Origin of the sequence: Nonlabens sp. YIK11 (assembly GCF_001413925.1) — a bacterium.
GTDB lineage: Bacteria > Bacteroidota > Bacteroidia > Flavobacteriales > Flavobacteriaceae > Nonlabens.
The window spans coordinates 1,705,344-1,763,014 of sequence record NZ_LBMJ01000001.1 but is presented as its reverse complement, the minus strand read 5'-3'; the positions used below and the strand labels follow the sequence as shown (position 1 = coordinate 1,763,014).

Genomic DNA, 57,671 nt, shown 5'->3' with positions numbered 1-57,671 from the left:
AAAATTATTCATAGACCTATCATCCTCTGTATTAAGACAGGAACTTTCCTATGGTCGTAGCAAGATCATAGCAAACCTCAATGAACATTTAGGGAAAGAGGTCATCAAAACCTTAGTACTTAGATAGTCCTTATTACTCTGGATTGATCCCAGTATTGAATTCTTCTAAAGACTGTGATTTTCTTAAGGCAGGTTTTTTAGAAATGGTTTTAGAGAACACCTTTTCATACAACTCATTCAAGCTGTCAAAATCTATACTATACTCTAGACCTAATCCCTGATCGTAACCTTCTTGCTGTCCTATTTGCTGCAAGGCATTTTCGCGGTTAAATATTTTTAAGGTAAGCGTACCGGTCTGATTCAATAAAAATTCAATTTCTACATTACCAATCACGGCACGTTCTGTGGCCGTGGTGCTACCTACAGGAACTCCCAATTTACCGTTGATGAAAACCCGATCGCTTATTTGTGTGGTTAATGTAATTCCAAAACGGTCTGATCGCTGGATATCAGAGTTAGGATTACGCTCTGTTGCCTCATAGGTCACACCAAAATCCAAACGACTATCGCCACTACTCACGATGTCATTCACGATTCCAGATAGACTTTCTATTAAGTTACCGGTGGCAGCATTTTGCGCTATACTATTAGGATTATAAAAGGACCCTGTTGCGATTAGCGACAAGGCTTGTCGTTGTCTTTCTGCTTTATCTTCCAGTCGATATTGCAACTCTGATTTTACCACAGAACTCACATTAGGAAAAACAATCTCAAATTCTGGATCAAAGAAGCTTAGGTCTCCTTCAAGGCTCGTAACAACCTTGACCGGTATTTGTGCATTAAGATTAGGATTGTCCAATAACACGGATGGGTTTGCTCTTGTGAGGTATGAAGCACTTACATCAATATTGGCATTTGTAGGGTCACCATTCCAGTCGACTGTACCTCCAGGTTCTATGACAAACTCCTTGTTTACCAATCCTGCGTATTTGAAGTTATAAATACCTTCAGTAGCGATAAAATCACCGTTCATGACGAATTTACCATTGGTGTTGATTTCCAATAAAAGGTTGCCATAACCACTACCTCGCAGATAACTACCGTTTGTGGGATCAACTGTGATTTCAACTGTCGCTGTAGGCGTTACTTCTAGGTCAAATCGTAACTCCAATCCCGATACTTCTTTAATTTCAGTTTCCTCGCCAGATAATCTAGCTTCCTTCTCTTCAGGACTTAGAAAATAAATGGCAGAGGTATCGCCTAGCGATTCACCATCGTCGATAGGTATTTTAAAAATCGTTCCTTCACCTGTGGTCGCAACTACATCGATGAACAATTCATCTGTAGGTCCAGTGATGGTAGCACTACCGTCTATGAAAGCTGTACCGTAATAAAGAGATTCTTCAGTGAGTTCTGTGTCGAGTACTAAGAGACGGTCGGATTCTAGTGCTAAATCCAATTCCCAAAAACCAAAATTCTTATGGTTGATCTGTCCTTTTAAAAGTCCAGAGGTGTTGTATTTAGTGTCGGTTAATTGGATTTCTCCAAAATCAAAGCTAGTGCTGGTAATATCAACCGTGGCCTTATCCTCAAAATCAAAATCTGTATTAAGGTATGGCACCTGCAGTCCTGCATTGTTGAGTACTATTTGTCCGGATATTTCGGGCTCGGTCAGTCTGCCTTGTACCCTTGCGTTTCCTGTGGCCAGACCTCTTATATTATCGATAACGATCCCACCTAGCGGACTTAAAGCCACTAAATTGAATTCATTGAAATTAGCACTAAGATCAAGTGTAGAATAATCACCACCAGTATTGATGGAACCGTCCACGGTAAACGTACGTTGAACATCATCCTTAAGTTGAGCGTTTACATTGTAAACACTTAGATCTTCATTACCCTTGACCAGCATATCAAAATCGCCTAGTGGAGTATTATTTACCTCAAAGTTACTGATGGTAAAATTGCTTGATGGAGCGTAGTTACCATCAATCTGTTCAAGTTTGAGCTCACCGTCAATACGGCCTCGCATCTTGAGACTGTCAATGGGTTTAGTTAGACTAGCAATGCGCACACCATCAAATTTGAGGTTCACATCCTTAGAATCCTTGCCGTCAATCATACCTGCGACAGTGATTCTCTCGTTAAGGTGTTGTGCTCTAAGTGTATCGAGTTTGAAGGTTTGGAAGTTGTTATCAAAAACTAGTTTGACATCTTCTGCGCTGGGATTTATTACCCATTTCTTACCTTGATATCTAAGGTCACTACGGCGTATACCTACGACCGATTTATTCTCATCGTTTATTGTGTGGTAAAAACTTAGATTGTATTTATCGTCTGACTGTTCTTCACTCGTGAACTCAGTTCTGAAGAGTAAGGTATCCTGACGTGTGACATTGATTAGTTGAAAGTCTTTGACATTATAAAAACCATTATCGATGTCATCAATTTTTATATAGGTGTTGAATAACGGGTTTTGGTTATTCACCTGAACATTCACTTGTTTCAGATCTACATCGTAAGCTTTGATCCTAGGTGTTCTAAAGGTGAGCCTAAATTGAGCCTCGTTACTTGCAACTTGGCCTTTGATGATTGTGTTTTCGCCTAGAGCGATATCAGGAAAGAACAGATCTACAATTTTATCATAGATCTTGAATTCATAATCAAGATATTGATCCTGGGTAATTTTATCAGATTTGTAATTGATGTAAACGTTACCAATCGCATTTTTGAAAAGCTCTGGAATCTCTTCTATCTTGAACTGTCCTCTTACCTCGCCTTCAATAATGTCGGTGCTGTTTATGGTAATCAAGCGTTCTTGTTCTATGAAGGTACTCTCGATGATAAAATCCTCAAAAAAGTAGGTGTCGTTGTCGTTTTGATAGCTGGCATCAGTGAAATTAATGGTTCCCGCGACGTCATTGATATCAGTACCGTTCATGTCAATTACCACATCGCCTTTCAATATTGCCATGCTATCACGAGTGAAGATGTTGGTCGCTCTCAAATCTGCGTAGGCGATGGAGGCTTTAAAATCGTAGGAATTAATTTCTTCAGTAATATCAACCAGTCCGTCAAATTCCAATTGCAGATTGGGATCATTGATCTTGACGGTCCCATTAAATACCGGTTTGCGCAAATCACCATTGACTTTGATGTTTCGGTAGTTGTACCCTTTAAAGCTTAGTCTACCAATATTCCCATTTAAACTTAACCTTGCGTTATCTGGATCAAAACCACGACCATCTACATTTAAGTCAAGGCTTATCCTACCTAGGTCTTTTGTTTTTGTGATGCTACCTAGATTAAATCCGCTGGTTTTTATGTTACCGTTGTAGCCGATGCGTTCTGACCGAATTTCAGTCAGTCGCAAGTCTGTGCCAAAATTTCCTAGACGGGTACTTCCTGACAATTTTGAAACCACAGTGTTTTGGTCCACACTAGCATATCCATTGGCATTCACGGTACCTAATTGATTAAGTTCAGCAGGTAGTTGGGTCCCTAAGATATTGGGAAGCAGTTTTTTTAAATCGGTGTTGCTTACCTGTAATTGGTTAAAATCACCTTCAATATAGAATTGATCCACATCCCTAACAAGATTGCGCATAGACATCGTACCGTCAACACTCAAATCGTTTAAGGCGGTCATTTTGAGATCTGTAACCGTGAAGTCATTGAGCGTTCCCAGAATATTTCCCTCTAAATCAATACTTTCATTACTGACGAACTCATCGTAAAAAATATCCAACTCATTAGTTGCAAGACTGGCTTCTTGAATTTTGAAATCCCAACGTACCTTATCTACAAAATCTGAAAAGTCACCAGGCTCATAATCAAATTGCAAATCGCCCTTTAGATATGAACCTAAGGTTTCAATATAAAGATCCTGCGCTTTAATTTGGGTAGGAGAATAATAGAAATCTGCCACAAGATCTTTAATGGTAAAACCTTCACCACCATTATTTTCACTAACGGCACCGTTATACATTATAAAATTACCCTTTGTGATATCTGCAAAAAGTTCATCGCCGTCTATCCTAAAATTGTCAGCGTTCAAGTTGAGATTATCAGCAAAGAATATCTCTGGGTGATTTGCCTCTTCGTCAGTAATTCTGATGCGTGCATCAGTGAGTTGGATCTCGCCTGTTGATAATGTAAAAGGCTGCGTACTTGCTTGATCGCTGGCAAATTTTTTAAGGAATATATTGAGGTTGTCGCTTTCTTCACCTTCATAGCGCTTCATGTTGAGATAGAACTTATCGATCTTTACATTACCCAGCACAGGTGCGTTGGAGACCAATTCAGAAAAGCTTAGTATGGAACTACTTAAGCTTTGAAATGATATGATGGTATCTTGATGATGGTCCAGCGCGCGGGAACTTCCTAAATTGACATCACCATCGTACGTGATGGCTACCTTTTCAATGGCAATGTCCACATCATAGGTGTCATTGAGATAATCCGTCAAGTAATGAGCGGTAGCGGTCTGTACAGATGGAAAAGAAAAAGCAATCACCAAGATGACAAATAGCGCTATCAGTGCCAGCAGCGTTCTTCCCAGTATTTTAAAAAGCTTTTTAATAATAGATCAATTACTTTTGCAAAGATTACCAATTTCTATGCCCATACCATCCTCTAAACACGATAATTGTTTCATTCTAGCGATAGAATCATCATGTGATGATACTTCATGCGCTGTGCTTAAAAACAATCAAGTTTTATCCAATGTTATTGCAGGTCAAAAAATACATGAACAATATGGTGGTGTGGTACCAGAGTTGGCTTCTCGCGCCCACCAATCTAGCATTATACCCGTCGTCCATGCTGCTCTAGCACAAGCAAATATCGACAAAAAGCAACTGTCAGCCATAGCTTTTACCAGAGGTCCTGGACTAATGGGCAGTCTACTTGTGGGCGGTAGTTTTGCAAAGAGTCTCTCTCTAGCACTGCAGATTCCATTAATTGAAGTTCATCACATGCAGGCGCATATTCTGGCCCATTTTATTGACCATGGTCAGGAAATGCCAAGATTTCCATTTTTGGGACTCACCATTAGTGGTGGGCATACTCAAATTGTGAAGGTGAAGGACTATCACGATATGGAAGTCATAGGAAGTACGATGGATGATGCCGTAGGTGAGGCATTTGATAAATCGGGAAAAATTCTTGGACTAGGTTATCCTGCTGGACCTATAATAGATTCGCTTGCGCGAAAGGGTAATCACGACGCCTTTAAGTTCCCTATACCTAAAGCTCCTGGTCTGGACTATAGCTTCAGTGGCTTTAAGACCAGTGTGCTCTATTTTGTCCAAAAGCAAACACAGAAAGATCCAGATTTTATCCAAAACAATCTGGAAGATATTTGTGCCAGCATACAATACACTATTATCGAGATTCTGTTTCAAAAATTGAATAAAGCGGTCAAACAAACAGGAATCAAGTCTGTTGCCATAGGTGGTGGCGTGAGTGCCAACTCTGGTGTGCGTGAACGCCTGCTTTCCAAACAAGAAAAAGGATGGAAAGTATTTATACCGCCATTTGAATATACCACGGACAATGCAGCTATGATAGGTATTTCTGGATACTACAAATATCTACAAGATGATTTTTCATCGCTGGACATCATTACTCAAGCAAGAATCCCGATGTAACCATGCAGTTATTCTACTTTTCACAGCCTGATGCCACAGATGAGATTCTATCTCTTGAAAAAGAAGATACGCGACACATCACTAAAGTGTTGCGTAAAAAAATAGGAGACAACATTCATGTCACTAACGGTAAAGGTGATTTATTTGAAGCTACCATTGTTCAACTTACCAGTAATAAGTGTCAGCTCCAGTTAAATCATTTGAAGTTTGAAGCAACCAAAAAACCTCAACTTCATATCGCTATCGCTCCTACGAAGATGAATGACCGCATGGAGTGGTTCCTGGAAAAGTCAACCGAATTAGGCATCACGACCATCACACCACTATTGTGCAGCAATAGTGAGCGCAGAAACATCAAGGAAGAACGATTTGAAAAAATTATTGTCAGCGCCATGCAACAATCATTACGGTTGCATAAACCAAAGCTAAATCCATTGACGCCTTTCCACGAATTTCTGGAAACTGCCAGTGAAAACCTCAAACTCATTGCTCACTGTGAGGAAACTAATAAAAGAAACATCACAGAGTTATTGGATGAAAATAAAGACACGCTGATTCTAATAGGTCCGGAAGGTGATTTCACTCCTGATGAAATAGAAAACGCCTTGGAACATCAATTTTCTCCAGTACATCTAGGTCATACCAGGCTAAGAACAGAAACGGCAGGAATTCATGTCGCAAGTTTGTTCAATGCGCTTATCCAGTAATAGAAATTCCTGCTGCTAGAATTTCAAGATCTTTGTCTTGCACGATGATTGCGACTTTGTAATCTGTTTTAGAATTGGTTTCTATTTGGAATGATTGTGTTCCGTTAGGTGTGTTTTTATCAATAGCCATGCGCTGGATCACCACGTTTGTATTTCTCAATTGCTTTCTGGCATTTTCACCTTTCGCGACAGCGGTAGTCTCGTCATCAATAAGCAATAAAGCATAAGCTCTATCAAAATCCTTGACTTCATTCAATGCATAGGAAAAATCAACCGAGGTATTCTTTTTAGTGACAATGGGCGCTGGTAGCGCAGTTACGTTTGATTTATTGATGAGTGAGTTTTTTAATGTTTTTTCTCTTGAGCCAACAAACTCTTTGTTGCCATTAACCACCATTTGTGGCGTATAGACTCCAGAATTAAGCTCTGTGGCATAATCACGCTGGTATGCGGAATACTCCTTTTTAGAATACGGATCTTTCCATCCCAGATAGTTCCAATAATCCACATGATAAGAAAGAGCAATCACGTTCTCGTCATCCTTAACTTCAGATAATAACGCATCTGCAGGTGGACAGCTACTGCAACCTTGAGAAGTAAACAATTCCACGACGTTCACGCCGTTTTGGATTTGTTTTTCATTACTTTGTTCTTCTCTGTTGTTATGTTGAAATGCTAACATAGAGAAGGCTATAAATAAACTAAGGATTGGAAAAGTGATTCTTATAATGGGTCTAAATACCATATCGAGAGTTTTCATGCGTTATAATTTTAAAACTAATAAATAAAGTGTTTATTATTTATGATTTTGTTAAAAATAATTAACCTTAAATTAACATTGAGCACATGAAAACGTTTTGCTTTACATTAATTATCTCATTTTTAGGGACTAGCACTTTTTTTGCCCAAGAAGTTGCGGTGCTTAAATATGATGGTGGTGGTGACTGGTATTCTAATCCTACTGCATTACCTAATCTGGTATCCTTTTGTAATAAAAACCTAGGAACTACTTTCTCTAATGACGTAAAAACAGTTGAAGCACAAAGCATTGATATTTTTCAATATCCTTTTATTCACATGACCGGGCATGGTAATGTTGTCTTCAGTCAAGAGCAGATTGAAAATTTGAGGAATTACCTTTTGAGCGGTGGATTTCTCCATATTGATGACAATTATGGGATGAAACCATACCTTGAAAAGGAGCTGGTCCGATTGTTTCCTGACAAGCAATTGACCGAGCTTTCTGCTAATCATCCAATTTTTAGTAGCTATAAGAATTTCCCACAGGGTTTGCCTAAGATTCATGAACACGATGGAAACCGCCCACAGGCGATGGGAATATTTCATGAAAATAGGTTAGTTCTTTTATTTACTTTTGAGAGCGATTTAGGTGACGGTTGGGAAAGTCCAGAAGTCCACAACGATCTAGAAGAAGTGAGACAAAAAGCGCTCGACATGGGTGCCAACATCATCAAGTACGTATTTACTAACTAACTATTTATGGGTACAAGAGCTACCTCGCGAGCCATCGCTTTTGGATTACTAAGAGCACTACTTATTATTGCTGGTGTATTCCTGCTCGCTTGGTTTCTTTGGGAAATCCAGTCGGTTTTGTTCTACATAGGGTTTGCGGCGGTGCTATCTCTAGTCGGGCGACCTATTGTTTTGTTCTTAAGAGATAGACTTAATTTTCCCAATACTCTAGCCGTTATCGTCACTTTGATTATTCTATTTTCAGTCATCGTCGGCGCGATATTGATGATCATTCCTGTAATTGCAGAGCAAGGTGAGAATATTTCCAAAATTGATATCGAAGAAGTCAAAGACAATCTGGAAGTACTCAACACTCAGATTAGTGATTATTTTGGAATCAGTAAGGTGAATGTTCTGGAACGCATTCAAAACCTTGAATTTGTTAGGGAAAACCTGACCATGGACTTGATACCGCAGTTTGTCAATGGTTTGTTTGGTACTTTGGGAAGCTTGTTAATTGGATTATTCTCCATTCTATTTATTTCCTTTTTCCTCTTGAAAGACAGTCGATTACTTCTAGAAGGAGTTTTGGTATTCTCTAAAAAAGGTAATGAAGGCCAGTTTTTAAGAGCTTTTACTAAAATCAAGCAACTCCTTTCTAGATATTTCATAGGACTGATTTTCCAAATCCTGATCATTTTTGTTCTCTATGGGATTTTGCTCCTGTCATTAGGAACTGAAAATGCCTTGATCATCGCCTTTTTCTGTGCGCTGCTCAATTTGATTCCGTATTTAGGACCAGCTATAGGCTACTTTTTAATGAGTGCATTTGTCATAAGTGACAACCTTGGGGCCAACTTTACAGAAATCATTCTACCGCAACTTATTGTGGTGAGCATAGGTTACGGTATTATTCAGATGATCGATAATTTCTTAAACCAGCCTTTAATCTTTGGAAAGTCTGTGAAATCGCATCCATTGGAGATTTTTATCATTATTCTGATTGCTGGATTACTGTTTGGGATCATAGGACTGGTGCTTGCCATACCTACCTACACGGCGATCAAGGTCATTTCCAAAGAATTTTTGAGCGAGTACAAAATCGTTAAGAAGCTAACGCAAAATCTGTAAAACCTAATGAATCATCAATTGTTGCAACCGCAGGTGAGAGCCTATCTGCTGCAGCATTTGCATGAGAATGCAGCGGTGTTTTTGCTGCGCTCACATCCTTTTGAGATCGATAATAAAGAGTTGGCAGAACAGCTCATCGGCCTTCAAAAAGCCCATTCTAAATTCCCAATACTTTTTGAAAATGACCAGGTGATCTATCCGCCTAAGGTCAATCTTGAGCAAACCAGTAGTTGGGAAACGGCGGTCTATAAAGCCAGCATCATCAAGGGCAACAGCATGATTGATCTCACTGGCGGCATGGGAATAGATGATATCGCTTTCGCGAAAGCGTACTCCAAAACCATCCATATAGAACTCGACCCAACGCTTCAAGAAATAGCCAGCCATAATTTTAAAGCTCTAAATTCAGGAATTGAAAGCCACCAAGGCGATGGGATTTCTTTCCTCACATCTACAGATCAAACATTTGACCTCATCTATCTGGATCCCAGCAGAAAAACGGCGGCCACGAACAAGGCGATTTTATTGGCAGACTATGAACCAGATGTTACTAAGCATCAAAATTTGCTGTTTGAAAGAGGTGCAACTATCATGATTAAAACCTCGCCTATGCTGGATATCACTGCTGGGATGAGACAACTTGCACATGTATCTCAAATCCATATTGTAGCTGTAAAAAATGAGGTGAAGGAACTGCTCTGGATCTTGAATAGAAACAGCACGAAGACTCAAGTGACGGCAGTCAACCTAGCGACTGACCAACCCAATTTTAAGTACATGCTAGATCAAGATACTCCTATTGAATTGGGAGCATTACAAAAGTATCTGTATGAACCCAACGCTGCGATTATGAAGTCGCAAGCTTTTGCCGAGTTGAGCGCTCAATTTCAGGTTTCAAAAATTGATCAGGATGCGCATTTGTTTACGCATGACGAAATAATAAAATTTCCAGGGCGATCTTTTGAAGTTTTGAGCGTGCAGGACTACAAGCCTAAGGTGATCAAACGTCAATTTGGGAAAGGTGCGCATGCTGTTGTGACGAGAAACTTTCGCGAAAGCGTAAAAAAAATACGCACTATATTTAATTTTACAGAACACGAGACCAACTACCTTTTTTTTACCAGTATCGCTGGTCGCGGTCCTGTGGTTATAGAAGCTATTAAGATCCAGTCATGAAAAAAATCATCATCTTATCTGGCGCAGGTGTCAGTGCAGAAAGTGGTATCGCCACCTTTAGGGATGCTGATGGACTATGGGAAGGACACGACGTGATGGAAGTTGCATCGCCACAAGGTTTTGAGAACAATCCTTCTTTAGTTTTGGATTTCTACAACCAGCGTAGAGCGCAACTTCATACGGTCGAGCCCAATGAGGCTCATTATTGTATTGCGGCACTCGAGCGCAATTATGAAGTACACGTGATCACGCAAAATGTGGATGACCTTCATGAACGTGCTGGATCCACCAATGTACTGCATTTGCATGGCGAGCTGCTCAAGGCGCGCAGCACCTCAAATCCCAGCTACATTGTGGACTGGACGGACGACATCACTGTAGCAGATTCTTGTCCAGAGGGTTCCCAAATGAGGCCACATATCGTGTGGTTTGGCGAGGAAGTTCCCGCCATGGAAACCGCGATCGAACTCACGGCTCAAGCCGATGCGGTAATCATTGTAGGCACGTCCCTACAGGTATATCCTGCGGCAGGTTTGATGCACTATGCTCCACAAGAAACACCTATCTATTTGATAGATCCACGACCTAATCTTAAAAGTAATGGTAACTTAACCGTGATAGAAGAAAATGCAAGCACTGGTGTACGCAAGGCTTGTGACATGATTCACCTATCTCTAACTAACACATGAACACATTGAAAGTACCTATTCTCAAAGAGCAATTAGCAGATTTATACCCGTACAAGGAATCACGTGTGCGCCTTGCGACTAAGTTCGTTCAGGAAGGTGCCATCGAGGATCTTATTGCCTATTGCCATCCTTCATCGCCCGTTTCCCACAAGGCATGCTGGTGTCTGGAACAGGCTTACTATCTTTTTCCTGAAACCTGTTATCCACACATGGAGAAGATATTTAGTCTTTACACCACTCAAGTCAATGTGAGTGGTATGAGATGTTTGCTTAAAATAGGTTTTGAAGTTCTCAAGTCCTATTATGGGCCACGTGATCACGAGGTAAAACAATTGATCACTCAAGAAATGAAAGAACAATTAGTCAGAGCATCGTTTGACGCGTTGATCAATGATAGCGGCAGATCTGCAAACTTGATGTATGCTACGAGAAGCCTGTATCTCATGCGCAATGAGTTTGATTTGATCCCACATCAACTACCCGTTTTTATTGAGCGGCTGATCATGGATCCAGAAAATAAAGGCTATCGCAGTTGCGGTCGTGAGATCCTAACCAAATTAAGCTGGCAAAAACAGGCTTAACCGGCACATCTACAGTGCTGAATCGCTCTTAAAATCTTATTTTTGCGAGCTTTAAAGATCTACTATGTCCTTACAAGCTATTTCACCTATTGATGGTCGTTATCATACTAAAGTCGCAGCGCTGTCAGACTACTTTTCAGAAGCGGCACTTATCAAGTATAGAGTGCTTATTGAGGTTGAATATTTTATCGCTTTAAGCGAAAGCGGAATCGCCCAACTGCAACCGTTCAAGGAAGAAACTAAATCACTCTTATGCGATCTTTATCGCAACTTCACGGAAGAGGACGCGCAGGAAATCAAGTTTATAGAAAAGACGACCAACCATGATGTCAAGGCAGTCGAATATTTCTTAAAGAAAAAATTTGATCTCATGGATCTGGTGGCTCACAAAGAATTTATCCACTTTGGACTTACCTCTCAGGACATCAACAATACCGCTATACCTCTATCTATTAAAGAAGCAGTTCAAGAGGTTTACATTCCAGAATTGGAAGCTCTTATTTCTCAACTGGAAGTCCTTGTAAATGAATGGAAGGACATACCATTGCTGGCGCGTACTCATGGACAACCTGCATCACCTACACGATTAGGAAAAGAGTTTGACGTATTTGTCGTCAGGTTAAAAGAGCAATTATCCACGCTTAAGAATATACCCAATGCAGCAAAATTTGGTGGCGCTACAGGAAATTACAATGCGCATCATGTAGCGTTTCCCCAAGTGGACTGGAAAGCCTTTGGATCTGATTTTGTGGAAAACAGATTAGGACTAAAACATAGTTTTCCCACCACGCAGATTGAGCACTACGACTTTATGGCTTCGCTTTTTGACGCCATGAAACGTATTAACACCATATTGATAGATTTAGATAGGGACATCTGGACCTATATATCCATGGACTATTTCAAGCAAAAAATTAAAGCTGGTGAAATAGGATCCAGTGCTATGCCACATAAGGTCAACCCTATCGATTTTGAAAATAGTGAAGGTAATTTAGGTATTGCAAATGCCATATTTGAACACTTATCGGCAAAGCTTCCTGTATCTAGGTTACAACGTGATCTGACAGATTCTACGGTATTACGTAATGTTGGTGTGCCCATTGCCCATACGATTATCGCTTTTAAGGCGACCGCTAAAGGATTGGATAAATTGCTTTTGAATTCTGATAAAATTGCCCAAGATCTTGATAACAACTGGGCCGTAGTTGCAGAGGCGGTTCAGACAATTTTGAGACGCGAGGCCTATCCTAATCCTTATGAAGCATTAAAGCAATTGACAAGGACTAATGAAAAGATTACCGCCACCAGTATGGCTCAATTTATAGAGGATCTGGATGTAAACGAATCCATTAAGGAAGAATTAAGAGTCATCACACCTTCTTCATTTACAGGTATTTAATCCTAATTAATAAGTTAATTCCTACTTAATTGGGGTTTAGTTAACGACCTCAAGGAGACTATAGTTCTAGTTTTGAATTACAATCAAAAACTAAAACTATGAGTTTACTAACCATCATTTTGAACATTTTTATTCCGCCACTAGGTGTAGGCCTGGCAAAAGGATTCGGTAAAGATTTTATTATCAATTTAATCTTGACGTTGATATTCTTTATACCTGGAGTGATACACGCATTTATCGTGACCTCGAGGTAATCCGATTAAAAACATTTAACCACTATTATAAACTAAAAAACTAAAAATTATGAAGATTAAATTATTATCCATATTCGCTCTTATTGCAATATTAACAAGCTGTGACATCAAAAAAACAGATGGCGGTGAATTGCCAGAAGTTGATGTAGATGTTGAAGCAGAAGCAGGTGAACTTCCAGAATATGATGTTGATTGGATGGACGTTGACGTAACCACTACTACAAGAACTGTTGAAGTCCCTAAACTGGTAGTTGTGATGGAAGAAGAGCAAGTAGAAGTTCCCGTATTAGATGTTGACATGCCTGGAGATAAGATGGAAAGAACTCTTACTGTAGAAGCAGAAATTGCTGGTACAGATCAAGATCTTGAAATCCAAGAAGTAAGAGCTACCAATAACAAGTTGTATGTCATCTCAACTCTTGAAGACAATGGAACTGACCTTGAAGGTAAAACCATTCGCAGACAAGATCAAGTGGTACTTAACGCGCCAAGTCTAGATGTTGAATACATTATTGTTGGAGAAAAGCCTAACAGAATTTTCAATAACAACAATAGATATTTTGCTGACATGTCTAGTCTAGACGATGATATTGCAAATGCAAAAGTTATCTATAACAAGTAATTGCACTGAAAAAATTGAAATGAAAAAGAGAAGAATGGCGCCCGTTGGGCGCCATTTTTTTATCCTAGCTTTTTAGCCTCATCCCAGAAAACATCCATTTCGGCAAGAGTCATGTCGCTCAAGTTCTTTCCCAGTTCACCTGCTTTAGATTCCAGATATTGAAAGCGCTTGATAAATTTTTTATTGGTGCGCTCCAGCGCGTCCTCTGGATTGACTCCTAGATGCTTGCCATAATTGACTAAAGAGAACAGCACATCGCCAAATTCTGCTTCAATAGCATCCTTGTTGCCGTTGTCTACCTCTTCTTGAAGTTCTTGCAGTTCCTCTTCCAGTTTTTCCTTGACCTGCTCTGGTCGTTCCCAGTCAAAGCCTACACCAGCGACCTTGTCTTGAATTCGAGAACTTTTTACTAATGCCGGTAAACTTTTAGGCACACCTTCCAGCACGCTTTTTTTACCTTCTTTAAGCTTGAGCGCTTCCCAGTTTTGCTTGACCTCTTCTTCATCGGCCACCTCAACATCGCCATAGATATGTGGATGCCTGGATACCAGCTTGTCGCATATCCCATGAGCCACGGTGGCAATGTCAAAATCGTTGGTTTCAGAGCCTATTTTGGAATAAAAAACAATGTGTAGCAACAAATCTCCCAACTCTTTAGGGATCTCTTCCATATCATTATCCAGTATCGCATCGCCCAGCTCATAGGTTTCCTCAATGGTAAGATGTCGCAGGGATTGCAAGGTCTGCTTACGGTCCCATGGACATCCTTCCCGCAACTCATCCATAATGGTAAGCAATCGGTCCAGCGCTTCAAGTTGTTCTTTTCGGTTATTCATGCAATAGGTTTATGATGATGTGGTAAGTTCTTATTTTTGATTGTGGGTGGTTGAAAGATGTCGCTTTCGCGAAAACGAACTCAACAACAATCACTTTGGTATAAAATTAGATAGCAAGTTGCCAAACGCAGTACTTATGAAATACTTTCTTATCACTTTTTGTTCACTTTTTATGCTGAATGCGGCTACAGCGCAAGATTTTATTGCAGATGCTGACATGTCAACCACCGTAATGAAAGCTGACAATGAGATGAAAGTACTTTATTTTACGGCAAGCTGGTGCGGTCCTTGCCGCATGATGAAACCTGGCATTGAAAAAATGGCCAGCGATCCCAAAGCTGTGGCCACCATTTATAAAATGGACATTGACCAGAATATTACCGATGATATTCTCAATATCGCTGGCGTACCTACTTTCGTATTTTTAAAGAACGGTACAGTGCTGGGACAGCACACTGGCGCGATGGCAGATGCAGACTTGAAAACGCTTTTTTCAAAGCATGCCATCATGAAACCTACCAAGGAGCTCCTAGCCTATCAACCGGTACCTAGCGACTTAAAGGTGATCGCTGGTGCTCATCCTAAATTGACCAAGACCAATCTACAAACCCTATGGCACAGCGATGCCAACTTGAATAGAATGGCGTGGTCCATCTATAACAATCTGACAGATGTTAAGGATCTTCAAGCAGGATTGGTACTTGTAAACAGGTCCTTTGAAATCAAACCATCTAGTGGTACCTTGTTTTTAAAAACAAGCTATCTAAAGAAATTGGGAGCCAAAAAAGAGGCACTCGCCACCGCACAGAAAGCTAGAAAAATGATGGTTGCCAACGGTGAATACACAGGTACTCTCGATAACCTAGTAAAGGAAAATAAAGGCTAGTCTTCTGTTCTTTCCAGCAGGATGGCTTGAAACTCTTCCCAGCATTGTGTGGCGGTAACCTCAGTTCCAGTAAGGTCTAAGTCGAGACAATCGTAAAGCTTTCTACTCTGCTCGTTAGGTGTTAGCTCCTTGAGATGGTCGAGTTCTTCCAGATAAATAGAATCATTAACTCTTGAGGCCAGCTTGGTTCTATAAACTGGAAATTGTCCAAAATCCCTAAATACCTTGCTCATGGAATTCATCTGGTCATACGCCTTTTCATATTCACCAACTCTTTCATAGTACATTGCGCTCTCTGCGGTTTCCATAGAGTTTTTGAGATGTCTCATGATTCGCTCACTTCCAAAATCATATTCCAAAAAGGCTTTAGCCAGTTGGCCAAAGCTTTTACCATCGTAAACGTTGTAAAAATTCACTAAAACAAACTCTCCACCCTTATTCTCTTTGAGATACAGCACTAAGAAGTTCACTAGATCTTGCTGATCCTGAGTAACTACATCTAAGGTGACTACAGATACATTACCATATTGTCTGGTATCCAGCAATCTGACCACATACTGTTGATTTGCAATAGCTGTGGTCAACGTAGCGATACTTTGACCCAGCGTATTCACTAGCGTACCCATAATTAAGGATTGTTCCTGTGCGCTGAATTGGTAGAAATTTTTACCCAAACGTTTTGAGAACGACTTATGGTCAAATTGATCCATAACCACATGAGGTCTGTTGGCACCAATGGCATCCATGAGACTCACGGCTGTCATGTGTAGTTTTTGTTGTTGTTCTTTGTTTAATTGTAGGTCTGGCTCGACTTCAGGTTCTGACTTGCAGGATATAAAAGCAGTGGTAATGAAAAGAATAAAGTAAAGGGATCGCATAAAAAAAGGTTGATATTCAAAGGTATTACCCATGAACATCAACCCATAAAGAATTGCAGTATTTTTTAAATACCCTTTACAAAATCACTGTAAAGGTCATTGAATTGGTAGCCTTCTGTAAATCGTTTTTTACTGAGCTTGTCAAATTCTACAAGCGCCCAAAGGATAAACTCCTTTAAAAAATAACGATCTTCCATACTGGTTTCTGGCTGGTGTTTTTGCACCAGATCTTCCAGTGGCGTTACCTGATCAATCAGTGCTCTATAATCAGAATCATTTAGTTCATCCAATAGTTCCAAGGCATCATTATTAAAGAACCATTCTACCAGCTTGTCGTAAGGTGTTTCTTCATCTGGCTTCTTGAGTTTTTTGAGCTCTGGGAAATAGGATGGGAATAAAGTCTTGATAGCATCTCCTATTAATTCGTTTGCGACAAAAGCAGCACCTTCTTGCTCTCCTTCATAAACCAATTCAATCTTTCCAGTGATGGACGGAATCACTCCAGCAAAATCAGATAGACGTATCACAGTCTTATCATCACCATTCATAAGGGAACGACGCTCTGCAGTGCTTAATAGATTTTCATAAGCCGTGATACTCATACGGGCGCTCACACCGCTCTTTTCATCTACATATTCTGACTCACGTGCAGAAAAACTGATCTGCTCTAGTAGGTCTTTAGCCAGTTCAGGAACATAAACTATTTCCTTGATGCGATCATCGTTACGGGCTTCCTGTTGGGTAATCGTTTTGGCAATCTCGATGCTCTCTGGATAGTGCGTAAGGATTTGTGAACCTATTCTGTCTTTTAATGGCGTCACGATGCTACCGCGGTTGGTATAATCTTCTGGATTGGCTGTAAAAACAAACTGCATATCCAGCGCGAGTCTTAGTTTAAAACCTCTAATTTGGATGTCACCTTCCTGTAGAATGTTGAAAAGCGCCACTTGAATTCTAGCCTGTAAATCTGGAAGCTCGTTGATAACGAAAATACAGCGGTTCGCTCGCGGAATCATACCGTAGTGAATCACGCGATCATCAGCATAACTCAATTTGAGATTAGCTGCTTTAATGGGATCGATATCTCCTATCAAGTCTGCTACCGTCACGTCTGGCGTGGCTAGTTTTTCATAAAAACGATCGTCGCGATGTAACCATGAAATAGGCGTGTTATCGCCGTGTTCCTCAATAAGCTGTTGCGCAGTTCTAGACAACGGTGCCAGTGGATCATCGTGGATCTCACTATCAGAGACGAATGGTATGTACTCATCCAACAAACCAGTCATGAGTCTTGCCAGTCGTGTTTTTGCCTGTCCACGTAATCCTAAAAGATTGATGTTGTGTTTAGACAAAATGGCGCGTTCCAATTCTGGTATCACACTATTCTCGTAACCATGAATTCCTGTAAATGAATCTTTACCGCTTTTGATATTCTCTTTAAGATTATCTCTCAACTCGTCTTTGATGGATTTTGATTTCCATCCAGAGGTTTTGAGTTCGCCTAATGTCTTAATATTTTCTATGTTCATATTTTTATTGTCTTCCCGTTGATTAACGGAATCTATTCTTGATTAAATCATCTCTCTTTCGAGATCGCTACACCAATCCTTGAAGTAGTACTTAGCTAAGCTCGAATAAGTATTGTAATTTTCTATTTCAATCTCTTTCTCCTATTTGCTTCATAATCATGAAAGATCATCTCACCTAGCCCTTGAAGCCCAGTGAAAAATGCCTTTCCTTGATTAGCCTCAGTGAATTCATCAATGAAACGTTGCAAATAAGGATCATTAGCAATCATAAAAGTGGTAATGGGAATATGCAAACGTCTTGCCTGTGCGGCCATCGTGTAGCATTTTTCCACAATATATTCATCCAACCCATTGGAGTTTTTATAATACCGACCATCTTTCAATCGCAGGCAACTGGGTTTACCATCAGTGATCATAAAGATCTGCTTATTGGTATTTCTCTTGCGGCGCAAAATGTCCATGGCCAGTTGTAAACCAGCTACTGTATTTGTGTGATAAGGTCCAACTTTTAAATAAGGTAAATCGGCTATTTTGATGGGCCAGGCATCATTACCAAATACGATGATATCCAGCGTGTCCTTGGGATAACGTGTGGTGATCAATTCCGCCAGCGCCATGGCAACTTTTTTTGCAGGTGTGATGCGATCTTCCCCATAAAGAATCATGGAGTGTGAGATATCAATCATCAACACGGTACTCATTTGTGCTTTGAATTGCGTGTCCTCAACGATCAAATCACTTTCTGAAAGATAGAAATCGTCCATCCCATGATTGATCTGCGCGTTGCGCAAACTCTCGGTCATGGAAATGCGATCCAGACCATCGCCAAATCGATATTCTCTAAAATCACCGGTATGTTCATCACCAGACCCTAATTTGTTGGTCTTGTGGTTACCGGTATTTCCCTTGCGCATGTTCCCAAAAATCTGATTCAAGGCATGTTTGCGCAGCAGTTGCTCCGTTTTGGCCGTGATCGAGTATTTTCCAGGTCCACTGCCTTCCTCGTCTCCTTCTCCATCGCCATTGGCATTGGGATCAAATTCTTCTCTTATATAGCCACGTTCTTTAAGATCTTCTATAAAATCGTCGATGGTATATTCTGGTGTAGTAAGCTTGTATTCCTTATCCAGCTCGCGCAACCAGTCAATGGCCTCGTCAAAATCTCCTGAAGTATGCGTGATAAGCTCTTTGAAAATATCAAACAACTTATCAAATGGATCCAACTCTTTGGGATCGTAGAATTCAAACTTAAAGCCGCTGCGTTCCTGTCTCGTCATAGTTTAAAGATAGTCGTCAGACGTGAACAAAATTTACGCTTTTGGTCTTTTAACACGCCTTTAGCTGCAAGGAGTCATCGGTAAAAATCACTGGAGTTGATGATTGTGATGAGTTTTGTGTGGAGTTCGCTTTCGCGAAAGCGTATAAACCTTAAATTTGCAAGCTTTTATAAAAACCGATGACTATGAAAATGAATCCGTGGCATGATGTAAGTTATGGCGAGAATGCTCCAGAAACGGTAACTGGAATTATTGAAATACCAAAGAATACGAGAGCTAAATACGAGCTGGACAAGGAATCTGGAATGTTGATCCTGGATCGTGTGATCTACTCGTCCATGTATTATCCAACCAATTACGGTTTTATACCACGCACCTATTGTGATGACCAGGATCCACTTGATATCCTGGTACTATCACAAATTGAGATTGTTCCCATGTGTCTGGTTGAGGCTAAAGTCATAGGCGTGATGCAAATGATGGATGGCGGCGAGATGGATGACAAAATTATAGCCGTTGCAGCTAACGACATGAGTGTCGCGCACTTCAATGACGTGTCAGAACTGCCAGAATACTGGAAAAAGGAAATGCGCAATTTCTTTGAAGACTACAAAAAGCTAGAGAACAAAACGGTGGATGTAGAAGATTTCCAGGGACGCGAGAAGGCCATGAAAATTGTACAACAAGCCATCGTGGATTATGAGAAAAAGTTCGGCAAGTAAATTTGAAAGCCTTGTTGAGGCCTTCCAACCATTTTATCTATAAAAGGTTTTAACGACCAACAGGATGAATGTAACATCTACACACAAATTGATTTTTTTAATTAGTTCTTTATTAGTAACTATAATAGGCCTTTATTTTATTAATCAAGAGGCCCAAGAAAATTCTCCTGTAAAGGTCAATCAAAATGTAGTCGTCGATACGCACGAAGTAAATGGTGGCTGGGGTTTCTACATTATAAAACAGGACAAAAAATTAATTGTACAAAATCAAATACCAGCAGTCAACGGCTTGCAGTTGTTTAGATCAAAACGTGATGCAGATAAGGTTGGGGAATTGATGAAATTTAAAATCATGCACAATATTTTCCCTCCATCCGTATCTTTGAAAGAATTGGATAGCCTACAAATAAACTATACTCCATGAAAAAAACTTTACTCTTTCTATTTTGTATTATAATCGGCAATTCTATTCAAGCTCAAGAAAGCTGGATACCTGTTGCTGGTTTTCAAGGTAATCCACGAGCATGGGCTAGCGGCTTTTCAATAGGCGATAAAGGTTATATCAGTACTGGCGGTACTAACGGTACCTATTATAACGATTTGTGGGAATATGATCCCACTAACGACACTTGGACCCAAAAAGCTGATGTAGGTGGCTCTCTAAGAGGTGGTGCCATTAGTTTTTCCGTTGACGGAATCGGATATCTAGGTTTAGGCGGCAATAGCAGTGGGCAAGAAAGTTCAAGGGACATTTGGGAATATAATCCAGATACCAACCGGTGGTCATTCAATTCCTTTATCCCAGGAAGTGGACTTAGAAATTCCGTTGCATTTGTGATTAACGATAAAGCATATTTGGGTACTGGTTCAACTTTATCGAGTGTAGGGAATGAGACCAATGATTTCTGGGAATTTAATCCTAAAGGAAAAATATGGACGAGAAAAGCAAATGTGCCAGGAGAAGTGAGGACTAGAGCCGTTGGGTTTGCCAGTGATTCAAAAGGTTATATAGGTCTAGGGAAAAACAATCAAAATGAAGGACCTAGAGATTTGAAGGATTTCTATGAATATGACACAGCAAAAAACGTCTGGACAAAAAAATCTGATTATCCTGGGAATGCTTCTACTGATTGTGTTTTTTTTGCATTAAACAATTATGGCTATGCAGGTATGGGTTATCAGACAGCAAGAGACTTCTGGAGGTATGATTTTGAAAACGGTGAATGGACTGAAGCAGAATCATTTTGGGGTAATGGTCGTATTGCACCAACTTCCTTTTCTATTAACAATGTAGGTTATATGGGTTTAGGTTATACAACAAATGCAGCAGGTACTGTGGAATTCAATGACTTCTGGAAATTTGAGGATGCCACACTAAGTATCGAAGAAACTCTCTCGACTAAAACTTCCATTTCAATTTTCCCTAACCCAGTTCGCAACGAGTTGAATTATTCATTAGCTGGAGGTAAATTAACTCAGCCTGAAACAATCGAAATAAAAAATTTGCACGGACAAACGATAGAAGCCATAGATTCAAATACAAATAATGGAAAGGCAGATGTTGCACATTTAAGTGCTGGCATGTATTTCATCACTATCAAAACTAGGCAAGGAGATTACACGAAACCATTTTTGAAAAGATAGTTTTCAAATAAAGTTTCAATAATGGATAACGTCCTTTTTACAGTCCTGATAATTTGATCTAGAATATTCCTATTAAAAATTTGATCCAATTGTAATATTTTTAATATGAAGAAATTTCTTAAAATTATTCTTAAACTGTTCTTAGGGATTCTAATACTTTTAGTGATCGCCGGTTTTGCCCTTAAATTTGCTTTTGATGAAGATGTTCCTAGCGGAACGAAGGGCGATAGTGCAGATGCGCTAGCTCTCAAAATGCTGGAAGCTATAGATCACGAGGATTATCTCAAAGCTCAAAAAATCTCCTGGACCTTTAGGGATAAAAATCATTATGAATGGTATCCACAACAAGATAGTGTTGTGGTACTATGGAATGAAAACAAAGTATATCTTTTGACTAAAGATGTTTCTAAAAGCACTGCTTTCGAAAAAGGTAATCTACTACAAGGTGATTCAAAACAAGATGCGATTGAATATGCCTTGAACAATTTCAACAACGATAGTTTCTGGTTAGTGGCACCGCATAAAATCATGGACCCAGGAACGGAACGTGAAGTTATTCAAGAAGATGCACAGGAGAAGTTACTTGTGAGATACACCAGAGGTGGATCCACGCCTGGAGACGTTTATGTATGGAAACTTGACAAGAATTATCGCCCACAGAATTTCAAAATGTGGGTAAATATTATTCCGTTAGATGGTATTGAGGCTAAATGGGAAGATTGGCAAATGACAGATGCAGGTTTCCCACTCGCCATGAAAAAATCAGTATTTGGGCTTGAAATCCCTATTACTGATGTCTCTGCTCAATAGAGGCAACTTCCTTGCGCACGTTCCAGAGGTTGTAATAATCCAGTGAAAATTTATTGTAGTAAACCCCTATAATCAATGTAAGCTTGATCACTACAGTATATGCATGTTCCAGGGCGCTGGACAGATCGTCCAAATAATGAAACATGAGAATAAAAAAGATGCCTATACCAGTTGCCCATTGCAAGGCGGCCCTAGTATAAATACCTGTCAAGATCATGACGGCCAGGAAAAATTCCATAAACGGAATTATAGGTGTCAAATAGGCTAAAAATTCTACAGAGGAATCTTCAAGATATCCCAAAGCGGTCAACATAAAGTTGTCCATGTCCATCAAACCTATCACTGCATGGATAAGTAGATACAGACCCAAGCCAACCCTAAGCATGGCATAAAGCAAAGTTCGAATATCACTTTTTGGGTAAAATCTACTCATAGGTTAGGTTGCTTTAAGTTTCACAGTTATATAGCAAAACTACAAGGATCTACGTAAATCAGACATGACAGATTTTGCAAACCCAGCACATTACGATGTATCGTTAGATTAATCGTTTAAAGGTAAGCTACCACCTTCATTTAATCGAACTAACATCTGGAAATGAAACAATTAATTTTTTGATAAAACATTATATGGACAGCAAATTGCAATAAGGTAACTTCGCAGAATTGCATGAAAAATATGTCCCAAAACGAAGATTTTATAGAAGTTCAAGGAGCTCGAGTACATAACCTAAAAAACATAGATGTCAATATTCCCAGAGAAAAGCTGGTAGTCATTACCGGACTTTCTGGTTCTGGAAAAAGTTCGTTGGCTTTTGACACCATTTATGCAGAAGGTCAGCGTCGCTACATTGAGACTTTTTCTGCCTATGCACGTCAGTTTCTGGGTGGTCTTGAACGTCCAGACGTTGACAAAATCGATGGCTTGTCGCCGGTTATCGCTATTGAGCAAAAAACTACTTCAAAAAGTCCGCGCAGTACCGTTGGTACGATTACAGAAATCTATGATTTCTTGAGACTGTTGTTCGCTCGCGCGAGCGATGCCTATTCTTACAATACGGGTGAGAAAATGGTGAGCTATAGTGACGAGCAAATCAGACAGTTGATTATAGATGATTACACAGGCGATCGCATCAACTTGTTGGCACCGGTGATACGTTCCCGTAAAGGACATTACCGGGAACTGTTTGAACAAATTGCAAAGCAAGGTTTTGTCAAGGTGCGAGTCGACGGTATGATCGTCGATATCACAAAAGGCATGAAGCTGGATCGATACAAAACGCATGACATAGAAATTGTCATTGACCGCATCCAAGTGGGCACGACAGATGAAGATATCAAACGACTGGATGAATCCATAAAAACCGCGATGTATCACGGTAATGACATAGCGATGGTCGTACCTCAAGGCAGCAAGGACGGACGCTATTTCTCTCGTAATTTGATGTGCCCCACAACTGGAATTTCTTATCCAGAGCCAGAGCCCAACAATTTCTCGTTCAATTCACCTAAAGGCGCCTGCCAAACCTGTAATGGTATAGGAACCTTGTATCAAGTCAATCCTGACAAAATCATACCAGATACCAGTTTGAGTATCAAAAAAGGTGGCCTTGCTCCTTATCCAGACAACAAGAAAAACTGGATCTTCAAGCAACTGGAGCTTATCGCCACAAAATTCGGTTTTAAATTGACAGATCCATTGAGTGATGTGCCAGATGAGGCCATCCAGATGATTCTTTACGGTGGCAAGGAGTCGCTCAAGGTGGATTCTAAGGAATTGGGCGTCAAGCGCAGCTACAATATTGATTTTGAAGGAATCGCAAACTTTATAGATCAAACCTACCAAAACAATGACAGCACGAGCTTGGTGCGATGGGCTAAAGAATTTATGGATCGTGTTACCTGTCCTACTTGTGATGGTTCCAGGCTGAGAAAGGAATCTTTGTACTTCAAGGTGAATGAGAAAAACATTGCAGACCTAGCCATGATGGATATCGTGCAGCTGGTCGCGTGGTTTGATGATTTGGAGAGTTCGCTTTCGCGAAAGCAGAAACAAATAGCCACAGAATTATTAAAGGAAATACGGGAACGCCTTCAGTTTTTGTTGGACGTAGGTCTTGATTACTTATCACTTAATAGAAGTGCTAAATCACTTTCTGGTGGTGAAGCGCAACGCATACGACTGGCGACCCAGATAGGTTCGCAGCTCGTGGGCGTGCTTTACATTTTAGACGAGCCTAGTATAGGTCTGCACCAGCGCGACAATGAAAAGTTGATCAATTCATTGGAATCGCTGCGTGACGTGGGCAATTCGGTCATTGTGGTAGAACACGATAAAGACATGATCGAGCGCGCAGACCATGTGATCGATATAGGACCGCGAGCTGGGAAATACGGTGGCGAGGTCATTAGCCAAGGTTCTCCTGCAGAGATCTTGAAACACGATACGGTGACCGCCCAATATCTTAACGGTAAGATGAAAATCGAGATCCCTGAAGAACGTCGCAAAGGCAACGGCAAGAAAATATCCTTAAAGGGCTGTACCGGTAATAATTTAAAGAATGTATCGGTTGATTTTCCATTAGGTAAAATGATTGTTGTGAGTGGTGTTTCAGGTAGCGGTAAATCCACATTGATTAACGAGACGCTCTACCCTATCATGAACGCGCATTTTTTCAATGGCGTTAAAAAGCCCATGCCTTACAAGTCTATCAAAGGTCTGGACCATTGTGACAAGGTGATTGATATTAACCAAAGCCCTATAGGTAGGACGCCACGATCAAATCCTGCTACCTACACAAAAACTTTTGACGAGGTGCGATCCCTATTTGCCAAAACTCCAGAAGCACTCATACGAGGTTACAAACCTGGCCGTTTTAGCTTTAATGTGGTTGGTGGTCGTTGCGAGACCTGTAAAGGTGGTGGTTTGCGCGTGATAGAAATGAATTTCTTACCAGATGTCTATGTGACTTGTGAAACGTGTCAAGGCAAGCGATTCAATAGGGAAACCTTAGAAATTAGATACAAAGGCAAATCGATAAGTGACGTTTTGGAAATGACCATTAATGAAGCTACAGATTTCTTTGAACCTATACCTAAAATCCATCGCAAGCTAAAAACCATTAAAGATGTAGGCCTGGGCTACATCACTCTAGGACAACAGTCTACCACTTTATCTGGTGGTGAGGCACAACGTATCAAGCTGGCAACAGAATTATCCAAGCGCGATACTGGAAATACCTTTTATATCCTAGATGAACCAACGACGGGCTTGCATTTTGAAGATATTAGAGTATTATTACAAGTCCTGAATAAATTAGTAGATAAAGGAAATACCGTTCTCGTCATAGAACATAATATGGATGTTATTAAAATTGCAGACTATATCATTGACATAGGACTAGAAGGTGGTCGCGGTGGTGGCGAGGTGATCGCCACAGGAACACCAGAACAAGTGGCCAAAAACAAAACCAGCCATACCGCTAGATTTTTAAAGAAAGAATTGAAGTAAGCATATGAGAAAAGAGATAAGAGAAAAAGGATGGAATGATTTGAAGACCAACGATAGTTGGGCCACCTTTAAAATACTTTCTGAATTTGTAATGGGATTTGAACGCATGAGCCGCATAGGTCCATGTGTATCCATTTTTGGAAGTGCTCGATTGAAACCAGATAATAAATATTACCAACTCGCCACAGAGGTTGCAGAAAAGATCGTAGAAAACGGATACGGTGTCATCACTGGTGGTGGCCCTGGAATCATGGAAGCTGGTAACAAAGGCGCTCATCTGGCTGGTGGTACATCAGTAGGATTGAACATTGCTTTGCCTTTTGAGCAGCATGACAATCCATACATTGATAGTGATAAAAGTCTCGATTTTGATTACTTCTTTGCACGCAAGGTCATGTTTGTCAAGTATTCTCAAGGTTTTATAGTGATGCCTGGAGGTTTTGGTACACTCGACGAGCTTTTTGAGGCGATTACTTTGATACAGACTAAAAAGATAGGTCGTTTTCCTATCATCTTGATGGGTTCTGAGTTTTGGGAAGGCCTTATGGACTGGATCAAAGGCACGCTGGATAAAAAGTTCTTTACCATAAGCCCTGAAGATATTGATCTCTTGCACGTGGTAGATACTAGCGAGGAAGCTGTAGAAATCATCAATAATTTCTACAAGAAATATTCTTTGAGTCCCAACTTTTAATTTTGGATCAGTAATTGATCAACCATTAGCGCCCTACATTTCTCAAACGACCTATTGCCCTAACTATCTTAATCGTTTTTCCCTAAATATTTGTATTTGAAACCTTTGAGATTTCTATTTTTATTGATTCCAGTGATTTCGTTTGCTCAAAATCAAACGAAAATCATTGCATTTCTTGATTCAGAAAATGACTTACTGAAAATCGAGCAAACGCTAACGGTTACTAATGATTCCTATGAAGATTGGGATCGAATCGTATTGCTGGATTGGGCCAACTCATTTAGCTCTAAGGAAACGGCTCTTGCGAACAGGTTTGCAGAGGATTTCAAAAACCGATTCCAATTTGCCAATGATGAGGATCGAGGTAAAACCGTCATTTCAACTGAAAATGGATCAAAGGATTATACCATTCACAGGCTTGATGATCAACAAGACATTGTTGAATTATTACTGGACACACCACTTAAGCCAAAAGAATCCAAAACCTTCGAACTAAAATACAGCGTACAAATTCCCGAAGATGACTTTACCAACTACGGGAAAACCAGTAAAGGTGAGTACAACTTAAAATATTGGTATTTGCATCCGGCAAAATTCGTGGATGGATCTTGGGAATACTATTCTCATAAAGATCTGGATGATTTTTATGGAAAAACGATTGATTTCACGATTTCCCTGCACACGCCTACCAATCTGTTTGCCACCAGCAATGTTCCCTTGACTCTGTATGCTCCTACTGGTGTTAGAAACAGCTACTTGTTTGAGGGAAAAAGCTACTCTCAAGCAGATCTGTATTTGAGGAATACCAACGATCAATTCAAAACTTTTAAGACTAACGATCTTCTGGTTACCACAGATATTAAGGAAGACGATCTAGCTCCAGAAATGAAGCAATTGCTGCTCAACAAAATCACTGCCTTTCTCACTGATAAGCTAGGACCTTATCCTCATAATAACCTAGTGGTGTCTGATCGCTTTTACCGCGAAAGCCCTGTTTTTGGCCTTAGTTCGCTGCCAGATTTTATAAATCCATTTCCAGCTGGATTTACCTATGAAGTAAGAATGTTGAAAGCCATTACGCGCAAATGGCTGGACGAAGGTTTGAAAACAAACCCTCGGGAAGACTATTGGATTGCGAGTTCCATCGCGGTATTTGCTATGATGGATTATCAACAGATCCATTATCCAGACCTTAAAATTGCTGGAAAGTTCAGTAAAGTTTGGGGATTGCGCAGTTTCAATGCTGCAAAACTAGGCTTTAACGATAGGTACGCATTGCTCTTTTTGAACACCTCGCGTCTCAACCTCGATCAAGCGATCACAACGCCAGCAGATAGCCTGGTCAAATACAACCAAGAATTAGGTATTCCCTATAAAGCTGGCGTTGGCCTTTTGTATCTGGACAATTATTTGCAGGACGACGCATTGGACCAGACGATCAAAGAACTATACGCCGCAAGTTCTTCCAAAACTATTTCTACAACAGACTTTAGAGGCGTTCTGGACGCATACACAGATCAGGACATCAATTGGTTTTTTGAGGACTATATACAATCACATGTGCGCATGGATTGGAAAATAAGATCCGTAAAAAAAGAGGACGATTCCGTTACTGTGAAGCTTAAAAATAAATCGGGTAGAATGTTACCTGTTCCCATCTACACGCTAGACAATGATAGCATCGTGAGTACAAGATGGTTACCGGCGTTTGCTAGAGATACCGTGGTGACGCTTTCGCGAAAGCGTGCTAACCGTATAGCTCTCAACTATAAACAGCTCATTCCTGAATTCTCGCAACGAGATAATTATAGAACGCTCAAAAGTCTACCAAGTTTGAGTAGACCATTGAGTTTAAAGTTGTTCAAGGATGTGGAAGATCCTACAAAAACTGAGGTTTTTTTGATACCCGATCTGGGTTACAATCTGTACGACGGTGTGAGCATAGGCGCGCGTTTCTATAACGGTAACTTGTTGCCCAAGCCGTTTAGATATGGGATCAACCCTACTTATGGGACTAACTCTGGAAAGCTGATAGGATCCTTCGGTTTTGCTTATTCCAAACCCATTGAGGATAGATCAGAGCGTTTGTATCAAGTGCGCTATGGCGCTGGCGCAAATACCTATTCCTATGCAGATGACCTGTTGTATAGAAGAGTTTCTACATTCCTAAATCTATCTTACAGACCTGAAGATTTAAGAAGCAACAAGAGGCAAACACTTAGTTTTAGAAATATCTTGGTAAATCGAGATAGAGACGAAAGCAATCCAGTCAATGAACCTGACTACAACGTTTTTAGTATCAACTGGAACCACAGCGACCCTAATCTCAAGAGATTCTTCTCTTATCGCGTGGGCGCAGAGATTTCTGGGAAATTTGGAAAACTTAATGGTAGTGCAGAATGGCGCAAGCTCTTCAAGGACAATCGCCAGTTGAACTTTAGATTCTATGCGGGTACCTTTTTATATAACGACACTGGAGATTCAGATTTTTTCTCTTTTGCTCTGGATCGCCCAACAGACTACCTTTTTGATTACAACTATTACGGTAGATCTGAAGACTCTGGGCTTTTCTCGCAGCAACTCATCGTAGCAGAAGGCGGATTCAAATCCCAACTGGAGCCTGCTTTTGCAAACCGCTGGATCACGACACTCAATTCATCCTACAGCATCTGGAAATACATTTATGCGTTTGGTGATGTAGGCTTAGTCAAGAACACCACCGTCGCGCCAAAGTTTGTTTACGACAGCGGTATACGTGTAAATTTATTACAGGATTATTTTGAGCTGTATTTCCCTGTTTACAGCAATAATGGATGGGAAATTGCCCAACAGGATTATGACCAGAAAATCCGTTTTATCGTGACTCTGGACATCAATACTTTTGTGAATCTTTTCAATCGTCGCTGGTACTAGTTTTATTGTAACTGGAAGAGGGTTTCATTATCTTTGTGGATAAACCATTTTCCACACATGCAAATTGAAGAATCTACGGAACAAGTGCTCCTAAAGGACGATTTTAATAATGAAATTCTAAAAGACTATCGCATAGCGGTTACCAGTCGTGAGTGCAGTCTTTTGGGCCGTCGCGAGGTACTTACCGGTAAGGCCAAATTTGGGATTTTTGGAGATGGTAAGGAATTACCACAACTCGCCTGGGCGAGAGCCTTTAAAAAAGGTGACTGGCGCAGTGGTTATTATCGCGATCAAACCTTTATGATGGCGATAGGTGAATTGAGCGTTGAGCAGTTTTTTGCGGGTCTGTATGCTAATACAGACATTGAGCAAGAGCCTATGAGTGCAGGAAGACAAATGGGTGGCCACTTTACCACGCATAGTTTGAATGAAGATGGTTCATGGAAATCCCTTAAAAATCAGAAAAACTCTAGTGCTGACATTTCTCCTACTGCAGCGCAGATGCCAAGACTTTTAGGGTTGGCGCAAGCTTCTAAGGTATTTAGAAACAGTACGGTGATCGCAGAAGACAATCCGTTTTCAGATCATGGAAATGAGGTCGCTTGGGGAACCATAGGTAATGCAAGTACAAGCGAAGGACACTTTTGGGAAACCTTCAATGCCGCTGGTGTTTTACAAGTTCCCATGGTGATAAGTGTCTGGGATGATGACTATGGTATTAGCGTTCACGCAAGACATCAAACTACCAAAGAAAACATAAGCAAGATACAAGCTGGATTCCAGCGTGACGAAAATGATCCAGGCTATGAGCTTTTTGAAGTAGAAGGATGGAACTATCCAGAATTGGTCGCTACGTATGAGAAAGCTGGTGCCATAGCAAGAGAAGAGCACGTTCCAATCATGATCCATGTGCAGGAATTGACGCAACCACAAGGACATTCTACCAGTGGTTCCCATGAACGTTATAAGGATGAAGAGCGTCTCAATTGGGAACGCGCGCATGATTGTAATAAGCAATTCAGAAACTGGATCATAGAAAACGGAATTGCAACTGATGAAGATCTTACTGCACTGGAGAAAGAGATCAAAAAAGAAGTGCGTGAAGGTAAAAAAGCCGCTTGGGATTCCTACCTAAGGCCTATCGTTGGAAAACGCAACGAGATCATGCCCATACTGGAAGCTATTGCAAACGCTTCTCCAAACAAAAATTTTATTGAGCCTATCATCGCTGACCTAAAAAGTCAGAAAGATTTGATGAGTAAAGAACTTCTGGAAGGAGTGCGCAGTATTTTGAGAATGACGCTCAAAGAGAGCAACGCCCATCTAGACCAAGCGAAAAAATGGCTCAAGGACTACCTTGAAGAACAACATCACAATTACGGCAGCAAATTATACAGTGACTCAAAATGGTCTGTGTTTAATATTGATCCTGTGACACCTACATATGCAGATGATGCAGAAATGGTAGATGCTCGATTGATCATGCGTGATAATTTTGATGCCCTATTTTCTAAATATCCAGAGATGCTCATCTTTGGTGAGGATGCTGGAACCATCGGCGATGTCAATCAAGGATTGGAAGGCATGCAGGAAAAATATGGTGAGCTTAGAGTATCAGACACAGGTATACGTGAAGCCACGATTTTAGGTCAAGGAATAGGTATGGCCATGCGTGGATTACGCCCTATTGCAGAAATACAGTATCTAGACTACCTACTCTATTGTCTACAATTGATGAGTGATGACCTTGCTACCGTGCAGTATCGCACCGCTGGGAAACAAAAAGCGCCATTGATCATCCGTACGCGCGGTCACCGATTAGAAGGTATATGGCATAGTGGATCGCCTATGGGCGGTATTATCAATCTTGTTCGTGGTATTCATGTCTTGGTTCCTAGAAACATGACGCAGGCAGCTGGATTCTACAACACCTTAATGGAAGCAGACGAACCTGCTCTTGTAGTAGAATGCTTGAACGGCTACCGACTTAAGGAAAAGATGCCTGCAAATCTTGGCGCATTCAAAACGCCTATAGGTAAGGTAGAGTTGATGAAAGAAGGAACAGATCTCACGATTGTTTCCTACGGATCAACCCTTAGATTAGTGATGGATGCCGCAGAACTTCTACAAACAGTAGAAATTGATGTAGAAGTTATCGACGCACAATCCCTTTTACCATTTGATGTGAGCAACGATATTGTCAAAAGTGTGGAGAAAACCAACAGACTTTTAGTCGTTGATGAAGATGTTCCTGGTGGTGCGAGTGCGTATATTCTAAATGAGATCATCAGCAAACAAGATGCGTGGAGATATCTGGACAGCAAACCGCAATGCCTTACTGCAAAAGAACATCGACCAGCGTATGGAACTGATGGAGATTATTTCTCTAAGCCCAGCGTCGACGATATCTTTGATCGAGTTTACGACATCATGCATGAAGCACGTCCTGATAAATACGTCAAAAACTAGACATGCCTAAAAGTAACGTCCAACCTACCAGCGAGTGGAGAAGAAAACTTCATGAAGTCATTTATGAAGCAGACACGCCTTCTGGTAAGTTGTTTGACGTTATATTATTAATAGTCATCATATTTAGTGTGATACTGGTATTGCTGGAAAGCGTACCAGCGTTAGGCTCTAAATACTCTGAAGAATTCATTTTTGCGGAATGGATCATCACCATTTTCTTCACGATTGAATACGTTCTTAGGATCATATCCATCAATAAGCCCACAAAATACATTTTTAGTTTTTATGGGATTATCGACTTTCTTTCTACAGTACCGCTATACTTAACCTTCTTACTTCCTGGTGGTTACAATGCACTGTTGGCCGTTCGTTCCTTGCGATTGCTGCGCGTTTTTAGAATACTAAAAATCACCAGATTTATAGGTGAAGCAGACAAGTTGTCCAAAGCGATCAAGTCTAGCCTTCCTAAAATTCTTGTCTTTCTATTTGCCGTTCTTGTCATTTCCATCATCATGGGAACCCTTATGTACCTAGTAGAAGGTGCAGAAAGTGGTTTTGTAAGCATACCCGTTTCCATTTACTGGTGTATCGTTACCTTGACGACCGTTGGTTTTGGCGATATCGCGCCTGTGACGCCTATGGGTCAGTTTCTCGCTACCATCATCATGATTATGGGTTATGGAATTATTGCGGTACCTACCGGTATTGTAAGTGCAGAATACACTACAGGTGCAAAGGACCAAAACTCCTCGCCAGAAAAAGACCCCAATTATCGACACGTCAATACACAGGTTTGCCAGAACTGCCACGCAAAGAAACATCAGGACGGTGCGAGCTACTGTCATGAATGTGGTTATTCCCTATAGATGTCCACTAAGAAACTCATTACCATCATAGGTCCTACTGCTGTGGGAAAGACTGCTTTGAGTATCGCTTTCGCGAAAGCGTACAAAACGAACATCATTTCCTGCGACTCAAGACAGTTCTTCAAGGAAATGACCATAGGCACGGCCGTTCCAGAACCTGAAGAACTAGCTGCGGCACCTCACCATTTCATTCAGAATTTGAGCATTCACGATTCCTATTCCGTTGGTGATTTTGAAAGAGATGCGTTATCTACCCTAGCAGATTTATTCGCTACCAATGATGTCGTGATCATGGTAGGCGGCAGTGCACTATATGAGAAAGCGGTAACTCATGGACTGGATGAATTCCCAGATGTTCCTGATGAAGTCATTGACACGCTCAATAAAGAGCTGGAGCAAGATGGACTTGAAAAATTAGTGACAGAATTAAAAGAAATTGACCCAGAATATGCGCTTACGGCAGATCTGGAAAATCCGAGGCGCGTAATAAGGGCTTTAAGTGTTTATCGTGAAAGTGGTGAGACCTACTCCAGTTTTTTGGGTAGAAAAAATACTGAACGAGATTTTGAAATAATTAAAATCGGACTAGAAGCGCCAAGACCTACTTTGTATGATAGGATCAATCGACGTGTTGACGTCATGCTTGAGAATGGATTGCTTGAAGAAGCTAAAGAATTGCTTCTCTACAAAGATTTGACACCTCTTAAAACAGTAGGCTATCAGGAGCTTTTTCCCTATTTTGAAGGTGATTATGATCTCGATGAAGCGATCAGACTTATCAAAAGAAATTCGAGAAGGTTTGCCAAGCGGCAAATGACATGGTATCGCAAGGATCCAGAGGTACATTGGTTCTCCTACAACACAAGCCACACAGAGATTGTGCGGCGTGTTGAAGAATAATTTATGGAACCTTAATAAAGTTACTAGTAATCTACTTGATCCTTAACCAATAGACGGAAACCTTCACCGTGTATGTTCACGATTTCAACATTGTCATCTGGCTTAAGGTACTTACGCAATTTTGCAATATAAACATCCATTGATCTTGAGGTGAAGTAGTTATCATCTCTCCAGATCTTAGTCAGCGCAAGCTCACGCGGCATAAGGTCGTTTAAGTGTAAAGCTAGTAATCTAAGAAGTTCATTTTCCTTAGGAGATAGTTTTATAGGCTCTTGATCATTGTAGGATAAAAATCTAAGCTTTGAATTCAAGTGGAAGTTTCCAATCTGGAATTCAAATTCTTTAGAATCAGCGATGCTGTCTTGTCCTTTACGCTGAATGATGGCCTTTACTTTCATCAAAAGTACCTCACTATCAAAAGGCTTGTTTAGGTAATCGTCTGCTCCTACCTTGTAACCTCTCAATACATCTTCTTTCATGGCTTTGGCAGTCAAGAAAACGATCGGCACATCTTCATTCTTTTCACGTATTTCCTTTGCAAGAGTAAATCCATCCTTATAAGGCATCATTACATCCAGAATACAAAGGTCATAGTTGTCCTTTTTAAATTTTTCAAAACCTTCCATACCGTTTTTTGCGTGAACCACGTCAAAATCGTTCATGATAAGGTAGTCTTTCAATACTGTTCCAAAGTTGGGATCGTCCTCGACGAGTAGTATTTTTTTGTTTTCAGTTTCCATAAATATTAATTTAATTGATTGTTCAAACTATAAGCGGCAAGTGTATGGAGAACGTACTTCCCTTTCCTTTTACACTTTGCACAAAAATATCACCATTGTGATCTTCCAAAATTCTTTTAGAATACGCAAGACCTAATCCATGACCTTTGACATTGTGAATGTCTCCAGTGTGCTCCCTAAAAAATTTCTGGAACACCTTACGTTGCGCTGACTTTGCCATCCCAATACCTTGATCTCGTATTTTGATGACGATTTTGTTTTTTACATTTTCAGTATACACGTCGATTACTGGTGCTTCTTCTGTGTATTTGATGGCATTCTCTAAGATGTTTACCAACACATTTGTCATGTGGCTTTCATTACCTAACACGACCGTTCTAAGAGCTCCTAAATGCGTTTTGATAGTACCATTCTTCTCTTCCAATAATAATTGTACATGAGAAATACTGTCATCGATGAGATGATTCATATCAATTCGTTCCTTCTCGATATTCAAGTTATTCTTATCGAGTTTGGAAATTTGTAGCACATTCTCTACCTGGCCGTGCATACGTTTATTTTCCTCACGTATCATTCTCAAATAGTTCTTTACCTTTTCAGGATCTGCGGCTATTTTGGGATGTTTCAGAGAATCCAGCGCCAAATTGATCGTTGCAATAGGCGTTTTAAATTCGTGGGTCATATTATTGATAAAGTCTGTCTTTATCTGGGAAATCTGACGTTGCTTGAATATTTGACTTACGGCACTTGAATAAGCTACTACAATCACGGTAGTAAAAATCAATGATAATAAAGCCATGCCCATTATAGAAGACAAAATGAATTTCTTACGACCTGGTAAACTCATGTACAAATAGTAGGGCTCTATCGACTCATTAGAAGTCCTAAAAATGGGATAATCCCAAGTTCCTTCTGGTAGGTATTCAAAATTGTCCGACTGTACTCGAGTGGCATAGCCATCTTGATAAATCGCAAATTCAAACTTAGAATCTATCTGGCGTTTCTCGAGCTCTTTGGAAATCAATTCGGCTACCTCTTGACTAGTAACTCGCTGTGGTATGGGCAAAAGGCTATAATACTCACTAGCTCTTTCGGCAGTTTTTTTCCGGGCATAGTTGTCAAAATCAGCATCGTATAATACGGAACTTTGATCACGATTGGATCCTTGATTAGGTTCAATTACTCCAAATTTGTTATCAAACAACCTCTTGAAGGTAATACTGTCAAGATCAATGTCGGTTAACTGTGGATCTAACTTGTAGTCCTCGCTAAGCGGATTGTTGTTGAGTCGAGAATTTTCGAGTAAATTTTTGCTTTGTTGTGCCAGCATGATTTGCCGTAATTGGGCATCATTTATATTGCCACCCAGCGTATCCTTAAACGCTTGCTTCGCCATTTGGTAATTGGCTATTTCACGGTTTTCCAGATCAGTAGCTACAGCTACCATGGTTTGTTTTACCGCAAACGAAAATTGCTCATCATTATATTGGATACTGTTGGTGATCCAATAAATTTGAACGACTATAATCCCTATTAAGGACAGACTCATTAAGCTAATGAGAATGTAAAGTAACTTCTTTTGCACTCTGCAAATTTAACATTTAGAAAAACTGTTAATTAGGCTTTAACCCAACATTAACTTAGCTTAAAATGAGATTATCCGTTTTATTTTAACATAATATCTTGTATATTTTTTACAAATTGATCGATTAGTTGAATTTCTTCATTTATTACTATAAAATCAGCCTTCTCTAAACGTTGTTGATCACTCCATTGATTTTGTAGCCGTTGCCTTACATCTTCTAGACTACTGTCATCTCTTTTCATGACTCTAGCGATGCGATCCGCTTCCTTGGACCATACCACAATAACCTTGTCACAAAGTGCATCGCCACCACTTTCAAAAAGTATGGCTGCTTCGTACACAATGAATTCTGTATTTTGTTTTGATAACCATTCTTGAAAATCCTGACGCACCAAAGGATGTAAAATACTATTCAGTTGCTCGAGCAACTCCTTGTTGCTAAATACTTGCGAAGCAATCCATTTTTTGTTGGCAACGTATTGATTGTGTTGATCCTTGGAATAGGCCGCTTCTCCTAATAACGAGGTCACTTGTTCCATAGCTTTGGGATGCTGTGAGAGGAGTCGCTTGGAAGCATCGTCTGCAATATAGACAGGCACACCCAAATTTTGAAAAGCTCGGGCAACCGTGCTTTTACCGCTTCCTATGCCACCTGTGAGCCCGACGATTTTCATTGAATCACCAAAATTTGAACGAATTGTGGCTGGACTCGAGCTGTATTTATTTTTTCATTGTCATAAGTCAGTACCGGCACTACAGTAGCTTCATCATTTTCCAAATCATCAATATCAACGGTAACCTTAAAATCGGTCTTATCAATACTATCATAATCCACCAGCTTGCTTATGAATATTACGGTAACCATGTCTGGTATCACTTTTACCGTACCATCTACCGGTCTATTATTGACCGTTACTGGTATCTTGAAACTTCCTTCTGTCATTTCTGCAGCTCTAACCGTATAAGTAACTTCAGCAGGATCGATTTTTAAATCAGGATACAATGCGTTGAGATTAATGGTTTTGGCAACCAAACTATCACCAACAGTGAAGTCGTCAATTTTTACCTTAAGCACTTTTAATTCTTTGATCAACTCATCATTTCCCGTGATTTTGACCTGCTTCACATCAAAACTACTGGCGCCATATTCCTTAAAGCTCCCTTCAAAATTAATTTTGAAATCTTTTTCAAGAGGAAGTTCTTTGGATGCAAATTGCTGATAAGCCATTGTAATTGGGTTTGCCTCAACTTCCAGGATATCGATACCATCACCTAGCGCTCTATCTATTGCTGTACGTGCAAGTTCTGGATTGAAAACTAGATTACCATTATTGGTTTTGACGATTGCTTTAAAATCAAGCGGTACCTTCATATCTTCATAGTGCAGCCACAACAATCTAAATCCACTGGATTTGATCTTGATAGGAACTTTTATATTTCTGGCAGAGTCTGACAACTCTACATCAACAGGTACGTTATTCCACTCGATGGCAACTTCTACATATTCTTCATAGGTGTTGTTGTATCTAAACAAAAACCACAACACTGCAGCAGCAATGGTAAATGCAATGAAGAGGAAAAACGTACGGTAATTTGATCTAGACATTATTCAAAAAATAAATAGGGAAAGGCATCACGTTCCTCGTTTTTTAGAATACCAATTTGAATATAACTATTTAAAAATCCTAAACCATATCCAGTAAACTGAATCAAGACCGCGATGATACTCATGACACCTACAACAAATCCATTATCAAGGCTGGACCCTACTAATATTAGTGACCCATAAAGCGCCAGAGGCAACAGTAAGAGCGGCACACCTAAAATCGCAAACACTATAGCCACAAACACATAGATCAAAAACAAGGAGGGAAACCAATAGGTGATTTTCCTACTGCCAGGATGCCATTTGTTGAGTATGACTCGTACTTTCCCAAATTTATTGACTTGCTTATAAAAAAGCTTCCAAGAAATACGCCGCTCATGATACACAAAGGCGTCTGCAAAAAGAGCCGTTTCAAAACCTAAATTCCACAACCTCATGGTTAGATCTGGATCCTCACCAGGATGAATGGTCCTAAATCCACCCGAAGCTTCAAATGCCTTACGGCTCAATCCCATATTGAAACTGCGCGGCTGGAACTTTCCCGTGGTCTCGTTCCCACCACGTATGCCACCAGTGGTCAAGGTAGACGTCATGGAATAATTGATCGCCTTTTGCAGATTTGTAAAACTCTCATGAGCCGCGTCGGGACCACCGTAACATTCCACAAACTCACGTTCTAAATGAGCGTGAACTTTTTGAAGGTAATCTTTAGGAACAATGCAATCACTATCCAGTATGATAAAATAGTTTCCGCTGGCACGCTGCATACCATAATTGCGACTATCGCCAGGGCCTGTATTTTGTTTGCTTAGGTAGTTGATGTTTACGCTTTCGCGAAAGCGAGAACACACCACATCACTCGCCACCGTTGATCCATCTTCTATGACAACGACTTCAAAACCATCCTTATATTGGACAAGACTCAAACTCTCCAGCAGTTTTTCAAGCTCTGCCGGCCGATTAAAAACGGGAACGATAAATGAGAATTTTAAGTCTTTCATGTAATTAAAAAAGGCTGTTGAAAACAGCCTTTTGATGGTATTAAATCGTCGTCAGACTAGAATTTTTCTATGACCTCTTGACTCACGCCGGTGTTGGAGAAACCGCCATCGTGAAATAGGTTTTGCATGGTTACCTTCTTGGTATAATCAGAGAATAAGGTCACCGTATATTCTGCACAATCCTGAGCGGTTGCGTTTCCTAGCGGGCTCATCTTTTCTGCATAACTCAAGAATCCTTCAAATCCTTTCACGCCGCTTCCTGCGGTAGTAGGTGTAGGTGATTGAGAGATTGTATTGACACGAACTTTTTTGTCCTTGCCAAAGAAGTAGCCAAAACTGCGCGCGATGCTTTCCAAATAGGCCTTATTGTCTGCCATATCATTATAGTCAGGAAAGGTGCGCTGTGCCGCCATATAGGTCAACGCGACAATGCTACCCCATTCATTCATCGCATCATTCTTGTGAAGCGTTTGCATCACTTTATGGAAGGATACGGCGCTGACGTCCCAACCTTTTTCAGTCCAGGCATAATTCTGGTCTGTGTAGTGTTTTCCCTTACGCACATTGACGGACATACCTATAGAGTGCAATACAAAATCCAACTTGCCGCCTAAAATCTCTACAGATTTGTTCACGAGGTTTTCAAGATCCTCAACACTTGTAGCATCTGCAGGGATGATCTCGCTGCCTGTTTCTTCTGCCAATTTATTGATCTCGCCCATGCGCATAGCGACTGGAGCATTAGTTAAAACAAAAGTGGCACCTTCTTCATGAGCCAGCTTTGCTGTTTTCCAAGCGATGGAGTTTTCATCAAGCGCGCCAAAAATAATTCCGCGTTTTCCTTTAAGTAAGTTGTAAGACATAAGTTCGTTATATGTGACAAATATAAAATTATCTATTGAAGTAGAATGCGTGCATTTTCCCTTGCCGCATCAGAAATCCTGCCACCACTGAGCATCTGTGCAATCTCCTCTACTCTAGCACTTTCTGACAATCGTTCTATGACAGAGACGGTTCTATCGCCTTCATTTCTCTTGCGCACAATCAAGTGGTCGTCACCAGCACTGGCGATTTGTGGTAAGTGTGTAATGGTAATTACCTGCATGGCAGTTGCCATTTGTTTCATGATGATGGCCATTTTTTCTGCAATGGAACCGCTAACACCTGTATCAATTTCATCAAAAATGATGGTAGGCATTTGTTTACATCTGGAAAGCAAGGCTTTTATGGAAAGCATCAATCTGGAAAGTTCACCACCAGAAGCTGCTTTATCCAGCGCCAGTAATGGTGTACCTCTATTTGCAGTAAAGGCAAACTCAACGATATCCTTACCGTTGGCATTAAAGGTATCTGCTGGTAATAAGCGTACTTCAAACTGGGCGTCTTTCATGCCCAGTGAGCGAACAGTTTCCGCTATTTGGGCTTCCAGATCGGTTTTGTGTTTGGTTCTCAATTCATGTAATTCAGTCGCCAATTGATCCAGAGCTTTAGTTTTGGAGGCGATTTGAGTTTCCATGTTTTTGATCTTGCCATCAATGTTTTGGGAAGAAAGTACCTTATCCGCCAGGTCGTCCCTCAATTTAATAAGATCTTCCACATTGTTCAGTTGATGTTTGCGATACAAATTATCCAGCAAGGTCAGTTTGACATTTATAAATTCCAAACGCTCTGGATCTACATCTACTTGATCTTTCAAAGCTTCTGCCTCAGTGGCGATATCTTCCAACTCAACGAGTACCGAAGTCAATCGTTCGTTTAATTCAAGATATTTAAGTGAGAACCCTTTAATGGCTTTAAGATGTGTATTGACCTCACGCAATTCATCAAGCATACCACTATCTTCTGTAGTGATTTTATGTTCCAGCATGCCTAAGGCTTCTGTGATCTGCTCGACATTACTCAGTTGCTCATTTTCCTGCTCGAGTTCTTCTTGATTCAAACCGTCAATTTGGGCCTCTTCAAGTTCGTTCAATAAAAAGGTATTATAATCCAGTTCTCTAGACAGAGCTGCCTGATTTTCTTTTAAGGAACCCAGTTGCTTGATCAGGCTTTTGTATTCCTTCAATTCCGATCTATAGGATTTTAGAACCTCATCACCAGATCGTTTCTCGTTCTTTGTCTGCTCATTCACAAAGGCGTTCATGGTCTCCATCTGGAATTGATCTGTAGCCAACTGCAGTGTTTGATGTTGGGAATGAATATCAATCAATTGAGCGCCTATACTACTCACCACATTTAAGGTAACTGGTGTGTCATTGATGAAGGACCTGCTTTTACCCGAAGGCAAAATTTCACGTCTTATGATGGTCACCTCTTGATAATCTAGATCTTCAGTTTCAAAAAACGACTTCAGATTTAATCTTGAAATATCAAAATGAGCCTCGACCACGCATTTTGCAGAGGTATCTCTAATCGCAGACAAATCTGCACGCTTACCGGTAACTAAACCCAAAGCACCCAGAATAATAGATTTACCAGCACCAGTCTCACCCGTTATCATGGTAAGACCATTGCTTATATCAAGATCCAATTGATCTATAAGCGCGTAATTTTGTATGTGTATTTCTTTAAGCAATTAAGAAACAGTTGTTTAAATAATTAAAAAGGCAACCATAATGGTTGCCTAAATCTAGTGAAAATGAGTTCCTTGAACAAAGTGATTACACTTTAATCGCGCGCCATTTTGTATTCTGATTAGGTGCTAATTTTTGGAGGGATTCCTTAAGCTCTGCGATGTTTACCGCTGGTCCATCACTATAAATATCCTTGATCTCGTCTGACTTTGCATCAAAGAAAGTACGTTGCAATAAACTATTAGGCCTACGTTGATTCATTGCTTCAAACTTTAGTATATAGGCTTGAAGGTTTTGCTTTGTCTCCTTTGCATTAAGCGCAAATTGATCCAACCCATTCAAATGGTAGTCGTACATCACCTCACGATACTCTTTGAAGGTATCAGATAACAAGTCGCTATTCAAACGGTATCTGGAAACACGACCGTTTCCATCACCAGGATTCCAACCTATATTACGCGAAGATTGGGCAAGGTTGACGATATCCTGTGCCTGTTCATGAAATTGCTGGCCACCTTTGAGCTCAAACGTATCTGCATGAATTCCCAAAATTGTGTATACGTAGAAAGTGATTAAGCTATTCAGGTTGCTCTCAAACTGATTTGCGTTGTAGAACAACGGCGCGTTCTCGATGTATTCAAAGCTTATGTCGTTATCCTTATAATTAAAAATGGTAGATGTATAGGTAGAATTATAAACCGGTCTCGATACTGACAACTGGAAATTGCCTTGGAACCTATTGTTGTCAAAATTACTCACCACAAAAATAAGAGCACCATCGATGCGCTCTTCTTCTGCCACCTCACGGTCGGTCCACTTAGTATTATTGATAAATTCCTGCAGGGAATTTTCTAAGGTTCTAAAAATCGTTCGGTCCGGTTGCGCAATGTTTTGAGCATTGACCTGGACCGTCATATTAAATTCTTGGGCATTTGCGGCAAAGCCAACAATGAGCACCAAAAAAGCAAATGTTCTATGAAGTACGTTTGACAATTTCATCGACAATATCTTTAGCTACCAATTGTTTCGATTTCACTGGAAATTTCTGTGAATTTCCAGTGAAATCGATCATGGTTATTTTGTTAGTATCCGTCCCAAATCCAGCACCTTCATCGTTCATGGAGTTTAAAATGAGCAAATCGGTGTTTTTCTTTTTCGCTTTCGCGAAAGCGTGCTCCATTTCATTCTCTGTCTCCAGAGCAAATCCTACCAAAAACGGACGATTCTCCATTGCTCCTACACTCGCTAAAATATCGGGATTTTTGACCAGTTCCAAAGTTAACGTATCAGAACTCTTTTTTATTTTCTGACCCGCTGGAATGGCTGGTTTATAATCCGAAACAGCAGCACTAAAAACCGCATAATCCTTACCTGAAATATGTTTATGCACGGCATCATACATTTCCTGAGCGCTGGTCACATCGATGCGCTGGATCGAATCATGTTCACCGGCTAGCGAGGTTGGGCCCATAATTAAAGTTACTTCCGCACCACGGCTGGCTAGATCCATAGCTATGGCAATGCCCATTTTACCGGTACTGTGATTGCCTATGTATCTTACGGGATCAATCGCTTCATGGGTAGGTCCAGCGGTGATGAGGCAGGTTTTACCGCGCAACGGCTGTTCCCTTAGTAATTGTTGTTCTACAAAATGAACGATTTCTTCTGGTTCTGCCATGCGCCCTTTTCCAGATAGTCCACTCGCCAACTCACCATCGCCAGCAGGAATCATGTGATTGCCATAACTAGCCAGTTTCTCAAAATTCTGTGTGGTTGAAGGATGTTTGTACATGTCCAGATCCATAGCCGGAGCAAAGTATACGGGACATTTTGCGCTGGTATAGACCGCTAGCAAGAGATTGTCCACGGTGCCATTGACCATCTTGCTCATTGTATTTGCCGTGCACGGCGCAATGATCATCAAGTCTGCCCAAAGGCCAAGTTCCACATGATTGTTCCACAAGTCATTCTCATCATCTTCATTAGTAAATGACGACAACACTGGATTTTTCGAAAGCGTACTTAAGGACAGTGGTGTGACAAAATCCCTGGCAGATGGTGTCATTACCACCTTAACAGAAACGCCTGCTTTCACAAGCAGGCGCGTCAAATAAGTTGTTTTGTAAGCAGCGATACCACCAGTTACTCCTAGCAATACCTTTTTACCACTCAATATACTCATAGAATCTATTCTGAAACTCCAGTATCTCTGTGGTAGATCTTACCATCCATCCATTCCTGTACCGCAATGGAATGTGGTTTAGGCAAACGCTCATAGAACTTAGAAACCTCAATTTGCTCCTTGTTCTCAAAAATTTCTTCCAGAGAATCGTTGTAGGTAGCAAACTCTTCCAGCTTCTCAATCAATTCTTCCTTGATGTCAGTATTGATTTGCTCTGCGCGTTTTGCAATGATAGAAATCGCTTCATACATATTACCTGTAGGAGCCGTCAATAGGTCTCTATCATAGGTAATGCTCGTATTGGGTGCTTTAAGATTTTTAGTATCCATAATAAATAGTGTTCTTAATTATTGTAACTGTTGATTTTCTCCAACAATTCGTCTGCCTGTTCCCTGTATTCGCTGTTAGGGAAACGGGCTGCAAAGGTATCATAATATTCTTTAGCAACCTCAAGTCTTTCTGGAATTAAGACTGCAAAACTTTTGATGGCATAGGAATATTGCGAGTCCAAAAGATAAAATGCTGCATCATCCTGAAATTCAGATCCTGGATGGTCGATGATGAAGTTCTCAAAAGAGGCAATTGCAGCGGTATAACCACCACGTGAAAACGGTGCTCTTTTATGATAATTCTTGGCAATTTCATAAGCTTTCTTATCCAGCTTGAATTGCATCTCATCTACCAGTTTGTTAGCCTCTGCAAGGTATTCTCCGTTAGGATACACATTGATATAATCCTGGAATTTTGCAAGCGCTCGTTGTGTAGGCTCTTGATCCTTAGAATAGATTGGTGCCATTTCATAGAGGCTTTTTCCTATCATGAATGTGGCATATTCTCTATAGGGATCTGACACGTAGCTTTTTCTATAGGTTTCAAATTGATAGCCGCTTTCTGGATAACGTCGGTCTTCATATAACGCATTGGCATATTTAAGAGCCACTGGCGCTGCACTGTCTGTACCTCTGTAAGCAGGAACTGCTTGCTCCAGTAAGTTGATGGCCTTAGAATATTTTTCGGCAGCGATTAGAGAATCTGCTACTCGTACCTTAAGCTGATTATCTGTTGACTTTAATGCCTTTTGATAATTAGAGCAACCTATTAGAGAAAGGACGATTAATAATAGAACCGTTGTTTGTTTCATTGTTGTTTTTTAAACTGCAGATAAGCCAGTCCGTCGATCGGCTTTTGCATTTACTAATTACTTTTTAATTCTGTTCATAGGATTCTAGAAAGGCTTTCAACCTGTCCTTAAGATCCTGATCTGCATCTACTAAAGGTAATCGCACCTGTGAGGAGCTGATTCCCAATTGTTCCAATAACGCTTTGATACCTGCAGGATTGCCTTGTTCAAAAATCAAATCGATGCTGGGCGCTACTTTGTAATGTAATTCATATGCTTCCTGAACATCGCCATTCAAGGCGTATCTGATCATATCGCTAAAATCCTGAGCCATAGCCTGACCTATAACCGATATCACTCCTGCACCACCAGCAAGCGTCATGGGCAGCGCAATCATATCATCACCAGAAATTACCAAAAACTCCATAGGCGTGTACTGGATCATTTTCATAGCCTGCACGATATCACCAGCAGCTTCTTTAATGGCTACAATGTTTTCAAAATCATGCGCTAATCGTACGATCGTGTTGACTGAGATATTTGAAGCGGTCCTTCCTGGCACGTTGTACACGATGATAGGTTTGTCCGTCGCCTGAGCGACAGCTTTGAAATGCTGATAAATACCTTCTTGACTAGGCTTGTTATATGCTGGAGAAACAGAAAGAATTGCAGCGAAGTCAGTTAAATCAGTATTCTTGATTTGCTCCACGACTACTCTAGTATCGTTACCTCCTATTCCTATCACTAAAGGCAAGCGTTTATTGTTGGCCTTTTTAACAGTAGCAATGACGGCCTGTTTCTCCTCTGCAGTTAGAGTCACATTCTCGCCAGTGGTTCCCATGACGACTAAATAATCAATACCGTTTTCAACTTGAAAATCAACTAGTTTTTCAAGTGCGGTATGATCAACCGTTCCATCTGTATGGAATGGAGTGATTAAGGCCACTCCTGTTCCTATCAATTCTTGCATGCTACTTTGTTATGATATTTAGGTATTTGTTCAATTCTTTAATAAATAATTCCTTCTGGCTAGGTTTCACGTCAATCGCAAGATCATAATGATCTTCTGGTAATGATGCCAGTCCTGCCGTGATTCCAGAATGCAGAGCCATGGCAACGTATGATTTCAAATCATCCCTTTTTTCAAACAGATTGATCTGGAGATCAAAATGACGATCCAGCAATTCTTTCAACGCAGGATCTGCAAGGCCACCAGCCCATTGGATACTCTTCATACTCACCAGCAGCTGATCCTGCACCGGTTGTTTTTTGGTATCTACAGTCACACCTACCATCTGGTAATCCTGTATTCCCAACTCACGCGACCATTGCTCCATAAACAGCGTGGATTTCTCCGCATCTGCATCATAAAGCACCACCATCGATAAAGGTTTTGACGTGATGCTGCTCCTGCGCTGTCCAGATAATTTTTCCTGCTGTTTGCGCAGCCATCGCCTCTTTAAAACGTCAAAAATCATTTACTTTTACTAAGCCACAAAGGTATAACAATCGCCTATGAAAATTAGTATGACCCTAGGTTGTAGGAAAGGTTTAATGGTTTTCGCTTTCGCGAAAGCGATATTATTGACAACATCCTGCAAGACAGAAAACTACACCGTTCAAAAGCTTAACGCAAGTCAAACCCAAATTGACTCTACCATCCAAAGCGTAGCCCGTATAGAGACTTTTATCGCTCCCTACAAGCAAAGCCTGGACCAACAAATGAGTACGCCTTTAAGTTATAACCCGGCAGATATGACCAAAACCGATACGCCGCTCAACACGCGTATAGGAAACATGATGGCCGCGATCGCTCGCACCCAAGGCGCGCCTATATTCAAATCCAGAACCGGTAAGGAAATTGACATGGTACTGCTCAATCATGGTGGTATACGAGCTGGTATTCCCGCAGGAAATGTCACCACTAGAACCGCTTTTGAAGTGATGCCTTTTGAAAACGAAATGGTGGTCGCAGAGCTGGCTCCACAACAAATGAAAGAACTGGTTGACTATCTGGTAGAAAAGGAACGCGCACATCCTTTTGATGCGCTCAAAATCACGACAGATGATGCTAGTGTAGAGTTATCGCTTGCCGGACAGCCTATTACTTTTGATCGCAATTATTACGTTCTTACCAACGATTACCTCATGACTGGTGGCGATAACATGGAGTTTTTTACCAAAGCGATTTCCAGCACCAAATTAGATTACAAGATCAGGAACGCGATGATCGATTATTTTACCAAAACAGATACACTGGGCTTTAAAGCAGATGATCGATTTACCAAAACCAACTAATCATGGAACGTAGAAAATTTATCCAAAACACCGCCACAGCAAGTTTGATCGCAGGTACTGGTCTATGGAGCAATACGGCGCTGGCTTCAGGGTTGTTTCAAACCGCTGCTGAAGATGAAGACCTCAAGAAAATCACCATCCTGCATACCAACGATACACACTCGCACATTGAGCCTATCAATGGCGGCAGAAACGATGGTCGTGGCGGCGTGGCGCGACGCGCGGCACTTATCAATAAGGTACGCAAGGAAAACCCGAATACCTTATTGTTGGATTGCGGTGATATTTTCCAGGGAACGCCTTATTTCAACTTTTATGGAGGTGAGCTGGAAATCAAACTGATGAGCATGATGGGCTACGACGCAGCCACCATCGGGAATCACGATTTTGATAACGGTATCGATGGATTATACGCCCAACTCCCTAATGCCGATTTTGATTTCGTCATTTCCAACTATGATTTTTCCAACACAATCCTAGACGGTAAGACCAAACCATATAAGGTGATGGTCAAGGATGGCGTACGCATAGGATTGTTTGGATTGGGAATCCAGTTGGAAGGTCTGGTATCGCCGCTCATGTATAAGGAAACCAAATATCAAGATCCATTAACCGTGGCGCAGGATATGGTTATCGCTTTACGCGAAAGGGAACACTGCGATATAGTCATCTGCATGTCGCATTTGGGATATCAATATGAAGGCAGCAAGATTAGCGATGTATCGCTGGCTCAACAAACTAGTGGTATCGATCTCATTATTGGTGGACACACGCATACCTTCTTAGAAAAACCTGAACTGGTTACTAATGCAGTTGGAGAGACCGTCATGGTCAATCAGGTAGGTTGTTACGGTATCAATGTAGGCCGCATAGATTTCTATTTGCACAAAGGAAAACTAGCTGGCGGTAGCGAGGTGGTTTATGAGGTGTAGCCTCTTAATTTAAGACATTCAAAATGACCCAATCCACCATCACCAAAGGCTTCATTGCTGCTGGATTAATGAATACCATTGGGCTGCTGATTTTTTCAAAAGGATTTACCAATGATGTGATCCCACAAACGGATCCTGCGGTCATGTCTCATTTTGGGTTGCTCATGATCATGGTTTGGGGTCTTGCTTATATCGCGATTTCTAAAACCTACATGAATGTGAAATCGCTTATTGGAGTTTTTGTCCTTGAAAAGCTAGCTTACGTTATTGCTTACCTCGTCTGGTTTTCAAACAATAGCCTAGAAAAAGTCTACGATCAAGATCTTCTTGCAGGTATTTTCTACACCCTTTACGGATTAAATGATTTTACTTTTATGATCTTCTTCGCTTACGTGTTTTTTAAAATCACACCATCGCGAGAAACTCCTGCTCACTAATCATCTTGATATTTAGCTTTTCGGATTTTTCCAGTTTTGAAGGACCCATATTTTCACCACGAATAAGGTAATCAGTTTTTGAGGATAGCGAGCTGCTTACCTTACCACCATTGTCTTCAATCATCTTTTTTAAATCATTTCTGGACATTTCAAAAACACCAGAAATCACAAAGCTTTTTCCTGCCAGCGCATCTGACCTGCTGGATAGTTCTTCTTCACTTAGAGAGAATTTCAACCCAGCATCCCGCAACCGCTGAACAACTGCCATACTCGCAGGATCTGTAATAAACTCTACCACAGACTCTGCGATGCGCTCGCCTATCTCTGGTATGTTGCTCAGTTCTTGAAGTTTTTCCGCTTTCACACTTCGACTGCGCTCAGTGTGAACCTCATCGTCGCCTTGCTGCTCGCTAGCGGAATCATCAACAGCATCACTAAACAAATCTGCCTCATCGGTTTTAGAAACCTCTGGCATCGCTACCAATTGGTCCATGGATTTATAGTGTCTGGCTAACTTTTTAGCAACGGTCTCGCCTACATATCGTATTCCCAAAGCAAACAGCACGCGCTCAAAAGGAATCTCTTTACTGGCCTCGATACCTTCAATCATGTTGGTCGCGCTCTTCTCTGCCATGCGCTCTAATGGGATGATTTGCTCGTATTTCAGGTCGTACAAATCGGCATAATTATGTAGCAATCCAGCCTCTACCAACTGGTCAACCGTTTCAGATCCTATGCCATCTATATCCATGGCTTTGCGAGATATAAAATGTTGAATGCGACCTTTGACTTGTGGCGGGCAGCTTAGATCGTTAGGGCAATAGTGCTGTGCCTCACCTTCTTTACGTACCAGTTGGGTACCACATTCTGGGCAGTGGGTCGCATAAACCGTTGGTTCTGAATTTTCTGGCCTTTTAAGTAGATCTACCGCAATAATCTTAGGAATGATTTCACCACCTTTTTCCACAAATACTTCATCACCTACTCGTATATCCAGTTTTTCTATTTGGTCTGCATTGTGAAGACTCGCGCGTTTGACCGTGGTTCCTGAGATTTCTACGGGTTCTAGATTGGCCACTGGCGTGATAGCACCGGTACGCCCAACTTGATATGTAATTTCTTGAAGTCTGGTCGAGACCTGTTCTGCACTAAACTTGTACGCCATCGCCCAGCGCGGTGCTTTTGCCGTGAAGCCTAGTTCTTCCTGATGCTGCAATTTATTGACCTTGATGACCACGCCATCTGTTTCATATGGCAAGTCCTTTCTGGCCGTATCCCAATGATTTACAAATTCCAATACACCGTCTATGCCATCCACCAACTGAGATTGTGGCGGCACTTTAAAACCCCATTTTCTGGCAGCTTCCAGTGCTTGAAATTGAGTTTCAAAAGGCAAGTTATCACCAGCCAACTGATATAACAAACACTCCAAAGGTCGCGTCGCGACCACAGCACTATCTTGTAATTTCAAGCTGCCGCTAGCGGTGTTACGTGGGTTGCGGTATAATTCCAGTCCTTGTTCCTCACGATCTTTATTCATCTTGTGAAAACCATCCCATGGCAGCACGATCTCTCCACGTATTTCAAACTTTTCAGGAATATCATCGCCTTTCAATTGCAACGGTACCGATTTGATCGTACGTACATTAGTGGTAACGTCATCGCCTTGTGTACCGTCACCACGAGTAATAGCTTGGACAAATTTGCCATTCTCATAGTGCAAACTAATACTGGCACCATCATATTTAAGCTCACAAACGTACTGTATATCGCCATCTACAACCTTATGCAGACGCGTTTCCCAATCCTGTAAATCTTCCAGACTATAAGAATTGTCCAGAGAATACATTCGGTTGATGTGTTTGACGGTCTTGAAATTCTTGGTGACCTCACCACCAACTCTTACCGTTGGGCTCGATGGATCAAAAAATTCGGGATGGCTGGCCTCTAGAGTTTTGAGTTGTTCCAATTTCTTATCAAACTCAAAGTCTGTAATGGATGGATCGTCCTTCACATAATAGTTGTAGTTATGCTCACGCAGTTCCTTTCTTAGGGATTCTATTTGGGTTTTGGGATCCATTTAATTTTGGAATGGGTTAATGATTTGAAGGCCTTCTATGGATTGTGAGTGTTGCATGTCTTCACTGTAGAGTATATTGCAATGAGTTTCCAATGCAGCTGCCACAATTATACTGTCATAAAACTGAAGCTGATATTTATACTTCAGTTGAATAGCCTTCTGAATTAGAGAAATTGGGGTATCTGCAATGGACATTCTACTAAACAAAGAGAGACTATCTCTTACCGTAGTTTCGGACAACTTGAATTTATTAATCATTACGTTACAAAATTCTTTTACCACCTGAGTAGAAATCTGTACGTCCGCTTCTTCTATAGATTTTAAAAAGCTTCCCGCTTTTCTTTGCTTTTGAAGATTTTTAGAATCTAATAAATAGATAAAAATGTTACTGTCTACAAATATTCTATCTTTCATTAGCCTCTTCCCTGTTCCAAGTGTAACCTATGTCTTTAGCATTCTTTTCAGAAAACTCAATCCATTCGTCTGCCCAGCTTTTTTCATCCTCATTTTGAACATTACGCTGCAAAAACTCCCTAATCATTTCGTTCAATGATTTACCTAGTTTTTTAGCATATTTCTTGTTTGCCTCAATCAATTGGTCAGACAGCCTAATGGTTAAATTCTTTGTTGCCATAAATTATAATCTTTCGTTTGCTTCTTCTCTATCAAATTTATAACCGTCACTGTAAACAGCATTTTCTTCAGCGATTCTCATCATTTTTTCCATAGGCGTTTGATAGGAGTCGGGCTTTTTAACATTCGTCTCCAAAAACTCGCGAATCATTTCGTTCAATGACTTGCCCTGCTTTTTTGCATACTCTTTACTGGCCTCGATCAATTGGTCAGACAGCCTGATGGTTAAATTCTTTGTTGCCATAATTCTTTCGTTTGCACAGATGCTGTGCAAATTACAATTTTAATTCCAAACTCGTTCACTTCCAGCACTTCATCATGCGCCAGTTGCCATTCAAGTCTTTGCGTAATTCGTGCTCATAACCCAGCTGGATCGCAAGCTGTTTCATCTCTTCTGGCAAATATTGGTTGATCTCAAAATACACTAACGGATTGTTATGATCCTTGGCCAACTCAAGAATTTTTCTATAAAACACCAGCGGATCGTCATTTTCAACAAACAATGCCATCTCTGGATCAAAATCTAAAACGTTTTTATGTAATTCTGGCTTTTCCAACTCGCGCACATACGGTGGATTGCTAACGATAATATCAAAGGGTTCCAGCTTTTCTGTGACTAAAATGTCTTGATGTTTGAATTCAAAATTTACCTCTGGCGAAATAGCTTCTGCGTTTGAGGCTGCCACTTGCAAGGTATTTTTAGACAGATCCAAAAGTGTGATTTTTGAAGAAGGTTTTAGGGAGTTCGCTTTCGCGAAAGCGTTACCCAAACTAACCCCAATACAACCACTACCTGTACCTATATCCAAAATGGAATTGATTTGTTTTCCCTTGTGGTCGTCAAGGATCCACTGGACGAGTTCTTCCGTTTCCTGGCGTGGTATTAAGGTATGTTCGTTGACCTTGAATTCATGACCGTAAAAATGCCCAATTCCCGTGATATGCTGTACTGGCGTGCCTGCAAGTAAGGTTTCCAGCGACCTGAGCAAGATTTCTTCCTTCAAATGCGTTAAGGGTTCTTCACCTCTTATCATAATGTCTGACTTACTCATGTGCAACAGGTCTTCGCAAACGATCTTGAAGATCGAAACGATCTCGTTTTCTGGATAAAGATCTGCCAGTCTACTCACGTAAATATCCCGTAACTGTCGTAGCGTCATCTTAATCCAGATTTTTAATCATTTGCACCGGACAGCTGTAATGACCCGTATTTCCCAACGGTTGGGTCAACAGTTCAAAGCCTACTCGTTTATACAATCCCTGAGCATCGTACATATTGTCCATGGTTTCCAGATAGACTTTTGAAAATTTAAAAGATTTTGCAGCTTCCAGGCACTTGTTCATTAACTGCTTGCCGTAGCCTTTACCACGAACCTCAGGTAAAAAGTACATTTTTTGCAACTCGCAAATACCTTCTGGATAATTGGCTAATGGTGCAATTCCAGCACCACCGCATATTTTACCATCTATTTCTACCACATAATACACGCATCTGGGTTTTTGGTACTCCATATACATGGATTGGGTTGCCGCGTCGCTGTAGGCGGTTCCTTCTTTAGGGGCGTTGTGCTCAAGAATGGTTTGCTGGATAATATCGCGTACCGCAGGGTTATCCTTAGGCTGTATTTTTCTAATGTTCATATCTCAAAGATACTATGGTGATGTGACGCCCAATATTTATGTGCTCTTAAAGTTATCGATGGATAGTCAACATAGCGTTCTATAATCTTAAATTTGTTTCCTTGACTAGAGACGAGTTTTATATACAACGATGCATCCAACTAGCTGTGAATGGTTTGGGAACCACTTATCCCAATCCGCTGGTTGGGTCTGTGATTGTGAGTGATGAAGGAATAGTTTTAGGTGAAGGTTTTCATTTAAAATCTGGAGAGCCACATGCCGAAGTAAACGCCATTGCAGCGGCAGAACGCAACGGCTATGCAACCTCTGATTTTGAAAAAGCCACCATCTATGTCAATCTAGAGCCTTGTTCCCATCACGGTAAGACACCACCTTGCGCGTCTTTGATTATTGAAAAGAAGTTTAAAAAAGTGGTCATCGGCACCTTGGACCCGCATGAAAAAGTGGCCGGCAAAGGCGCAGAACTACTACGCGCAGCAGGTGTTGAAGTCATTACAGGAATTCTTGAAGAGAAATGCAATGACCTGAACAAAAGATTCTTTACCTACCACAAAAAACAACGACCCTACATCATTCTCAAATGGGCCGAAACCGCAGATGGCTTCATTGCACCAGCAACCAAAGATGAACAGAAACCTGTATGGATTACCAATTCATATTCCAGGCAACACACACACCGATCAAGAGCACAAGAAAATAGTATCCTAATAGGTGCGCAAACCGCACTGGATGATAATCCTAACCTAACGGTACGTGAATGGTATGGGAACAACCCCATAAGAATCGTTTTGGACTCAAGAAATGATTTACCCGAAAATCTAAATGTTTTTAACGAGGATGCGGTGACCCAAATCTTGCGCAGAGACTCAAGTGAAACCGAAAGCATCATTCAAGACCTTTATCACCTCAACATACAAAGCGTCATTGTTGAAGGTGGCGCCAAAACTTTGCAGCAGTTTCTAGAAAAAGATCTTTGGGATGAGATCCATCAATATATGGGTACGACCATTTACTTCAAAAATGGACTCAAAGCACCGTTGATTCCCAAAAATGTAATCCTACAGGAAAGCTTGATGATCAAAGACGACGTCCTTAAAATTTTCAAGCAACCATGATCTGGCTCGTTCTAAGTGTTCTCACTTCCAGTTTGTTGTACGTGATATTCAAGTACTTTAAGGTATTTGAAGTCAATACTTTGCACGCTATTGTCATCAATTATTTGGTTGCTGCCGTCACCGGATTACTGGTTTTTCAAGGTGAAATATCAGTGACCAAAATTGTCAACGGCAACTGGTTTTGGTTCTCCATTATTCTAGGCGCTCTTTTCATTACCGTATTCAACATACTGGCATTAACCAGTCAAAAAAACGGATTGTCGGTCGCAGCAGTGGCTAGCAAAATGTCACTCATCATACCCGTAGTTTTTGGAATTTGGGCTTACAGCGAGAGTTTGGGATGGCTCAAGATGGCAGGAATAGTTATTGCCCTGGCGTCTGTGTATCTGGCTTCGTTAAAATCTAAGGATGGCCTTACCATTCATAAAAAAGAATTACTGCTACCAGCGCTGCTTTTTCTGGGCAGCGGCACCATCGACACCATCATCAAATATGCCGAGAAGAATTTCGTCCCAGATGGCGATGATCCCATTTTTAGTGCGGTTTGCTTTGTGGCTGCCTTCGGTTTAGGGTTGTTGATTTTGGTCTATGAAGCCTTTAATGGCAGGCGTTTGCAATTGAAATCTGTTGTTGCGGGAATAGCATTGGGCATACCCAATTATTTCTCCATTCATTTTTTGATCAAGGCGCTTAAAAACGGTATGGAAAGCAGCGTTTTCTTTCCCATTAACCACGTGGGAACGGTTCTGTTCACCACGCTTTTGGGCTACCTGTTGTTCAAGGAACGTTTGCTGGTCAAGAATTACTGGGGCATTGCTCTTGCAGTACTGGCTATAATTTGTATCGCTTTCGCGAAAGCGTAACTCACATGAAAGATCGTTATAAAACCATAACTGCAGCTACCGAGGAGATTCTTTATAAGGAACGTGGCAGTAAATTTTATGCTACCGCTTTTCCCTTTACCCATGAGGACCAGCTGAATGACATCATTCCATCGCTGCGCAACCAACACCCGAAAGCTGGACACCATTGCTATGCCTGGAAATTAGGCCCTACCAATGATGTATACCGCTCCAACGATGATGGCGAACCCAATCATAGTGCTGGCGATCCTATCCTATCGCAGATCAACGCTTTTGAAATGAGTGATGTGCTGGTGGTGGTGAGTAGAATTTTTGGTGGGACAAAACTAGGTGTTGGTGGTTTGATTCAAGCCTATCGCGAGGCCGCTAGATTGGCATTGGATCAGGCACAGATCGTGGAACGTGTCATTACTAAAGACATTATCATCTCTTTTGAATATCCACAAATGAGCCAAGTCATGAGGTTTGTGGATGAGCATTCCTTTAATATCAAAAATCAGGATCTTACCGAATCCTGTAAAATGACCATAGGCGTACCTCTCAATGCCGTGGAGCGAACCCTTGAGCAATTAAATGCCATGTACCCTATTACCGCTAGTGTTTAAGGCACTAGCCATTGACCTTGCCATTGATTATTGTCAAAAGTATAAAGCGCTCTCAAGTGATTGGGTCGTTTGAGTTGTAGCAACTCAATGGATGCAGGCGTGAGTTGTAATGGCAAGAAATGATTCTCTGATCGCTCTACATATTCCACATGATCAGGATTTTTTATGGGTGATCCTGGCGGCAGTTGGGTCGTGTAATCTTTAATCGATTTAGAAGAAACCTTTTGGAAAAGACGTTTAACTTCTTGCGGATCTGTAATAGGTTCTAGAATTCCATCCACTCTAATTTGACGTAAACCTTTATTGTGGTAAAACAGCAGACTTGCTTTAGGGTTTTGTTGCAATTGATGTACCTTGGTCGTTCTCGAATCAGTAAAAATGGTGAAGTTCATGGCTTCACTTACTTCTCTAATCACGATAGTTCTTGCTCGAGGTTGTAGATTTTCATCGACGGTGGACAAGTAGGCGTATTTAAAAGGGTGATTGCGCTTACTCATCGCACCTCGCAATTCGTGTTTCAAGTCTTGGAAATAGTCGTCTAGCATTCTATGATTTTATGATAAAGTAGTCGTAGTTAAAACAGAGTTTTACACTTTTCCAAAAATTCGGGAATTGGTTTACGAGGTCTAAAGGTTTTGGCATCTGTGAACACTAAAGTAAGCTCTGCCGTGGCACATACGGAACCGTCCTTTTTTGTGATTTCATACTCAAAAACGACCCTTGTTGTAGGAAGATTCTTAAGGGTGGTTTTGACAGAAATTTCGTCCCCAAACTTGATCGGATTTTTATACTTTATATCTATTTGATAAACAGGTAAAAGCACTCCAGAATCTTCCATTTTTTGATAAGAAAAACCTAAAGCATCCAACCAGTCAAGTCTAGCTTGCTCCATGTAAATCAAATAGTTAGAATGATGAACGATTCCCATCTGGTCGGTTTCGGCATACCGTGGCACAATGTCGATGATCGAATTTTTCATATATTTTATGATGTAAAATTAGGTGGATTAAAATGGTTCCTGCATGCAATTATATTTGGTAAAAACCAACCCTACTTTTTATTTTTTTTAAGGTTTTTTATACACATATTTGTACCACTCTTGAGGTAGCCACTTTGTGCTTCAATTTCCTCGTTCATATTAGAGTCGAACCTAACCAGATAAAACAATATTTATGACATCGACGGCAGAATCGGTATGGGAAAATTGTCTTGAATTCATAAAGGATAATATTAACCCACAAGCCTACAAAACTTGGTTTTTACCCATCAAGGCAGTAAAGCTAACTGATACAGCGTTGAGTATACAAGTTCCCAGCCGTTTTTTCTACGAATGGCTCGAAGAACATTACATCAAATTGCTTAAAACAGCCCTTACAAAAGAGCTAGGTGAAGGAGCTAAATTGATATACGCCATTAGAATGGAGAATACCTTAAAAGGTATGGAACCATTCACCGAAAAAATACCCAGCAGCAACCGTACATTTCAAAATTCACAAACGGTTGACGCTCCTGTACGCAGTAAAAGTCCAGAGCTTAAAAATCCGTTTATCATTCCTGGAATACGTAATGTAAAGATTGAGTCTCAACTCAATCCTTCCTATAATTTTGATACGTTTCTAGAAGGTGATTCCAACAGACTTGCACGTAGTGCTGGTATGGCGGTTTCTAACAAACCAGGCGGAACTTCATTTAATCCATTATTGATTTTTGGTGGTGTTGGCCTTGGAAAAACACACCTTGCTCATGCCATAGGTGTAGGCATCAAGGAGAATTATCCAGATAAAACGGTTCTATATATAAGTGCTGAAAAATTTACCCAGCAGTTCATCGAGTCCGTACGCAAGAACAATAGAAATGATTTTATTCACTTCTATCAAATTGTAGATGTATTGATCGTGGATGACATCCAATTCTTTGCTGGTAAGGCAGGAACCCAAGATGTATTCTTCCATATTTTCAATCACCTACATCAAAATGGTAAGCAAGTCATTCTAACGAGTGATAAAAAGCCTGTAGATATGCAGGATATCGAGCAGCGCTTACTTTCCAGATTCAAATGGGGTTTGAGTGCAGAGCTCAATCATCCAGATTATGAAACAAGAGTCTCCATCATCAAGAACAAATTGTATCGCGATGGTGTGGAAATGGAAGAAGACATCATCAATTATCTAGCAGATAACATCAAAACCAACATTCGTGAGCTGGAAGGTGCCATCATCTCGTTGATTGCACATTCTTCCTTTAACCATAAGGACATCACTATTGAACTGGCCAAAAAGATTGTTGAGAACTACGTCAAGAATACCAAACGTGAGGTAAGCATCGATCAGATCCAAAAAGTTGTGAGCGATTACTTCCAGATGGACGTTGAAACTCTACAATCCAAAACCCGCAAGCGTCATATTGTACAAGCGCGTCAATTGGCGATGTATTTCTCAAAGAAAATGACTAAGGCATCACTTGCCAGCATTGGATCAAAAATAGGGAAACGCGACCACGCAACGGTTTTACATGCCTGTAAGACGGTTGACAACCTTGCTTCCACAGACAAACAATTTAATAAGTACGTAGAAGATCTGCGTAAAAAGCTGGCGAATTAAATGAAAGAGCAAACCTCCATTTTAATGGTGTGTTTGGGTAACATT

The 57,671-nt window shown here is 40.7% G+C and carries 58 protein-coding genes (2 of these 58 cut by a window edge); 30 read left to right on the top strand and 28 right to left on the bottom strand.

Annotation, left to right across the window (positions count from 1 at the left end):
- Positions 1-127: the 3' portion of a DUF721 domain-containing protein gene (locus tag AAU57_RS08045; RefSeq protein ID WP_055412420.1), read on the top strand. 173 nt of this gene lie to the left of the window's left edge; the window shows 127 of its 300 coding nt (coding positions 174-300); the start codon falls outside the window, past its left edge; its stop codon occupies positions 125-127.
- 6 nt (positions 128-133) lie between these two features.
- Here AAU57_RS08045 and AAU57_RS08040 read toward each other — a convergent pair whose 3' ends face one another.
- Positions 134-4,516: a translocation/assembly module TamB domain-containing protein gene (locus tag AAU57_RS08040; RefSeq protein WP_231717787.1), complete on the bottom strand. Its 4,383-nt coding sequence runs from the start codon at positions 4,514-4,516 to the stop codon at positions 134-136.
- Between the two features lie 103 nt (positions 4,517-4,619).
- Here AAU57_RS08040 and tsaD point away from each other — a divergent pair, with 103 nt between their 5' ends.
- Both tsaD and AAU57_RS08030 read left to right on the top strand, forming a co-directional pair.
- Positions 4,620-5,651, top strand: coding sequence for a tRNA (adenosine(37)-N6)-threonylcarbamoyltransferase complex transferase subunit TsaD (gene tsaD, locus AAU57_RS08035; RefSeq protein ID WP_055412418.1), 1,032 nt, complete (start codon positions 4,620-4,622; stop codon positions 5,649-5,651).
- A gap of 2 nt (positions 5,652-5,653) precedes the next feature.
- Positions 5,654-6,358 carry a 16S rRNA (uracil(1498)-N(3))-methyltransferase gene (locus AAU57_RS08030; RefSeq protein WP_055412417.1) on the top strand — a complete coding sequence of 235 codons (705 nt, stop codon included), beginning with the start codon at positions 5,654-5,656 and terminating at the stop codon, positions 6,356-6,358.
- Here AAU57_RS08030 and AAU57_RS08025 read toward each other — a convergent pair.
- Positions 6,348-7,118: a DUF1223 domain-containing protein gene (locus AAU57_RS08025; RefSeq protein WP_082438577.1), complete on the bottom strand. Its 771-nt coding sequence runs from the start codon at positions 7,116-7,118 to the stop codon at positions 6,348-6,350. The genes AAU57_RS08030 and AAU57_RS08025 overlap by 11 nt on opposite strands.
- A gap of 86 nt (positions 7,119-7,204) precedes the next feature.
- On the opposite strand from AAU57_RS08025, the gene AAU57_RS08020 reads away from it, so the two are divergent.
- The 8 genes from AAU57_RS08020 to AAU57_RS07985 all read left to right on the top strand — a co-directional run bounded on the left by AAU57_RS08020 (position 7,205) and on the right by AAU57_RS07985 (position 13,683).
- Positions 7,205-7,852 (top strand): DUF4159 domain-containing protein, encoded by a 648-nt coding sequence (locus tag AAU57_RS08020; RefSeq protein ID WP_055412415.1) that lies wholly within the window; start codon positions 7,205-7,207, stop codon positions 7,850-7,852.
- A 6-nt stretch (positions 7,853-7,858) separates the two neighbouring features.
- Entirely contained in the window at positions 7,859-8,962 is a 1,104-nt protein-coding gene (locus tag AAU57_RS08015; RefSeq protein ID WP_055412414.1) for an AI-2E family transporter, read from the top strand.
- Positions 8,963-8,968: 6 nt separating this feature from the next.
- Positions 8,969-10,138: a THUMP-like domain-containing protein gene (locus AAU57_RS08010; RefSeq protein WP_055412413.1), complete on the top strand. Its 1,170-nt coding sequence runs from the start codon at positions 8,969-8,971 to the stop codon at positions 10,136-10,138.
- Positions 10,135-10,827 (top strand): SIR2 family NAD-dependent protein deacylase, encoded by a 693-nt coding sequence (locus tag AAU57_RS08005; RefSeq protein WP_055412412.1) that lies wholly within the window; start codon positions 10,135-10,137, stop codon positions 10,825-10,827. The genes AAU57_RS08010 and AAU57_RS08005 overlap by 4 nt, the downstream gene beginning before the upstream one ends.
- On the top strand, positions 10,824-11,408 hold the full coding sequence (locus AAU57_RS08000; protein ID WP_055412411.1) for a hypothetical protein: 585 nt from the start codon (positions 10,824-10,826) through the stop codon (positions 11,406-11,408). The genes AAU57_RS08005 and AAU57_RS08000 overlap by 4 nt, the downstream gene beginning before the upstream one ends.
- A gap of 64 nt (positions 11,409-11,472) precedes the next feature.
- Positions 11,473-12,807 carry an adenylosuccinate lyase gene (purB, locus tag AAU57_RS07995; protein WP_055412410.1) on the top strand — a complete coding sequence of 445 codons (1,335 nt, stop codon included), beginning with the start codon at positions 11,473-11,475 and terminating at the stop codon, positions 12,805-12,807.
- 98 nt (positions 12,808-12,905) lie between these two features.
- Positions 12,906-13,061: a YqaE/Pmp3 family membrane protein gene (locus AAU57_RS07990; protein WP_055412409.1), complete on the top strand. Its 156-nt coding sequence runs from the start codon at positions 12,906-12,908 to the stop codon at positions 13,059-13,061.
- 49 nt (positions 13,062-13,110) lie between these two features.
- A complete protein-coding gene (locus AAU57_RS07985) occupies positions 13,111-13,683 on the top strand; it encodes a hypothetical protein (protein ID WP_055412408.1) in 573 nt (190 codons plus the stop codon).
- Between the two features lie 59 nt (positions 13,684-13,742).
- On the opposite strand, the gene mazG is transcribed toward AAU57_RS07985, so the two are convergent.
- The gene (mazG, locus tag AAU57_RS07980; protein ID WP_055412407.1) at positions 13,743-14,519 is read right to left on the bottom strand and encodes a nucleoside triphosphate pyrophosphohydrolase; all 777 of its coding nucleotides are present in this window, start codon (positions 14,517-14,519) and stop codon (positions 13,743-13,745) included.
- A 136-nt stretch (positions 14,520-14,655) separates the two neighbouring features.
- Between mazG and AAU57_RS07975 the strand changes: the two genes are divergently transcribed.
- The gene (locus AAU57_RS07975; RefSeq protein WP_156340056.1) at positions 14,656-15,405 is read left to right on the top strand and encodes a thioredoxin family protein; all 750 of its coding nucleotides are present in this window, start codon (positions 14,656-14,658) and stop codon (positions 15,403-15,405) included.
- Here the strand turns inward: AAU57_RS07975 and AAU57_RS07970 are convergent.
- The 3 genes from AAU57_RS07970 to AAU57_RS07960 all read right to left on the bottom strand — a co-directional run bounded on the left by AAU57_RS07970 (position 15,402) and on the right by AAU57_RS07960 (position 19,089).
- Positions 15,402-16,283 carry a hypothetical protein gene (locus AAU57_RS07970; protein ID WP_156340054.1) on the bottom strand — a complete coding sequence of 294 codons (882 nt, stop codon included), beginning with the start codon at positions 16,281-16,283 and terminating at the stop codon, positions 15,402-15,404. The genes AAU57_RS07975 and AAU57_RS07970 overlap by 4 nt on opposite strands.
- 65 nt (positions 16,284-16,348) lie before the next feature.
- Complete coding sequence (locus tag AAU57_RS07965; protein WP_055412404.1) at positions 16,349-17,812, bottom strand: hypothetical protein; 1,464 nt, start codon at positions 17,810-17,812, stop codon at positions 16,349-16,351.
- A gap of 122 nt (positions 17,813-17,934) precedes the next feature.
- Complete coding sequence (locus tag AAU57_RS07960; protein WP_055412403.1) at positions 17,935-19,089, bottom strand: vWA domain-containing protein; 1,155 nt, start codon at positions 19,087-19,089, stop codon at positions 17,935-17,937.
- A gap of 185 nt (positions 19,090-19,274) precedes the next feature.
- Here AAU57_RS07960 and AAU57_RS07955 point away from each other — a divergent pair, with 185 nt between their 5' ends.
- The 4 genes from AAU57_RS07955 (at position 19,275) to AAU57_RS07940 (ending at position 22,265) form a co-directional block, all read left to right on the top strand.
- The gene (locus AAU57_RS07955; protein ID WP_197275400.1) at positions 19,275-19,811 is read left to right on the top strand and encodes an inorganic diphosphatase; all 537 of its coding nucleotides are present in this window, start codon (positions 19,275-19,277) and stop codon (positions 19,809-19,811) included.
- Between the two features lie 64 nt (positions 19,812-19,875).
- Positions 19,876-20,235 (top strand): DUF4907 domain-containing protein, encoded by a 360-nt coding sequence (locus AAU57_RS07950; protein ID WP_055412402.1) that lies wholly within the window; start codon positions 19,876-19,878, stop codon positions 20,233-20,235.
- On the top strand, positions 20,232-21,455 hold the full coding sequence (locus AAU57_RS07945) for a kelch repeat-containing protein (protein WP_055412401.1): 1,224 nt from the start codon (positions 20,232-20,234) through the stop codon (positions 21,453-21,455). Before AAU57_RS07950 ends, AAU57_RS07945 begins: the two co-directional genes overlap by 4 nt.
- A gap of 105 nt (positions 21,456-21,560) precedes the next feature.
- Complete coding sequence (locus AAU57_RS07940; protein ID WP_055412400.1) at positions 21,561-22,265, top strand: hypothetical protein; 705 nt, start codon at positions 21,561-21,563, stop codon at positions 22,263-22,265.
- On the opposite strand, the gene AAU57_RS07935 is transcribed toward AAU57_RS07940, so the two are convergent.
- Positions 22,243-22,698 carry a hypothetical protein gene (locus AAU57_RS07935; protein ID WP_055412399.1) on the bottom strand — a complete coding sequence of 152 codons (456 nt, stop codon included), beginning with the start codon at positions 22,696-22,698 and terminating at the stop codon, positions 22,243-22,245. The genes AAU57_RS07940 and AAU57_RS07935 overlap by 23 nt on opposite strands.
- A gap of 243 nt (positions 22,699-22,941) precedes the next feature.
- Between AAU57_RS07935 and uvrA the strand changes: the two genes are divergently transcribed.
- The 6 genes from uvrA (at position 22,942) to miaA (ending at position 33,615) form a co-directional block, all read left to right on the top strand.
- On the top strand, positions 22,942-25,773 hold the full coding sequence (gene uvrA, locus AAU57_RS07930; protein ID WP_055413710.1) for an excinuclease ABC subunit UvrA: 2,832 nt from the start codon (positions 22,942-22,944) through the stop codon (positions 25,771-25,773).
- A 4-nt stretch (positions 25,774-25,777) separates the two neighbouring features.
- Positions 25,778-26,467, top strand: a complete 690-nt coding sequence (locus tag AAU57_RS07925) for a TIGR00730 family Rossman fold protein (RefSeq protein WP_055412398.1) — start codon at positions 25,778-25,780, stop codon at positions 26,465-26,467.
- A gap of 96 nt (positions 26,468-26,563) precedes the next feature.
- Complete coding sequence (locus AAU57_RS07920) at positions 26,564-29,380, top strand: hypothetical protein (protein ID WP_055412397.1); 2,817 nt, start codon at positions 26,564-26,566, stop codon at positions 29,378-29,380.
- A gap of 57 nt (positions 29,381-29,437) precedes the next feature.
- On the top strand, positions 29,438-31,849 hold the full coding sequence (locus AAU57_RS07915) for a thiamine pyrophosphate-dependent enzyme (protein ID WP_055412396.1): 2,412 nt from the start codon (positions 29,438-29,440) through the stop codon (positions 31,847-31,849).
- 2 nt (positions 31,850-31,851) lie between these two features.
- Positions 31,852-32,715 carry an ion transporter gene (locus tag AAU57_RS07910; protein WP_055412395.1) on the top strand — a complete coding sequence of 288 codons (864 nt, stop codon included), beginning with the start codon at positions 31,852-31,854 and terminating at the stop codon, positions 32,713-32,715.
- Entirely contained in the window at positions 32,716-33,615 is a 900-nt protein-coding gene (gene miaA, locus AAU57_RS07905) for a tRNA (adenosine(37)-N6)-dimethylallyltransferase MiaA (protein WP_055412394.1), read from the top strand.
- Between the two features lie 23 nt (positions 33,616-33,638).
- Here miaA and AAU57_RS07900 read toward each other — a convergent pair whose 3' ends face one another.
- The 13 genes from AAU57_RS07900 to AAU57_RS07840 all read right to left on the bottom strand — a co-directional run bounded on the left by AAU57_RS07900 (position 33,639) and on the right by AAU57_RS07840 (position 45,900).
- Positions 33,639-34,355, bottom strand: coding sequence for a response regulator transcription factor (locus tag AAU57_RS07900; protein WP_041496414.1), 717 nt, complete (start codon positions 34,353-34,355; stop codon positions 33,639-33,641).
- A 22-nt stretch (positions 34,356-34,377) separates the two neighbouring features.
- Positions 34,378-35,904, bottom strand: coding sequence for a sensor histidine kinase (locus tag AAU57_RS07895; RefSeq protein ID WP_055412393.1), 1,527 nt, complete (start codon positions 35,902-35,904; stop codon positions 34,378-34,380).
- 116 nt (positions 35,905-36,020) lie between these two features.
- Positions 36,021-36,614 (bottom strand): dephospho-CoA kinase, encoded by a 594-nt coding sequence (coaE, locus tag AAU57_RS07890; RefSeq protein WP_055412392.1) that lies wholly within the window; start codon positions 36,612-36,614, stop codon positions 36,021-36,023.
- On the bottom strand, positions 36,611-37,546 hold the full coding sequence (locus tag AAU57_RS07885; RefSeq protein WP_055412391.1) for a hypothetical protein: 936 nt from the start codon (positions 37,544-37,546) through the stop codon (positions 36,611-36,613). The genes coaE and AAU57_RS07885 overlap by 4 nt, the downstream gene beginning before the upstream one ends.
- The gene (locus AAU57_RS07880; protein WP_055412390.1) at positions 37,546-38,547 is read right to left on the bottom strand and encodes a glycosyltransferase; all 1,002 of its coding nucleotides are present in this window, start codon (positions 38,545-38,547) and stop codon (positions 37,546-37,548) included. Before AAU57_RS07880 ends, AAU57_RS07885 begins: the two co-directional genes overlap by 1 nt.
- A 56-nt stretch (positions 38,548-38,603) precedes the next feature.
- Complete coding sequence (locus AAU57_RS07875) at positions 38,604-39,410, bottom strand: enoyl-ACP reductase (protein WP_055412389.1); 807 nt, start codon at positions 39,408-39,410, stop codon at positions 38,604-38,606.
- A 32-nt stretch (positions 39,411-39,442) separates the two neighbouring features.
- On the bottom strand, positions 39,443-41,122 hold the full coding sequence (gene recN / locus AAU57_RS07870; RefSeq protein WP_055412388.1) for a DNA repair protein RecN: 1,680 nt from the start codon (positions 41,120-41,122) through the stop codon (positions 39,443-39,445).
- A gap of 85 nt (positions 41,123-41,207) precedes the next feature.
- Entirely contained in the window at positions 41,208-42,119 is a 912-nt protein-coding gene (locus AAU57_RS07865; RefSeq protein WP_055412387.1) for a DUF4835 family protein, read from the bottom strand.
- Positions 42,094-43,302 (bottom strand): bifunctional phosphopantothenoylcysteine decarboxylase/phosphopantothenate--cysteine ligase CoaBC, encoded by a 1,209-nt coding sequence (coaBC, locus tag AAU57_RS07860; RefSeq protein ID WP_055412386.1) that lies wholly within the window; start codon positions 43,300-43,302, stop codon positions 42,094-42,096. The genes AAU57_RS07865 and coaBC overlap by 26 nt, the downstream gene beginning before the upstream one ends.
- Before the next feature lie 5 nt (positions 43,303-43,307).
- Positions 43,308-43,631 (bottom strand): DNA-directed RNA polymerase subunit omega, encoded by a 324-nt coding sequence (locus AAU57_RS07855; RefSeq protein WP_055412385.1) that lies wholly within the window; start codon positions 43,629-43,631, stop codon positions 43,308-43,310.
- 14 nt (positions 43,632-43,645) lie between these two features.
- Positions 43,646-44,443, bottom strand: a complete 798-nt coding sequence (locus tag AAU57_RS07850; RefSeq protein ID WP_055412384.1) for an outer membrane protein assembly factor BamD — start codon at positions 44,441-44,443, stop codon at positions 43,646-43,648.
- Between the two features lie 64 nt (positions 44,444-44,507).
- Positions 44,508-45,392 (bottom strand): 4-hydroxy-tetrahydrodipicolinate synthase, encoded by an 885-nt coding sequence (dapA, locus tag AAU57_RS07845; protein WP_055412383.1) that lies wholly within the window; start codon positions 45,390-45,392, stop codon positions 44,508-44,510.
- A 1-nt stretch (position 45,393) separates the two neighbouring features.
- Positions 45,394-45,900, bottom strand: coding sequence for a DUF6913 domain-containing protein (locus tag AAU57_RS07840; RefSeq protein WP_156340052.1), 507 nt, complete (start codon positions 45,898-45,900; stop codon positions 45,394-45,396).
- A 37-nt stretch (positions 45,901-45,937) separates the two neighbouring features.
- On the opposite strand from AAU57_RS07840, the gene AAU57_RS07835 reads away from it, so the two are divergent.
- The 3 genes from AAU57_RS07835 to AAU57_RS07825 are packed head-to-tail and all read left to right on the top strand — an operon-like array spanning position 45,938 to position 48,089.
- Positions 45,938-46,720: a 5'-nucleotidase C-terminal domain-containing protein gene (locus tag AAU57_RS07835; protein ID WP_055412381.1), complete on the top strand. Its 783-nt coding sequence runs from the start codon at positions 45,938-45,940 to the stop codon at positions 46,718-46,720.
- A gap of 2 nt (positions 46,721-46,722) precedes the next feature.
- Positions 46,723-47,652, top strand: coding sequence for a bifunctional metallophosphatase/5'-nucleotidase (locus AAU57_RS07830; RefSeq protein WP_055412380.1), 930 nt, complete (start codon positions 46,723-46,725; stop codon positions 47,650-47,652).
- Positions 47,653-47,675: 23 nt separating this feature from the next.
- Positions 47,676-48,089, top strand: coding sequence for a hypothetical protein (locus tag AAU57_RS07825; RefSeq protein WP_055412379.1), 414 nt, complete (start codon positions 47,676-47,678; stop codon positions 48,087-48,089).
- Here the strand turns inward: AAU57_RS07825 and ligA are convergent.
- From ligA to AAU57_RS07795, 6 genes are read right to left on the bottom strand one after another with little or no spacing between them, the layout of a single operon-like run.
- The gene (gene ligA / locus AAU57_RS07820; protein ID WP_055412378.1) at positions 48,058-50,169 is read right to left on the bottom strand and encodes an NAD-dependent DNA ligase LigA; all 2,112 of its coding nucleotides are present in this window, start codon (positions 50,167-50,169) and stop codon (positions 48,058-48,060) included. The genes AAU57_RS07825 and ligA overlap by 32 nt on opposite strands.
- Positions 50,170-50,583: a PIN domain-containing protein gene (locus AAU57_RS07815; RefSeq protein WP_055412377.1), complete on the bottom strand. Its 414-nt coding sequence runs from the start codon at positions 50,581-50,583 to the stop codon at positions 50,170-50,172.
- The gene (locus tag AAU57_RS07810) at positions 50,573-50,803 is read right to left on the bottom strand and encodes a DUF6364 family protein (protein WP_055412376.1); all 231 of its coding nucleotides are present in this window, start codon (positions 50,801-50,803) and stop codon (positions 50,573-50,575) included. Before AAU57_RS07810 ends, AAU57_RS07815 begins: the two co-directional genes overlap by 11 nt.
- Positions 50,804-50,806: 3 nt before the next feature.
- The gene (locus AAU57_RS07805) at positions 50,807-51,046 is read right to left on the bottom strand and encodes a DUF6364 family protein (protein WP_055412375.1); all 240 of its coding nucleotides are present in this window, start codon (positions 51,044-51,046) and stop codon (positions 50,807-50,809) included.
- 55 nt (positions 51,047-51,101) lie between these two features.
- Complete coding sequence (prmC, locus tag AAU57_RS07800; RefSeq protein WP_055412374.1) at positions 51,102-51,962, bottom strand: peptide chain release factor N(5)-glutamine methyltransferase; 861 nt, start codon at positions 51,960-51,962, stop codon at positions 51,102-51,104.
- A gap of 1 nt (position 51,963) precedes the next feature.
- Positions 51,964-52,443 (bottom strand): GNAT family N-acetyltransferase, encoded by a 480-nt coding sequence (locus tag AAU57_RS07795; protein WP_055412373.1) that lies wholly within the window; start codon positions 52,441-52,443, stop codon positions 51,964-51,966.
- Between the two features lie 101 nt (positions 52,444-52,544).
- On the opposite strand from AAU57_RS07795, the gene ribD reads away from it, so the two are divergent.
- The 3 genes from ribD to AAU57_RS07780 are packed head-to-tail and all read left to right on the top strand — an operon-like array spanning position 52,545 to position 55,026.
- Entirely contained in the window at positions 52,545-53,558 is a 1,014-nt protein-coding gene (ribD, locus tag AAU57_RS07790; RefSeq protein ID WP_055412372.1) for a bifunctional diaminohydroxyphosphoribosylaminopyrimidine deaminase/5-amino-6-(5-phosphoribosylamino)uracil reductase RibD, read from the top strand.
- Positions 53,555-54,421 (top strand): EamA family transporter, encoded by an 867-nt coding sequence (locus tag AAU57_RS07785; RefSeq protein WP_055412371.1) that lies wholly within the window; start codon positions 53,555-53,557, stop codon positions 54,419-54,421. Before ribD ends, AAU57_RS07785 begins: the two co-directional genes overlap by 4 nt.
- A gap of 5 nt (positions 54,422-54,426) precedes the next feature.
- Positions 54,427-55,026 (top strand): IMPACT family protein, encoded by a 600-nt coding sequence (locus AAU57_RS07780; protein ID WP_055412370.1) that lies wholly within the window; start codon positions 54,427-54,429, stop codon positions 55,024-55,026.
- Here the strand turns inward: AAU57_RS07780 and AAU57_RS07775 are convergent.
- Both AAU57_RS07775 and AAU57_RS07770 read right to left on the bottom strand, forming a co-directional pair.
- On the bottom strand, positions 55,023-55,571 hold the full coding sequence (locus AAU57_RS07775; RefSeq protein WP_055412369.1) for a pyridoxamine 5'-phosphate oxidase family protein: 549 nt from the start codon (positions 55,569-55,571) through the stop codon (positions 55,023-55,025). The genes AAU57_RS07780 and AAU57_RS07775 overlap by 4 nt on opposite strands.
- Before the next feature lie 29 nt (positions 55,572-55,600).
- Positions 55,601-56,005, bottom strand: coding sequence for an acyl-CoA thioesterase (locus tag AAU57_RS07770; protein WP_055412368.1), 405 nt, complete (start codon positions 56,003-56,005; stop codon positions 55,601-55,603).
- A 193-nt stretch (positions 56,006-56,198) separates the two neighbouring features.
- Here AAU57_RS07770 and dnaA point away from each other — a divergent pair, with 193 nt between their 5' ends.
- Together dnaA and AAU57_RS07760 are read left to right on the top strand one after the other, a co-directional pair.
- Entirely contained in the window at positions 56,199-57,626 is a 1,428-nt protein-coding gene (gene dnaA / locus AAU57_RS07765) for a chromosomal replication initiator protein DnaA (RefSeq protein ID WP_055412367.1), read from the top strand.
- Positions 57,627-57,671 carry the beginning of a low molecular weight protein-tyrosine-phosphatase gene (locus AAU57_RS07760; RefSeq protein WP_055412366.1) on the top strand. 423 nt of this gene lie beyond the right edge of the window, so only the first 45 of its 468 coding nucleotides appear in the window; its start codon is at positions 57,627-57,629; its stop codon lies off the right edge, out of view.

What these genes read in the sequence shown, in the direction of transcription:
- AAU57_RS07955 (WP_197275400.1), top strand. Translation starts at nt 19,275, where the DNA reads ATGAAAATGAATCCGTGGCATGATGTAAGTTATGGCGAGAATGCTCCA.
- AAU57_RS08005 (WP_055412412.1), top strand. Translation starts at nt 10,135, where the DNA reads ATGAAAAAAATCATCATCTTATCTGGCGCAGGTGTCAGTGCAGAAAGT.
- AAU57_RS07775 (WP_055412369.1), bottom strand. Translation starts at nt 55,571, where the DNA reads ATGCTAGACGACTATTTCCAAGACTTGAAACACGAATTGCGAGGTGCG.
- AAU57_RS08020 (WP_055412415.1), top strand. Translation starts at nt 7,205, where the DNA reads ATGAAAACGTTTTGCTTTACATTAATTATCTCATTTTTAGGGACTAGC.
- AAU57_RS07865 (WP_055412387.1), bottom strand. Translation starts at nt 42,119, where the DNA reads ATGAAATTGTCAAACGTACTTCATAGAACATTTGCTTTTTTGGTGCTC.
- purB (WP_055412410.1), top strand. Translation starts at nt 11,473, where the DNA reads ATGTCCTTACAAGCTATTTCACCTATTGATGGTCGTTATCATACTAAA.
- dapA (WP_055412383.1), bottom strand. Translation starts at nt 45,392, where the DNA reads ATGCAAGAATTGATAGGAACAGGAGTGGCCTTAATCACTCCATTCCAT.
- dnaA (WP_055412367.1), top strand. Translation starts at nt 56,199, where the DNA reads ATGACATCGACGGCAGAATCGGTATGGGAAAATTGTCTTGAATTCATA.
- AAU57_RS07950 (WP_055412402.1), top strand. Translation starts at nt 19,876, where the DNA reads ATGAATGTAACATCTACACACAAATTGATTTTTTTAATTAGTTCTTTA.
- AAU57_RS07915 (WP_055412396.1), top strand. Translation starts at nt 29,438, where the DNA reads ATGCAAATTGAAGAATCTACGGAACAAGTGCTCCTAAAGGACGATTTT.
- AAU57_RS07855 (WP_055412385.1), bottom strand. Translation starts at nt 43,631, where the DNA reads ATGGATACTAAAAATCTTAAAGCACCCAATACGAGCATTACCTATGAT.
- AAU57_RS07975 (WP_156340056.1), top strand. Translation starts at nt 14,656, where the DNA reads ATGAAATACTTTCTTATCACTTTTTGTTCACTTTTTATGCTGAATGCG.
- AAU57_RS07945 (WP_055412401.1), top strand. Translation starts at nt 20,232, where the DNA reads ATGAAAAAAACTTTACTCTTTCTATTTTGTATTATAATCGGCAATTCT.
- AAU57_RS07835 (WP_055412381.1), top strand. Translation starts at nt 45,938, where the DNA reads ATGAAAATTAGTATGACCCTAGGTTGTAGGAAAGGTTTAATGGTTTTC.
- AAU57_RS07990 (WP_055412409.1), top strand. Translation starts at nt 12,906, where the DNA reads ATGAGTTTACTAACCATCATTTTGAACATTTTTATTCCGCCACTAGGT.
- AAU57_RS07805 (WP_055412375.1), bottom strand. Translation starts at nt 51,046, where the DNA reads ATGGCAACAAAGAATTTAACCATCAGGCTGTCTGACCAATTGATCGAG.
- AAU57_RS07810 (WP_055412376.1), bottom strand. Translation starts at nt 50,803, where the DNA reads ATGGCAACAAAGAATTTAACCATTAGGCTGTCTGACCAATTGATTGAG.
- AAU57_RS07825 (WP_055412379.1), top strand. Translation starts at nt 47,676, where the DNA reads ATGACCCAATCCACCATCACCAAAGGCTTCATTGCTGCTGGATTAATG.
- AAU57_RS07780 (WP_055412370.1), top strand. Translation starts at nt 54,427, where the DNA reads ATGAAAGATCGTTATAAAACCATAACTGCAGCTACCGAGGAGATTCTT.
- AAU57_RS07850 (WP_055412384.1), bottom strand. Translation starts at nt 44,443, where the DNA reads ATGAAACAAACAACGGTTCTATTATTAATCGTCCTTTCTCTAATAGGT.
- AAU57_RS07795 (WP_055412373.1), bottom strand. Translation starts at nt 52,443, where the DNA reads ATGAACATTAGAAAAATACAGCCTAAGGATAACCCTGCGGTACGCGAT.
- miaA (WP_055412394.1), top strand. Translation starts at nt 32,716, where the DNA reads ATGTCCACTAAGAAACTCATTACCATCATAGGTCCTACTGCTGTGGGA.
- AAU57_RS07900 (WP_041496414.1), bottom strand. Translation starts at nt 34,355, where the DNA reads ATGGAAACTGAAAACAAAAAAATACTACTCGTCGAGGACGATCCCAAC.
- AAU57_RS07910 (WP_055412395.1), top strand. Translation starts at nt 31,852, where the DNA reads ATGCCTAAAAGTAACGTCCAACCTACCAGCGAGTGGAGAAGAAAACTT.
- AAU57_RS07965 (WP_055412404.1), bottom strand. Translation starts at nt 17,812, where the DNA reads ATGAACATAGAAAATATTAAGACATTAGGCGAACTCAAAACCTCTGGA.
- AAU57_RS07785 (WP_055412371.1), top strand. Translation starts at nt 53,555, where the DNA reads ATGATCTGGCTCGTTCTAAGTGTTCTCACTTCCAGTTTGTTGTACGTG.
- AAU57_RS07960 (WP_055412403.1), bottom strand. Translation starts at nt 19,089, where the DNA reads ATGACGAGACAGGAACGCAGCGGCTTTAAGTTTGAATTCTACGATCCC.
- uvrA (WP_055413710.1), top strand. Translation starts at nt 22,942, where the DNA reads ATGTCCCAAAACGAAGATTTTATAGAAGTTCAAGGAGCTCGAGTACAT.
- coaBC (WP_055412386.1), bottom strand. Translation starts at nt 43,302, where the DNA reads ATGAGTATATTGAGTGGTAAAAAGGTATTGCTAGGAGTAACTGGTGGT.
- AAU57_RS07895 (WP_055412393.1), bottom strand. Translation starts at nt 35,904, where the DNA reads ATGAGTCTGTCCTTAATAGGGATTATAGTCGTTCAAATTTATTGGATC.
- AAU57_RS07830 (WP_055412380.1), top strand. Translation starts at nt 46,723, where the DNA reads ATGGAACGTAGAAAATTTATCCAAAACACCGCCACAGCAAGTTTGATC.
- AAU57_RS08030 (WP_055412417.1), top strand. Translation starts at nt 5,654, where the DNA reads ATGCAGTTATTCTACTTTTCACAGCCTGATGCCACAGATGAGATTCTA.
- prmC (WP_055412374.1), bottom strand. Translation starts at nt 51,962, where the DNA reads ATGACGCTACGACAGTTACGGGATATTTACGTGAGTAGACTGGCAGAT.
- AAU57_RS07875 (WP_055412389.1), bottom strand. Translation starts at nt 39,410, where the DNA reads ATGTCTTACAACTTACTTAAAGGAAAACGCGGAATTATTTTTGGCGCG.
- AAU57_RS07970 (WP_156340054.1), bottom strand. Translation starts at nt 16,283, where the DNA reads ATGCGATCCCTTTACTTTATTCTTTTCATTACCACTGCTTTTATATCC.
- AAU57_RS07815 (WP_055412377.1), bottom strand. Translation starts at nt 50,583, where the DNA reads ATGAAAGATAGAATATTTGTAGACAGTAACATTTTTATCTATTTATTA.
- tsaD (WP_055412418.1), top strand. Translation starts at nt 4,620, where the DNA reads ATGCCCATACCATCCTCTAAACACGATAATTGTTTCATTCTAGCGATA.
- AAU57_RS08000 (WP_055412411.1), top strand. Translation starts at nt 10,824, where the DNA reads ATGAACACATTGAAAGTACCTATTCTCAAAGAGCAATTAGCAGATTTA.
- AAU57_RS07885 (WP_055412391.1), bottom strand. Translation starts at nt 37,546, where the DNA reads ATGTCTAGATCAAATTACCGTACGTTTTTCCTCTTCATTGCATTTACC.
- AAU57_RS07935 (WP_055412399.1), bottom strand. Translation starts at nt 22,698, where the DNA reads ATGAGTAGATTTTACCCAAAAAGTGATATTCGAACTTTGCTTTATGCC.
- AAU57_RS07840 (WP_156340052.1), bottom strand. Translation starts at nt 45,900, where the DNA reads ATGATTTTTGACGTTTTAAAGAGGCGATGGCTGCGCAAACAGCAGGAA.
- AAU57_RS07770 (WP_055412368.1), bottom strand. Translation starts at nt 56,005, where the DNA reads ATGAAAAATTCGATCATCGACATTGTGCCACGGTATGCCGAAACCGAC.
- AAU57_RS07925 (WP_055412398.1), top strand. Translation starts at nt 25,778, where the DNA reads ATGAGAAAAGAGATAAGAGAAAAAGGATGGAATGATTTGAAGACCAAC.
- AAU57_RS08010 (WP_055412413.1), top strand. Translation starts at nt 8,969, where the DNA reads ATGAATCATCAATTGTTGCAACCGCAGGTGAGAGCCTATCTGCTGCAG.
- ligA (WP_055412378.1), bottom strand. Translation starts at nt 50,169, where the DNA reads ATGGATCCCAAAACCCAAATAGAATCCCTAAGAAAGGAACTGCGTGAG.
- mazG (WP_055412407.1), bottom strand. Translation starts at nt 14,519, where the DNA reads ATGAATAACCGAAAAGAACAACTTGAAGCGCTGGACCGATTGCTTACC.
- coaE (WP_055412392.1), bottom strand. Translation starts at nt 36,614, where the DNA reads ATGAAAATCGTCGGGCTCACAGGTGGCATAGGAAGCGGTAAAAGCACG.
- AAU57_RS07985 (WP_055412408.1), top strand. Translation starts at nt 13,111, where the DNA reads ATGAAGATTAAATTATTATCCATATTCGCTCTTATTGCAATATTAACA.
- AAU57_RS07940 (WP_055412400.1), top strand. Translation starts at nt 21,561, where the DNA reads ATGAAGAAATTTCTTAAAATTATTCTTAAACTGTTCTTAGGGATTCTA.
- AAU57_RS08025 (WP_082438577.1), bottom strand. Translation starts at nt 7,118, where the DNA reads ATGAAAACTCTCGATATGGTATTTAGACCCATTATAAGAATCACTTTT.
- AAU57_RS08015 (WP_055412414.1), top strand. Translation starts at nt 7,859, where the DNA reads ATGGGTACAAGAGCTACCTCGCGAGCCATCGCTTTTGGATTACTAAGA.
- AAU57_RS07880 (WP_055412390.1), bottom strand. Translation starts at nt 38,547, where the DNA reads ATGAAAGACTTAAAATTCTCATTTATCGTTCCCGTTTTTAATCGGCCG.